The following is a 51,616-nucleotide window of genomic DNA, read 5'->3' on the forward strand; positions in this document are numbered from 1 at the left end:
CAACGTTACACACAATCCGCCGGCGCGGTGAATGCGCTGGTGTATTTGCGTAGCACCGATCAACCGCTGGCGCAAAAGTACTTGGATGCAACCGCGCAATACATTGCGATGTACAACAAACTGATCGGCCCCTATCCGTATAGCAAATTCGCGCTGGTCGAGAATTTCTGGGAAAGCGGTTACGGCATGCCGTCGTTTACGCTGCTCGGCCCCAGAGTGATTCGCTTTCCGTTCATATTACATTCCTCGTATCCACATGAAATCCTGCACAACTACTGGGGCAACGGCGTGTTCGTCGATTATGCCAGAGGCAATTGGGCGGAAGGATTGACCGCATATCTGGCCGATCACCTGGTCAACGAGCAGCGTGGCAAAGGCGACGAATACCGCCGTGACGTACTGCAGAAATACGCGGATTTCGTCAGCAAGGAGAAAGATTTTCCGATCATCCGCTTCGTGTCGCGCCATAGCGCCAGCTCTGAAGCCGTGGGTTATGGAAAAACCATGATGTTTTTCCACATGCTGCGCCAGGAATTGGGTGACGAGGCTTTTACCCGTGCACTGCGGCAGTTTTATAAGCAGTTCAAGTTCAAACAAGCAACGTTTGCGGACTTGCTCGCAACATTCAATTCAATAACCGGCCAGGATCTTTCACCACAGTTTGAGCAATGGGTACATCGTGCCGGAGCACCCGATCTGGTGCTGCGTAATGCCGAGACTGAGCAAACGGAACAAGGGTTTAAGCTCACCCTCACGGTCGAACAATCCCAACCGGGTGATCTTTATCATTTGAGAGTGCCCATTTCCGTTACGCTGGAAGGCGAAGATATGGCGTTGGAGTCACATATCATGGTCGATCAACGCACACAAACTATCGAGATGAATTTCTTCAACCGCCCGATACGCATCGACCTTGACCCACATTTCGATGTATTCCGGCGCCTGGATAGCCGCGAGATTCCATCCGCATTGTCGCAAGGCTTTGGCGCGGAAAAACCGTTGCTGATTTTGCCTGCACGAGAAAGTCCATCGGTTTTGGCAGCGTATCGAGCCTTGGCCATGAACTGGCAAAAAACTCAATCGAGTCCGTTGGAAGTTATCACCGACGATCAACTGCAGACTTTACCCGCAGACCGTACCATCTGGATCATGGGGTGGCAGAATAAATTTGCCGATGCGGTTACCAAAACCTTGGCGGATCGCGGTGTTACCCATCAGCACGAACAATTGCAACTGTTTCAAAAAACCTACCCACAGACTGATCATGCCGTCATGCTGACCGCCCGACAACCATCCAACCCGGACAAAACGCTGTTATGGGTCGCGGCTGACAATTCCAAAGCGATTGCAGAACTTGCCAACAAATTGCCGCACTACCGCAAATACAGCTATCTGGTGTTTAAAGGCGACGAATTGACCAATATCGACAAGGGGCAATGGCCGATCACGCAATCACCGCTGACGCAATGGATTAAGCAGAAAGACAATCACCCTGTCTCGATGCTGCATACCGGCATCCCAAAACCGCGCCGCGCGTTGGCGGAACTGCCACCGGTTTTCTCTGAAAGCCGCATGATGGAGGATATCGTGCATTTGGCCAGCGATTTGTTCAAAGGACGCGAACTAGGCACACCGGAACTGGACATAGCCGCCGCATATATCGCCAAACAATTTCAGCAAATCGACCTAGAACCTGGCGGCGACGGTAACAGTTATTTCCAAACCTGGCGCCAGGATGTCGGCGCACCCAAAGGCGACATATCCTTGCGTAATGTAATCGGCATTCTGCCCGGCACCAATTCGCAACTCGCTGGGCAAAGCCTGGTCATCGGCGCGCATTACGACCATCTCGGCATGGGCTGGCCGGATGTGCGTGCCGCGCATCGGGGGAAAATTCACTATGGCGCGGACGACAACGCCAGCGGCGTGGCCGTGATGCTCGAACTGGCGCGCCAAGTCGTTGGCAAATGGCAACCAGAACGCACCATCATTTTTGTAGCGTTTACCGGTGAAGAAGCGAATCTATTGGGTTCCAAGCATTACATTGGCAACAGCAAAGATTACCCCACCGAAAAAATCATCGCGATGTTGAATCTGGATACCGTCGGACGGCTTGAGAATAATCCGGTCACGGTATTTGGCACCGGCACCGCGCGTGAATTGGTGCATATCTTCCGGGGTGCAGGCTTCGTCACCGGCATTCCAGTCAACGCGGTGCAAGACGATTTCGGCTCCAGCGACCAGGCCGCATTTATCCAGGCCGGCATCCCGGCAGTGCAATTCTTTGCCAGCGCGCACGAGGACTTCCACGCCCCTGGCGACACCGTCGATAAAATCGACTCCGCCGGATTGGTCAAAGTAGCTGCTATCCTCAAGGAAGCCACCGAATACCTGGCCAACCGCATCGAACCGCTCACCGTCACGCTGCCAACGCAGACAGCACAAGCCGAACCCACCAGTCCACGAGAAAAACGCACAGCCAGTCTCGGCACCGTACCGGATTTTTCATACCAGGGCGAAGGCGTGCGCGTGGACAACGTCAACCCCGGCTCCCCGGCACAACAAGCCCAACTGCAACCCGGCGACATTCTGATTCAACTGGCCGGACAAAAGATCAGCGATTTGGCCTCGTATGCGAATATTTTGCGCACGCTTAAGGCCGGGGAGAACGTTGAATTGCAGTTTAGGCGGGATGGTGAGGTTAAGATAGTTGAGGTGGTGTTGGTAGAGCGTTAATTGCGCTATAGTTCGCTATTCTTTTTTTGCCTATTAAATTTCAATTTTGTGTTCGCAAATAATATAAAAGCACTTGATGACTCCCGCTAATTTTCAACAACTCGCCAACTTCATCTGGTCCGTCGCCGACCTGTTGCGCGGCCCCTACCGCCCGCCGCAGTACGAGCGCGTGATGCTGCCGCTCACGGTGCTGCGCCGTTTCGATGCCGTGTTGGCGTCCAGCAAGGAAGCTGTGCTCAAACGTCACGCTGAGCTCAGCGCCAAGGGTCAATCCAGTGTTGACGCCATCCTCAACAACCTGGCCAAGGATGAAGACGGCACGCCGCTGGGCTTCCACAACCACAGCCAGCTCGACTTCTACAAACTCAAGGGTGACCCCGACAACATCGGTCGCCACCTAGCCGACTACATCGCCGGCTTCTCCGAGAACATCCGCAAGATCTTCGAGCGCTTCGAGTTCGACAAGGAGATCGAAAAGCTCGAAGAGTCGAACCGCCTCTATCAGGTGGTTGCCCAGTTCGCCGAGATCGACCTGCACCCCAAGCGCGTCGACAACATCACCATGGGTCTGGTGTTCGAAGACCTGATCCGGCGCTTCAACGAAGCGGCCAACGAAACGGCGGGCGATCACTTCACCCCGCGTGAAGTGATCCAACTCATGGTCAACCTCCTGCTGGAGCCCGACACCAGCGTGCTCACGCAGGCTGGCGTCATCGTCACCATCTGCGACCCCGCCTGCGGCACCGGCGGCATGCTGGCCGAAGCGCAGAACTGGATCCGCGCCCACAACGATCAAGCCACGGTCAAGGTCTTCGGGCAGGACTACAACCCGCGCTCCTATGCCGTGGCTGCCTCTGATCTCTTGATCAAAGGCCACAAGGACGGCCAGGTGGTGCTGGGAAACACCCTCACCGACGACCCGTTTCCGGACCAGCGCTTCGACTACTTGCTGGCTAACCCACCTTTCGGCGTGGACTGGAAAGCCGAGAAGAAAACCATCGACCGCTGGCCCAATTTCCGTGGCTACAGCGGCAAGCTGCCGCGCATCAATGACGGTGCCTTGCTGTTCCTGCTCTATATGATGAGCAAGTTCCAGGACTACAACGCCGGCGACCGCGACAAGCCCGGCTCGCGTACCGCCGTCGTGTTCAATGGCTCGCCGATGTTCACCGGCGGCGCCGGCAGCGGCGAGAGTGACATCCGGCGCTGGATCATCGAGCGCGATCAACTCGAAGCCATCGTCGCCCTACCCGAGCAGATGTTCTACAACACCGGCATCGGCACCTTCATCTGGGTGGTGACCAACCGCAAGGCTGCCACGCGCCGCGGCAAGATCCAGCTCATCGACGCCCGCGAGCGCTACACGCCGATGAAACGCAGCCTGGGCGACAAGCGCCGCTACCTCGACCAGGCCGCGCTCGACACCGTCACCCGCGAACATGGCGCGCTGGAGAACAGCCTGACCAGCCGCATGTTCGATAACACCTACTTCGGCTACCGCCGCATCACCGTGCTTCGCCCGCTGCGCCTGCGCTTTCAGATCATCGATGAAGCGCGTGAGCGCTTCCTCAACACCTGCCCCGAGCTGTTCGATGCCTTGCAGGCCGTGCAGGACGCACTGGGAAGCGAACCGCTACTGGACTGGAATCAGGCCTGGGATGCCGTGCAGCAGGTATTCAATACGCTGCCCGACGATGTCGAAGGTTGGGCCAAGGGCGCCAAGGGCACCGCGCAGAAGAAGATCTTCCGCGACTGCTTCACCACCACGGACCCCGAGGCTGCGCCGGTCATTGCCAAGCGCCACAAGAAGGGCGACGTTTCCGTCAGCGATGAATGGTTCCCGCAGCAGACCTTGCCCGCGCTTGAATCGAGCGAACTGCATGCCCTGCTGGGCTTGTACGCCGATGGCAAAGGCCTCGTGGAATACGAATCCGACCCGGCGTTGAAGGATGCCGAGAACATCCCGCTGAAAGAGGACATCGTCAGCTACGTGCTGCGCGAGGTGCGGCTCTACGTGGCGGATGCCTGGATCGACCGCAACACGCAGGACGAACAGGACGGCGGCATCGGCAAGGTGGGCTACGAGATCAACTTCAACCGCGTGTTCTTCCAGTACCAGCCGCCGCGACCGCTGCACGAGATCGATGCGGAGCTGGCTGGCGTGGAGGCGCGGATTCTGGAGTTGCTGCGGGAGGTGACGGAGTGAACGGCGCCGATCTACTGGCCTCGCTACCCGACGGGTGGCGACGTGTGCCGTTGAAGACCACATGCGATTTCGCCGTCAGCAACGTTGACAAGCATTCGTTCGACGACGAGTTGCCGGTTCGGCTGTGCAACTACACAGATGTGTACAAGAACGACCGAGTCTCGCCCGACATGGACCTGATGGCAGCAACTGCCACTCCGCAGGAGATTGAGCGCTTTCGCCTTGAGATTGGCGATGTCGTCATCACGAAGGACTCAGAATCTTGGAACGACATCGCCATCCCCGCATACATAGAGGGCACTGCGGACGACTTCATTTGTGGCTATCACCTAGCCTTTATCCGCCCGAGGAAGGATGTGCTCGACGGGCGATTTCTGTTCCGATGCATGCAGTCACGGCCCGTTGCTCTTCAGCTTGAACTTGAAGCTACCGGCGTCACACGCTACGGCTTGCCAAAGGATGCAATCGGTCTTGCGGTTCTGCCGCTGCCACCATTGCCAACGCAACTTCGCATCGCCAACTACCTCGACCGCGAAGCCGCACGAATCGACGGGCTGATCACCGAGAAGGAACGCATGCTGGTGTTGCTGGAGGAAAAGCGTACCGCCCTCATCAGCCGCCTCGTAACTAGGGGCCTTGACCCCAACGCCCCGCTCAAACCTTCCGGTCAGGAATGGCTGGGCGAGATTCCGGCGCATTGGGCGATTCAGCCCATCAAGTACCTGGCGGTTGTCGGCAACGGCTCAACCCCTTCGGTCGAGAACGCCGACTATTGGGACGACGAGGGCTACCCCTGGCTGAATAGCTCAGTTGTCAACGTGTCACCGGTCACTGACGCAAGTCGCTTCGTGACAGAGACAGCCCTGCGCGAATGCCACCTGCCAAAGATTCAACCGCCCGCTGTGCTCGTCGGGATCACTGGCCAGGGCAAGACACGTGGAATGGCGGCGGTTTTGGGAATCGAAGCCACCATCAACCAGCATATCGCATTCATCAAGCCACGCTCCCAAGAGCTCGACACTGAATACTTATGTTTTTTGCTTGGACATGCGTATGCATTTCTTCGTAGCGATAGTGACGGAGCGGGTAGCACCAAGGGGGCCATTACCTGCGAGCAACTGGCCAACATGAAAATTCCTGTGCCGCCAAGTGGTGAGCAAATCGATATTTGCACCCGCATAAGGCAATCGCTAGATGTCTCGAAGCCTCTTCGCGCGCAGATCCAGTGCTCCCTTGATCTGCTGACAGAAAGACGCTCGGCGCTGATCACCGCCGCCGTCACCGGCCAGATCCCGCTGGAGGAGATGACAGGATGAAGCTGGAATCGGTTTCCCTCGCGAACTGTGGCGGCTTCGAGCAGCTCGACATCGCCTTCGAGCACGATGTGACGCTGATCGCCGGGGTCAACGGCGTGGGCAAGTCCACGGTGCTGCACGCGCTAACGGTGTTGCTTTCACGGGCAATGCCGGAGTTCACGCCCTCGCGCTCGGCGCCACTCTACTTCACCGATGACGACATCCACGGTGACAAGGGCTCATTGGAAGTGTTCGCACGCCTCCGGATCGATGGGCAGACCATCAATGCTGGGGTGCAGCGGTTGCGAGCAGACGACGACAAGGGCGACCGCTTCATGCTGCTGCGGCAGGCCGAAGTCGCCACCGGCGCCACCGTTTTCGCCCAGGCGCTGAGCGCCCGCACGCTGACCGGTGAACTGGAAGCGGGCATGAAGGAAACCCGCGCCGCGCTGGCGACCCTGAAGAGCGCGGCCCATCCGCCGCTGGCGGTGTATTTCTCGCCTAAACGCCAGTTGCCCGGCCAGCCGCGCAGCCTGCCGGAGGCCAAACCCTTCGACCCGTCCATCGCCTATGGCCGCGCCCTGCATGACCGTGAGGTGGAGCTGCGCGAGTTCATGCACTGGTTCCGCACCCAGGAGAAGTTGGGTACGGCCAGCGAGCCACGCCGCCTCAGGGTGCTGGACGCGCTGCGGGCTGTGGTGAGCGAGCTGGTGCCTGAGTTCAGCAACCTGCGCATCCAAGAGCAACCACGCCTCGGCTTTGTGGTTGACAAGCGCGGCCAGCCCTTCTATCTGCATCAGCTTTCCGACGGCGAGCGGGGACTGCTGGCTCTGGTGTTCGACCTCACCCGGCGCCTGGCCATCGCCAACCCGGACAGCGACAACCCGATCGCCGAGGGCGTGGCGCTGGTGCTGATCGACGAGATAGAGCTGCACCTGCATCCAAAGTGGCAACGCGATGTCTTGCAGCGGCTGCGCGACATCTTCAAGGGATGCCAGTTCGTGGTGACTACCCACTCGCCACTGGTGCTGGGCGAGGTGCCGGCGCGCTGCGTACGCTTCCTCGAGTTCGTGAATGGCAGGGTGGGCGTGACCGTGCCGACCGAGGCCTATGGCATGGATGCCAACCGCATCCTGCAGGAGTTCATGGGTGCCCCGGTGCGAAACCGGCAGGTGGACGGTGAGCTGAAGACCCTCTTCGAACTGATCGACCAGGAGCGGTTCGACGCGGCCCGGGACGCCATCGTGGCCCTCGAACGCAAGCTGGGCGAGGACGAGCCCGAGTTGACCCGGGCCAGTTCGCTGATCCGCTTTCTGGAGGGTGCCGAGTAGATGCGAACCATCCAGAAGGGGCCAGAGCCCGACACATTGCGCCAGCATCGCCGACAACCACACGCCAACTACGACAACTACACCGACAAGACCGCCTTGCGGCAGGCGCTGGTGGCGGAGCAGCGTGGCCTGTGCTGCTACTGCCAGTCGCGCATTCGGGCCACCCCCGACGGTATGAAGATCGAGCACTGGCAATGCCAGGCCGACCACCCGGCGCGGCAGATCGACTTCAGCAACCTGCATGGCGCCTGCTTGGGCGGGCACGGCCGTCCCGAACGCGAGCAGCATTGCGATACCCGCAAGGGCAACAACGGTCTGTGCTTCAGCGTGTGCGACCCCGCCCACCCCATCGAGCGGCGAATCCGTTTCCTGGGTGACGGCAAGATCAGCGCGGATGATGCTGCCATCGACCAGGATCTCAATGCGGTTCTCAACCTCAATCTGCCGCGCCTGGTAAGCAATCGCAAGGCGGTGCTCGCAGCGTTTCAGCAGCGCCTGCAGGACGGACGCCGTGTCGACCCGGCACGCGAACTGCCGAAATGGGACGGGCGTGAGCCCGGCGAACTGCCGGAGTTCGCGCAGGTCATGGTCTATTGGCTAACGAAGAAACAAGCGAGGGCCTCCGCATGAAACGCACTAGCGAAGCCGCGTTTGAAACCGCGATCGAGGCGGTCTTGCTGGCCGACGGATATACGCACGTCAACGCCAAGGGCTTCGACCGCGAGCGGGCGATCTTCCCTGATGAGGCGTTGGAGTTCATCCGTGCCACCCAAGGCAAGGTGTGGGAGAAGCTCGAGGCCTTGCACGGCGAACAGACCGGCGCGCGGGTGTTGGAGTCATTGTGCAAGTGGCTGGACGTTCATGGCACGCTGGCCACTCTGCGACACGGGTTCAAGTGCTTCGGCAAGACCTTGCGGGTCGCCTTCTTCCGCCCGGCTCATGGTCTGAACCCGGAGCTGGAGGCGCGCTACCGCGCCAATCGACTCGGTCTCACGCGGCAGTTGCACTTTAGCCCGACGTCGGAGAAGTCTTTGGACGTGGTGCTGTCAGTCAACGGCATACCGGTGGTGACGCTGGAGCTCAAGAACCCCTTGAGCGGCCAGACGGCCGCGAACGCCATCCACCAGTACCGCCACGACCGCGACCCGCGTGAACCGATTTTCGTGTTCACTAAGCGCGCGCTCGTGCATTTCGCCGTGGACACCGAAGAGGCGCACATGGCCACGCGCCTGGCCGGGTCATCGACCCATTTTCTGCCCTTCAACCAAGGCATTGATGGCGGCGCGGGCAACCCTCCCGACTGCGAAGGGCGGAACTACAAAACGGCGTATGTGTGGGAAGAGGTGTTGCAACGCGACAGCCTGCTCGACCTGCTCGCGCGCTTTCTTCATCTGGATGTAGAAGAGAAGACCACCGACGATGGCAAGAAGATACGCAAGGAAAGCCTGATCTTTCCGCGTTATCACCAGCTGCAGGCAGTACGCCATATGGTGGCAGCCGCCGCGAGCGAAGGTGCGGGGCACAACTATTTGGTGGAGCACTCGGCCGGCAGCGGCAAGAGCAACACCATTGCCTGGCTGGCGCATCGCCTGTCCAGCCTGCACAACGAACGCGACGAGCGGCTGTTCGATAGCGTGGTCGTCATCACCGACCGGGTGGTGCTGGACCGCCAGTTGCAGAACACCATCTACCAGTTCGACCACCGCCAGGGTGTGGTGCAGAAGATCGACGAGGACTCGCGCCAACTCGCCCAAGCCCTTGAAGACGGCGTGCCCATCATCATCACCACGCTGCAGAAGTTCCCCTTCGTATCCGGGCAGCTTGCGAAGTTGAGTGAAGAGCGCGGCGAAGGGGGCAAGAGTCATCTGCCCGCGCGCAAATACGCGGTGATCATCGACGAAGCGCACAGCTCGCAGTCGGGCGAGACGGCGACCGAACTCAAGGGTGTGTTGGGTGGCGCTGAGCTTCGCCGCAAGGCCCAGGAGATGGCCGAGGAGGAAGGCGAAGTCGAGCTTGAACGACTGTTCCGCTCCATGGCCAAGAGGGGCCATCAACCGAACATGAGCTTCTTCGCCTTCACCGCCACACCCAAGCACAAGACACTGGCGATCTTCGGCCGGAACGGCGAACCCTTCCACCGTTACACCATGCGTCAGGCCATCGAGGAGGGCTTCATCGAGGACGTGCTCAAGAGCTACGTCACCTACAAGACCTACTACAAGCTCATCAAGAAGGCTGAGGACGACCCCAACGTCGAGCGCAAGAAGGCAGCCAAGGCGCTGGCGCGCTTCATGCGCCTGCATCCGCACAACATCGGTCAGAAGACCGAGGTGATGGTGGAGCATTTCCAGCACTTCACACGGCACAAGATCGGCGGGCATGCCAAGGCGATGGTCGTCACAGGCTCGCGGCTGGAGGCGGTGCGCTACAAGCAAGAGTTCGACCGCTACATCCAGGAGAAGGGCTACCCGATCAAGAGCCTAGTGGCGTTCTCGGGCACCGTGGAAGACGACAAAATCCCGGAGGCGTCGTATACGGAGGTCGGCATGAATGACGGCCTCAAGGAGAAGGAGCTTCCCGACACCTTCGCCAAGCCTGACTTCCGCGTCCTGCTGGTTGCCGAGAAGTACCAGACCGGCTTCGATCAGCCGCTGCTGCACACGATGTACGTCGACAAGCGGTTGGCTGGTATCCAAGCCGTGCAGACGCTGTCACGCTTGAACCGGACGCACCCACTGAAGGACGACACTTTCGTTCTCGACTTCGTCAACGACCCCACAGAGATCCAGGAGGCCTTCCGCCAGTATTACGAAGGCTCGGTCATGGGGGAGGAGGTCGACCCAGACAAGTTGTACGAGGTCAAGGCGGAGCTCGACGCATCCGGCATCTATCTCCAGGCCGAAGTTGAGCAGTTCTCTCAGGTCTTCTTCGCGCCAAAGCGGAGGCAGAGCCCCGGCGACCACAAGATCATGAACGCGGTGCTCGACCAGGCCGTCGCCCGGTTCAAGCAGCTGCAGGATGTCGAGGAAGAGGATGTCGAGGAAGAGGAGGCCGAGTTGTGGCGCGGCAAGCTGCAAGCCTTTCGAAATCTCTATGGCTTCCTGAGTCAGGTGATTCCTTATCAGGACAGCGACCTGGAAAAGCTCTTCACCTACCTGCGGCATCTCGCCCTCAAGTTACCCAAGCGCAAGAGCGGGCCGGGCTACCAGTTCGATGAAGAAGTCGACCTTGAGTACTACCGGCTTCAGAAGATCAGCGAAGGCTCAATCAGTCTGAACGAAGGCTATGGCAAGCCGCTGGATGGCCCGACAGAAGTGGGAACCGGTGAAGCTCGAGCGGAATACGTGGTGCTTTCCCGCCTGATTGGCATCATCAATGAGCGTTTTGGCAGCGAATTGAATGAGGCGGATCAACTTTTTTTCGAACAGATCGCTGAAGCGGCTGTTCAGAACGAGCCACTGCGCAGAGCTGCAGAAGTTAACTCACTTGATAAATTTCAACTCGTTTTCCGCCAAATTCTGGAATCACTGTTTATCGAGCGAATGGAGCTGAATGAAGAGCTATTTACCGATTACATGAGCAAACCTGAAATGCAGGAGCTGGTTTCCAAGTGGCTGGGAAATCAGGTATATGAACGTTTGAGCAAATCTGAAAATAAAAATCACACCAAAAACAAATCTCTCCGATAAGGGACAAATTATTCTAGATCCGTTGCAGCAAGCCGATGACGATCGGCGAAGTTGCCCCAGAGTCATCAGAACATCACAGCCGCTCGCGCATAAACTGGGTTAAGCGCTGGAGAAACCCAGTTTATGCGCTCTAACAAAGCGTTACAGCACCGCGTACACTACAGCGGCAGCCAATCCGCCGATAATGCCGCCCACTACCGGTACATAGGCATAACCCCAGTCGCTATCGCGCTTATTGGCCATTGGGAGGATCGCATGCATGATGCGCGGCCCGAGATCACGTGCTGGATTGACCGCAAAACCGGTAGGGCCGCCCAGTGACAAACCGATACCAAACAGCAGCAGCGCAACCGGCAAGGCATCCAGCGCACCCAGGCTGGCCTGTGGGGAGACAATCATCATGACGCCAAACACCAGCATGAATGTACCGACCGCTTCAGTGATTATGTTATTAACCGGGCTTCTGATCGCTGGCCCGGTGCAAAACGCCGCCAATTGCATATCGGGATCAGTTGTTGCGTCAAAATGCTGACGATAAGTGATCCATACGATCAATGCACCCAGCATGGCGCCCAGCATTTGTCCCAAGGCATAAACAGGCACGTCGCCCCAAGCAAACTTGCCTGCCGCCGCGAGCCCGATACTGACTGCGGGGTTCAAATGCGCACCGCTGGAGGCGGCCACCGCATAAACCGCCACGAAAAGCGCAATTCCCCAACCGGCCGCGATGGTTAACCATCCGGCATTATTGCCTTTGGATTTATTCAGCACGACGTTGGCAACCACGCCGTTACCCAATAACACTAAAATAAAAGTACCAATCAATTCACCAAGAAACGGAGTCATAGTTATCACCTTACTATTGAGTTGAATTTCGGAGAGCCTTCCCGAGGATGAGAAAGATTAATTGACTAATTTTTTTATAAAAACTTTCTATCACTTTGGAATGGCCAATTGATTATCACACAAAATGTGCAAGTGAGATATTTAGGCTGGATTTACTTTTTCGATTTGGATTAATAATCCAGTGTTGCAGCAGCAGAGTTTTCTGGAATAACAGTAGACTTACAATGTACGATAATTCAGGTCAAGTATGTTGTGATTTAGCAGGATAACAAGCCGATGATGAGTGATGAGGATACGTCGGAATCATCTGAGAATTCCGACAAAAATATTTTGAGAAGTGCGCCACATGCTGAGCGCACTTCAAATTGCTGATTTATATTACAACGTCCGAACTATGGTCGGCCTTGCAACCAACTAGCTGCCGCCTGTACCCAGAGGAGTAAAAACACCTTCTTCGTTGATCCAGGATTCATCGGTCACTGTATTGTAGATCGTATCCGCATCAGTGGCGAAGCAATCAGGCACAATCACATTAGTGGACGTTGTATTAAGGCTCATCGTAACCGGAGGGGTAATAGTGATTCCTGGTACGCCTGCGAATCCGCTACTCTGCGCTGTAATATCAAAACACACATTAGAATTAATGATCAAATTAGCTGTATCGGCTGGAACATGCATAGTGCAATGCTTGCTGTTGGCAAACCCGTCCGCAAAAGACTGCAATGGATTGGGTCCAAGCGAACCAGCGGAAATTCCACCAAATGACGGTGAATTGCCCGTCGAAGTCGTCAATACAGAGATCCCTGTTTCAGCCGGTTGCTGAGGTGTTACACAAAAATTGTTAGCTGTGGGTAAAGCCACGCAGGACGCCCCCGTGCTGATATTGACTACGTTGCCGCTTTGCGTGTACGACAGCCCGGGTGGCGCACCTGAGGTATTACATCCCGGGATACTGCTGTTTCCGCCACTTTCAATAATTTGTGCAATTAATTCCGGCAGCCCCGCAACCCGGACTGGATTAGATCCATAAGGCCCGCCTAATACGTAAGCACCATTATCTCCCACATTCACCCCTGCATAAATTCCGGTCTCCGGATAAAACCGGTATAACCATGGGTTAAGGCTTTGTGTCCCCTGGTGACTTGGGAAAAGATCTGGATAAGTATTTTCGGCCCAGTTCAAAAGTGTTTCGGTGTCGCTGTTGATGTCAGCCGAGGCCAAATGCGCACCACCCATCAGGGTAACTGTGCAGGCAGACAAAATAAATTGTTTGATCGATTTTTTCATAAAGAACCCTTCTGATTTGTTATTGCAAATAGGTGTTTTTTAGAAGCATATCACAACTCAGATTGCGTCTGAAAATAGCTTACACGTATTCAAGGGTTAACACAGTCAGCCTCATATCTAGTGTAAGCATCGTATTGATTAAGGAGTAGCGCGCAACAAATGGTCCTGATAAATAAAAACCCCGTCAAATGACGGGGTTTGATGATGAATGGATTATTCAGCTAAACACTTTGCTTTCTATAGCGTGTCACAAAACTGAGCAGTCCCAATCCGGCCAGCAACATCGCATACGTTCCTGGCTCCGGAACTGCGGCGGCAATCGTATTGAAAGCTGCACCACCAAAGATTGCGACATCGCCCTTGGTTGAGTGTGGGTTATGCAGGCCGAGTTGTAACACTTTTAAAGAATGTGCAATCGAATCCAGACCTGTCACAACTAGTATTCTATTTCCGGTGTGATACATGTCGTAAGTTCCCACATCGATACCATCGACGAAAAACTGTGCGAAACCATCGTTATGATCTCCGGCCATGGTAAAACCAATGCTATTACTAGCGACTGAAAAAGTTGTCGTGGCTTGACTCGTTCCTGGAATACCTGCTGCTGAGTTATCAAACAACCATAATTCGCGTAAGCCTAAGCCTCCTCTGGGTCCATCGCCTGTCGTTTCCCAATCAATTCCACCACGTCCAGCATTTTTATACTCAAGAACTGCATTGCCACTGATACTCAATGGATTACCACTTCTTTCTGGTGTTTCTAACGGTATCCATTCAATCGCAAAGGCTGAGGCGTGTGAGCTGACCAGCAACAATGTAATTACCAATATTCGTATCATTCTCCAACTCCCATTACAGTTAAAGTACTCAATGCAGGGCATGGAATAACAGGATTGGGCATTTTACTGCAACCTCATCCTTCAAAAATACCATGCCGGCGTGATACCTTTAATAAACCCAGCTTGTTCATGCTCAACGAGCAATTGAAATCAGTCAAAATTAAGCAATTAGATTTCTCACATTATCAGTGCGCGCAAGTACACTCAATTCGTAGAATAAAGAGGCAATTCTTCCTCAAATATCGAAATTACCTGCAAGGAGATTGAGATAGCGCATGGAAAAATAATACCCCTCAGCGAGATTTATTATAAAGTCAGAAAAAGTCGCAATAATTTGATTGGAACAATCGATTGGTTACCGCCAATTATTCTTATTTGCAAGATCAAAAACAATGTATCAGTATATAAACAAGCTATTGAAATATAGCAATTTTAGAAGAGGACAGAAATGATGAGAATGCTATTGAAGATATCAGCAATCTGGATTTTGTTCCTATCAATTTCTGTGTGCGCTGACCCCATATCGGATCTGATAACTGGAGAAAAGAAACCTGAAAGCGCTCCTAAGACCGAGAAAGTTATTGAAGTTAACAGTTCTGCGCATGACGATAAAAAGATTCAAAAACGTCTTGAGAAAATTTTCTCCGAACTGGAAAATTTACAGAATATAAAGATTTTGGTTAGCAATGGTATTGTTACGTTGCAGGGCGATGTTAGCGCCTCATCCACGAAAACTAAAGCCTTACAACTCGCCCAGCAAGTTGCCGGGGTCGTCGAGGTAGAAAATGAGATCGTAGTCACTCATAATTTAAAAGCACGCCTGGAGAATACTTGGAAAAAATTCTCAGGAACCGCAAATGAGTTAATTACGAGCTTACCCCTTTTGTTACTGGCAATACTTGCGTTTGTAATGTCATGGATGCTCGGTGGATGGATATCTGAGCGTCGCAATCTTTTTCGACGCATTGCACCGAATTATTTTATTGCGAATCTGTTCGGACAGATTACGCACTTGTTATTTATTTTGCTCGGTCTTGTCATTGCCCTGTCCTTACTGGACCTCACTGCCATACTGGGTACCTTACTAGGAGCAGCAGGTATCGTGGGACTTGCCATCGGTTTTGCAGTTCGTGATACCGTCGAAAACTATATTGCCAGTATTTTATTAAGCTTACGCAATCCGTTTGAGGTCAATGATCTGGTTAACATTGATGGAAATGAAGGCAATGTGGTACGTTTGACCACGCGAGCAACTATTTTGATTTCACCCGATGGCAATCATATTCGCATACCTAATTCGACTGTATTTAAAGCTGTTATTGTCAACTTTACCCGCAATGCAGAGCGGCGTTTTCAATTCGACGTGGGAATTGATACCCAGCAAGATTTACTTGAAGCACAAGCGTTGGCTTTACAAGCCTTGAGCTCAATCGAAGGCGTGTTGTCTGAACCCAAACCAATCGTTGCGATAGAAGCGCTGGGCGACTCCAATATCCTGCTGCGAATTTATGGATGGGTGAATCAAACAAACCATAGTTTCTTAAAAGTGCGCAGCGAAGCGATTCGACATATAAAACAGACATTTGATCAAGCAAATATCATCATGCCAGACCCTACTTATCAGATCAGGGTATTGAATGGAACAAGTAAAGATTTAGCGCAAAACGTCAACGTTGAACAAGGCACCACATACCCTACTGACAAACAGGCCAAATCGTCTACTCATGCGGTTGCAGATATTAGCTCGGACAATACCATTGAAAAGAAAGTGGCGGAAGAACAAGTCCAAAACGATACTGAGAATCTACTTGATAAACAAACCTCGCTAGAATGACCGAAAATATTTTTTATATGCTTCTGTTATACAAATAAATATTAACAACAGCAGCATCATATCGTCACGTTTTTTGCGGAATGATGCCGCTGGGTTTTGCTCTACGTTGCAGCACAATCCCAAGAGGCCATTGCTGCGTAAAAGTATTCGTTCCTCTGATCAATTCACAGATGTAACACATATCACGCGGGGATCATCAGCAAATTCAAGCAACAAGCGCTGCACACGTTCCTGCCACGCGTCGGCAAATGCAGTCTGTTGCGCTGCATCAGCACAATCCTGCAAGATCGCCATCAGACGCTCGCCTTGAGCGGGATCGGCCGGTATCAGCGAGACATCGAGCGTCACCGCCACGCTCGCGTTGCTATCGAGGCGGGTAAAAATAATGGCTTCTCCTTCGCGTTGTGGTGCAAAACTGAGCAATCCCTTGCGTCGGTAACGCCCGCATATTCCCTGGAAACCGTTACCTGAAGCAGCACCCGTCAGTAACGTCAGCACCTGCGCCATGACCCCGGTGACGCCCTCATCCTCCGGTGCGGGCATATGCACGGCAATATTGCCGCGCTCTGCAAGCTCGCCCGGATAAAGCGTAGCCCAGTGCCGCGCGTCCAATCAAAAACGCTCCGGCTACGGTAGGACATGAATGTCCGGCCAGACGCACTGCATCCAGATAATGATAATCAAACCGCCCACCTTGAGCAGCACCCAACACGGCGGCAAACGGGTCATGGGTATGTATAACCGGGGCTTGTTCATAAAAATCAGGAAAATTCATATTTATATCCTTTTTTAATGGATTCATAGGATTCTTAAATTAAATCTGCAGTACGAGGATGCGATTGCAATTGCGGAAAAAGCACGCGCTCTTCATAGCGCACATGCGCAGCCAGCAACTCGCCAACACGGCGTAGCCGTGCTGCTGAATCGAGTTCGCAAGGCCCGCAAGCCAGCATGCGTAACTCTTCATGTTCAGTAAGGATACGCGCAACGATTTCAGCATTCAACGTATCTTCGGTAAGCCGCAATAGCGCTTCTTCTTGGACAAAGTGCGACGCCAGCACATCATGCCAGTGCGCTTCAATGCGTTCCACCATCGCCAAGGTAGTCGCTGTATCATTACTCTCTGCCGCTTTCCGGGCGGCACGGGCCAGCACTAGCGATGTATGGTGTTCACGGGATAAAGAGAGTAAAACGCCAGTACGGGGCATATTTTTAAAAAGTAGTTACATTCATTGATCTGCTCCGCATGTTCTACGGTAACACCACAGTCAATTGCACGTTAAAGTTGATTAGTTGATTTACCATGACTCCAATACAACATAAACCCGGTAAATAGCATGCCGCCAAATAAATTACCCGCGATCACCGGCAGTCCATTCCATAACCACCAGTCCGCTATGGTGATATCTGCACCCAGCAATATGCCGGCAGGAATCACGAACATGTTGACGATAGCGTGTTCGTAACCAAGACCGAAAAAGGTCATGATCGGCAGCCACATGGCGGCGATTTTTCCGCCAGTGGTGCTGGAGGTAAAAGCCATCACTGCACCTAAAGTGACCATCCAGTTACACAGCATCGCGCTGGTAAAGGCAGTAATCGTACCGTTGAAACCCAATTTGGCGTATTCGAGTGTTTTAGTCTCGGCAATGGTGATGGTTCGTTGCAGTGCGGGAATGGTTTCCGGATCGATTACTCCCATTTTGGTTGCCACAACACAATATAAATACGCATATGTGACACTGCCGATCAAATTGCCGATTAACACCCAGCTCCAGTTGACGAGCAAACGACTAAATGGAGTTCTTTTGTCTTTGACAGCAATCGGAATCAATGCGAAATTGCCGGTGGCGAGTTCCAATCCGAGCAATACGATCATGACAAAACCTACCGGAAACACCAAGGCACCAGCAATACCCCAGCCTGTTTGTGCCGCAGCCAGAATCGCCAGCGTGGTCGCGTAACCGAGGAAAGCGCCCGCCAAGAAACCTCGAATCAACAATTGCTTGACCGGAAGACTCGCCTTTTTGGCGCCTGCTTGCAACATGTTCTCAACGACGTCTTCCGGTTTTACATACGCCATAGTCCTACTCTCCCACGCACAAATTCAAGGCTGCAATTTTAACGCATTATTCGATGGAGCTTTTTCGGGTAAAAAGATTTGCAGCAGATCGTTGAGAAAGCGTCTCCCCAGCACAGTAGGTTTAATGCGCAGATGATCATGCACCAGCAGACCGCGCTGTTCGGCTTCATCCAGTTGTTGCTGCACTACGACAAGCGGCAAACCGGTGCGTTCCTGAAACAACGACGCATCAAATCCGCCGCTGAGTCGCAGCGCGTTCATCATGAACTCAAAGCTGCGATCCGCAACAGTTAATTCCTGTTGCGTCTGGATTAATGAATCACCCGTTTGGGCTTTGGCTAGATATTCTTTGGGGTGTTTATAACGCATCTGGCGCACGATTTTATCGGAAAAGCTGATTTTGCTATGCGCACCCGCGCCGATGCCCAAATAATCACCAAACAACCAGTAATTCATATTATGACGCGACTCCTTCCCTGCTTGCGCAAATGCCGAGGTTTCGTAATTACGGTACTGATAGCTTGTTGCGGTTTGCTCGATCATTTCCTGCATCGCCGCTGCTTGTTCATCATCGGGAAGTTTGGGCGGGAAGCGGTAAAACAGCGTATTCGGTTCCAGCGTTAAATGATAGGCTGAAATATGCGTGACTCCGTGAGAGCACGCTGTTTCAATATCCGCCTGCGCTTGTTCCAAGTTTTGTCCGGGTAATGCGTACATCAGATCGAGATTAATATTATCGAAATACTTCAGCGCAATATCCACGGCTCGATGCGCTTCCTGATCATCATGCACGCGACCTAATGCCTGCAGATGCAGCGGATTAAAACTTTGTATGCCGATCGACAGGCGATTGATTCCTGCTTGACGAAAATCAGCGAATTTTTGTGCTTCAAACGTGCCAGGGTTAGCTTCCAGAGTAACTTCGGCGAAATGTTCCAGCGGCAGCAGTGTGCGCACTGCCGTCAATACTTGATCCATTGCTTGAGCGCTAAATAAACTTGGTGTGCCCCCCCCTAAAAATATGCTGCTGAGCCGCCGCCCCCAAACATCCTGAAGCGCGGACTCAAGATCCCGTATTAACGCGGCAACATATTCCTCCTCAGGTACTCGGTTTTCCTCTGCGCGAATTTCGTGTGAATTAAAATCGCAATAAGGACATTTTTTCAGGCACCATGGAAAATGAACATATAAGCTTAGAGGTGGCAGCGATTTAAGTTTCTGAATTGGCCAATCGGGCATCGATTCAACCAATTTTTCGTAATGTCAATAACGGTGGGCTGGATAGTGCGGAGCGTGTTCCCAGCAAACCTGCGACCAAAACACCGATAACACCCGCTAGTGTGCCAACCACCCAGATCCAGGGATTAAAAGTATAGTCGAAATGTAGAACATGTTTGCTGATGACATAAGCAAGCGCGCTGGCGCCAGCAGACGCAAATAATCCAGCCAATCCACCCAGAATCGCGAACTCGGCCGCCCAGGCGCGCGACAATTGCTCTCGTCTGGCACCCAATGCTCTGAAAATAGCTGCTTCGTAAATGCGTTCATCTTGTGTCGCGGCTATTGCCGCATACAGTACAGCAAATCCTGCCAATAAGGTAAATAAGAACACAAACTCAACCGCTTGAGAAACTTGTTGAATCATTTTCTGCACCTGATTGATAACCACGGCAACATCAACGACCAGAATGCTCGGAAATGTTCTGACAAGCTCATGAACCATGGAAATTTCTGCAGGCGGAACATAAAAGCTGGTGACAAAGCTTGCGGGATAGTTATCCAGCTGACCTGGAGGAACCACAACGAAAAAATTAGCCCGGAAAGTATCCCAATCCACTTTTCTCACGCTGGTGATCTTGGCTGTAAAGTGGCTACCAGCAATATCATAAGTCAGTTCATCGCCCAGTTTAACGCGAATGGTCTTGGCTATGCCTTCTTCAATCGACAGTTCGGCTTCTTGAGTGTCGTCATTCCACCAGGACCCCTGAACGATCTGATTATCCGACGAAAGTTCACTTGCCCAGGTTAAATTGAATTCACGCCGAATATGCCTCTCAGCATGCAGATCATCTCGATAATTTTTCGGCGATATATTTTTACCATTAATCTTGACCAATCGCCCCTTGACCATCGGATACATCGGCGGCGGCTCTATCTCATATTGCTGAAAAAATTCTTGCAGCGATTGCACTTCATCCGCTTGTATGTTCACCAGGAAATGGTTGGGTGCATCGGGAGGTAAGCTGGCATGCCAATCGTCAATCAGATCATTCTGAATCAAAGTCAGCACGAGCAATGACATCAACCCCAACCCCAAAGCCACGGCCTGCAATATGCTGGAAATCGCACGACGGTGAATACTGGCTAAACCATAACGCCAAGCGCCACCGGCTTGATGACGCAAACCTGAAAGCGCTTTGATCAGCAACCAGCCCAAGCAACCAAAAATGACAATCGCTGAAACAAATCCCGTCACAATATAAAGACCCAGCTTGAGATCTTGCGCCTTCCAAATAAACAACAGCGATAAAGTTACTAATCCCAATAAATAACCTGCCAAACTGTGCGCATTGGACAAACCGATGTCTCTACGCAACACGCGCAACGCCGGAACACTGCGCAAGTTCAGCACCGGCGGCAATGCAAAACCCACTAATAACACTAAGCCAACTAGTAATCCTTGCAACGCGGGTAACCAGCTTGGCCAAGGCAAGGCTGTATCCACGATACCAATTAGCCAGGACGCCAGAATTTGCTGTGCGGCGAAACCTATCAAACAGGCAATTGAGCTGGCAATAACACCCAAGGTAATAAAATAATGCCAATAGAGATAAAACAGTTGCCGCTGACTCGCTCCCAAGCTACGCATCACCGCGCATCCATCCAAATGGCGCTGAGTAAACCGGCGCACCGCCAATGCAATCGCCGCTGCTGCCAGAACCACACTGGCCAATGCAGCCAGACTTAAGAATTTTTCCGCGCGCTCCAACGCGGCTTTAATCTCAGGACGTGCATCGCGAATGCCTTCCACTCTTTGTGCTTTTGTCAGTTGAGGTTTTATCCAATCGCGGAATTGTTGCACCATTTTCACTTCACCGGCTACCAGCAACTGATATGAAACACGGCTGCCTTCCTGAATCAAGCCCGTCTCTGATAAATCAGATGCATTGATCATGGCACGTGCGCCCATGTTGATAAACCCTACCGAGTGATCCGGTTCGCGCACAACCAGCTCGGTTACAGTTAACTGAGCAGCTCCGACATCGACCATGTCGTTTGCTTTAAGATCGAGTCGCGCCATGACTTTTTCATCTACCCAGATAGTACCCGGCTGAGGAATTGTGTTTGCTATCGTAATTTCTGGTTCCTTAGTATGCGACACTGACGACCGACTGGCCAGATGTATACGCCCACGTAATGGATATCCCTCAGCTACTGCTTTTATTTCCGTGAGTAAATTATTCTCACCATCAGAGATCATACTGGGAAACTTAGTTAATGATGATATGGCTAACCCCAATCGGCTAGCCTCTTCAGCATAGATCTCCGGCAAAGGCTGGCTCGAAATAACCAGTAAATCGGCGCCCAATAATTGATTACTTTCGCGCGTGAGGGCTAATTCTACCCGCTCGGCAAAAAAACCTACCGTGGTCATGCCGCTAACTGCAATGATCAATGCCAACACCAGAACATTAAGTTCGCCTGCACGCCAGTCTCGGCATAACATACGGAAAGACAATTTAAAATGGCTCATAGAAAAAATTATCGACGTACTGAAAAGATAGAATAAATAGTAATAATGCCAAGCTTTTGCAACTACTGCACCAATTTACCATCCGCCAAACGAATCTGGCGCGAACAACGCTGCGACAACGCTTCATCATGAGTAACCAGGACCAATGTCGTACCATGCTCACGATTGAGTTCAAACATGAGATCAATGATCTGTATACCGGTAGTCGAGTCAAGATTTCCAGTGGGCTCATCCGCCAGCAATAACTTAGGATCCGTGGCAAATGCGCGTGCGATGGCAACTCTCTGCTGCTCTCCTCCAGACAATTGTTTCGGATAATGATCCAGGCGTTTGGACAGTCCCACGCGCTCCAACAGTCTCCGTGCTATCGTTTCGGCATCTTTATTCTGCTGAGAGAGCTCCAAAGGCAACATCACGTTCTCAATCGCCGTTAACGCTGGTAATAATTGAAAGGATTGAAATACAAAACCTAGAACTTTTCCGCGTAAAGCGGCACGACTATCTTCATCCAACGTAAAAATATCGACCGCGTCCAGATGAACTTTCCCTGCAGTTGGCAAATCCAATCCTGCCAGTAAGCCTAATAAAGTAGATTTTCCCGAACCAGATGCGCCTATAATTGCAACAGCTTCACCGGCGTTTACTTGCAAATCGATATCTTGCAATATTGTAAGTTGTGTATCACCGGTATTGACCTGTTTGGTCAATGCATGAGTCCAAAGAATGGGTTGATCAACACGATTATCTAACATGAAAAAATATTTCCTGATTATTCTGATTTTTGTTTTTACTATCAGTGCTCCGGCAGTCGCATTGACCAAAACCATAATGGTCTTTGGCGATAGCCTGTCCGCCAGTTATGGCATGTCGACCGAAGCGGGCTGGGTTACGTTGCTGGAGCAACGATTACAGTCAAAGTATGCTGACTATCACATCATCAATGCAAGTATCAGTGGCGAAACGGCACTGGGAGGACGCAATCGAATTCGACAAGCACTTGAAACACATCGTCCCGAGATTGTTATTCTGGAACTTGGCGGAAATGACGGTTTGCGCGGTGCGTCAATTAAATCCATTCATGAGAATCTGGCTGCCATTATAGAAGAATGTCAACAAAACAATGCACTGGTTTTACTTGCCGGCATGCAGTTGCCACCCAATTATGGCAGAACGTACACACAAAAGTTCCAAACCATTTTTCCGCAACTGGCTGAAAATTATCAAATCAAATTGATACCATTTCTACTGGCTGGCTTTGGTGATAAACACGAATTCTTCCAAGCTGATGGAATACATCCGACCGAAGTCGCACAGAAAAAAATTGCAGAAAATGTCTGGGAAGTTTTGCAAACCATGTTTAAAACCGAACAGGTTGCCACCAATCCTGATATTTAATCGCACATTGTATCATCGCAACTTCATAAGGACATAAACTAAGCAGTTAAAACTTATCCAGGTCGTCAATAAATTTCTGTAAATCACTGGACAAAGGCGAACGTAGATGGATACGTTGTCCTGAGACGGGGTGTGTAATTTGTAGCGAATGAGCATGCAAAAACATACGCGCCAGCTTGCTTCCCCCACCAACTTCAGCTTTAGCGAGCCGCTTGTTGATCTCAAAATTACCATATTTATCATCCCCAAGAATCGGAAAACCTAAATATGCGAGATGAACACGAATTTGATGTGTGCGTCCCGTTTTTATTTGTGCATCTAATAAGCTGAAATCGCCCCAAGATTTATCTAACTTAAATATCGAGTGAGCAGACATCGGTTTGCTGCCAGGGCGAGTGTTGCCGGCTACCGCTACGCGCCGCTCACCACTTGCTGTTACATATTTGTCAAGTGCCAGCTTTACATGCTGCTTCGCGTTTTGCCATTTGCCTTTGACCAAAACCAGATAATGCTTCTCCACCAAGCCTTCACGAATTTGTCGATGTAATTCTACCAATGCGCTGCGTTTCTTTGCCAGTAACAATACACCCGAAGTTTCGCGATCCAAACGATGCACCAACTCTAGAAATTTCCATGATGAATTTTGCGCACGTAATTGCTCAATCACGCCAAAGCTGATATTACTTCCGCCATGAACAGCCATCCCGCTTGGCTTGTCAATAACCAGCACTGCATCATCCTCATATAAAGTAGTAAAAGAGAAAAAATTTGCACGAGTAATTGTAGTGCGATTGCAAGCATCCTTTGTTTCTATCTTAACTGGCGGAATTCGCACCATATCGCCTAATTGCAAGCGATAGCTAGCATTTATTCGCTTTCCGTTAACACGTACTTGACCGCTTCTTACCAATTGATACAAATGATTTTTGGGCACCGTCCTAAATCGTTTGAATAAAAAATTATCGATCCGTTGATCATTGCTATCTTCTTGAACGCACTCTTTGGTTATTAATGTGATAGATTGCATTTTATTAATATGTATTTGATTTAATGAAACTCCGGATATAATATGTAAGTGATGGGGAAATTATAAGGTGGCTATTTATTCCTTGAATCCTCCCTTGTTTAAATTCTTTCTGTAAGAATTTAAACATTCGTGACAAAATACGAACATGAACTCAGTAAATATTTGGTCAGACTCTGTTGCTTTTAGATTAACTAAATTTTACTTTAAACAAAGCAATATTTGGAACTTTATGTAAAATCTGATACCTTAAACAACTTGCGAAGTACTCATAATTGTTGTTGCGCTTAAAATTACAACTATAAAATAGTTTCACAAAGCAAATCAGCATATTACATATTAAATAAATTAATAAAAAAGAAATACCTAATTGATAAATATTTTCTGTTATACAAGTAATAAACCCAAGCCTCGTCATTACAACTACGTATACCGAAAAAATCTATCCACTCGACAAATTGTGGATAGTGTATGGATAAATAAAACACGTAAGGTTTGTAAATGAAACGAATGTTATTTAATGCAACGCAACCTGAAGAGTTGCGCGTTGCAATAGTAAGCGGTCAAACGTTGGTTGACCTCGATATAGAATCTGTAAGTAAAGAACAACGCAAAAGTAATATCTATAAAGCTGTTATAACGCGTATAGAGCCAAGCCTGGAAGCCGCGTTTGTTGATTATGGCTGTGAGCGACACGGTTTCCTGCCATTTAAAGAAATTGCCCCCTCGTGTTTTGCTGAAAGCAGTACGCCCAATGCACGAATCCAAGATCTTCTACAAGAAGGACAAGAACTGATCGTTCAAGTTGACAAAGATGAACGTGGAAATAAGGGGGCCGCATTAACCACTTATATTTCTCTGGCTGGCCGGTATTTGGTTTTGATACCCAATAATTCCAGTAGTGGTGGCGTGTCGCGGCGCATCACAGGAGAAGAGCGCAATGATTTGCGCGAAGTCATAGCAAAACTTGAAATTCCTACAGGCATGAGCATTATCGCCAGAACTGCCGGAATCGGCCGTAGTGGGGAAGAACTACAATGGGACTTGAATTACCTGACACAACTTTGGTATGCCATTGAAGAAGCCGCCAACAATCAAGATGGCGTTTTCCTGATTTATCAGGAAAGCAGCTTAGTCATCCGCGCGATTCGTGATTATTTTAGCCAAGAGATTGGTGAGATTCTAATTGACAGCCGCGATATTTACGAACAAGCCAGCCAATTTATGGCACACGTTATGCCAGCTAACGTGGATCGGCTTAAATTTTATCACGATGATGTACCATTATTTTCACGCTTCCAAATTGAACATCAGATAGAAACAGCTTATTCCAGGCAGGTTTCTCTTCCTTCAGGAGGTGCGATTGTTATCGACCACACTGAAGCATTGGTTTCCGTTGATGTTAATTCAGCGCGCGCAATCCGCGGTTTAGATATCGAGCATACCGCGCTCAATACCAATCTCGAAGCAGCTGATGAAATTGCTCGCCAATTGCGATTACGGGATTTAGGCGGATTAATTGTTATCGATTTTATCGATATGGATGTACAGCGCAATCAGCGTGAAGTTGAAGCACGATTGCACGAAGCATTGCGGCAAGACCGCGCACGTATTCAGGTTGGAAAAATCTCCCGTTTTGGATTGCTGGAATTATCCCGTCAACGCTTACGCCCTTCGTTAGGCGAAAGTAATTACATTCCATGTACGCGGTGCCAAGGCACTGGATTCATTCGTGGGACTGATTCCTCCGCGCTGCATATACTCAGAATCATCCAAGAAGAGGCGATGAAAGAAAACACCAATGCGTTGCATGTTCAACTGCCGGTTGATGTAGCCACTTTCTTACTGAACGAAAAACGCGCAGAAATCTATGACATTGAAATGCGTCAAAGGATCAATATTGTTCTGATCCCCAATATTCATATCGAAACGCCTAACTATAGTATTAATCGTTTACGCCAAGAGGACCTAAGATCAAATGAAGCGGTCGCCAGTTATAAATTGGTGGAGAAAAATACTGAAGATAACAGCCTAGTAATTTCCGAACAGAAAAACAAACCTACCCGTCCGCAAGCTGCTGTTCAAGGTATAACATCCTCACTGCCCGCGCCCGTGCGCGAAGATAAATCAAGCGACACTTCGCTGCTGGACAAATTCTTCGGTTGGTTTAAACAGGTCAAAAACGAAGAAACCAAAACTGATCTTGAAAAAAAACAACAAACTGACACTGATAAAAACAATTCGTCTCAAGAACGCACTCGCCCGAGAGGACGACGCGGAAGAAACCGCAATGAGCGCAATAAAGATGCCTCTATGCACAAGCAAGCTAAACTAGGGGAATTGACAGATTCCGGTATCACCGCTGCAATACCAGCAGAATACGCCATCTCGGCGGAACTTGGTGATTCGCCAGAGCTATCTACAGAACGAAAAAATATCAGAAACAAGCCTTCTCCGCAATCCAACACGGATCTTGAAGAAAAATTACTGTCAAACAATGTACTGATCAGTGAAACAGAAAATCATGACGGCATAGATGCAAAACCCGTGGATCGTAAACGTACGCGCCGGTATCGCGGAAATAAAAATCGCGATCAATCTGCACGCGCTAAGACCTTGATTGAAGACCAAGCTTCTCCGGATAATACATCAACTCATGAGGCCTGCTCAACAGATCCTGCGCCAAATATTGAGGCATCAGACCCGATCAGCGAGCCTCCGGCAATTGAACCCGCTAAGAAGCAATCTATGAGAAAATCAGTTGAAAAAAACCCTACTGACGATTCTGAAATGACCAGCAATAATAATCGCGTAGATGAACCGCCTATTACACATCAACAGCCTGAGCTCAGTGTGACTAGAGAACTTCCAGATTTTACGAAAAGTGGTCTCGTCATGATAGAAACACCACCCGAGAAAGTTGAAATGGCGACCGAAGAAACCATTACTCCTAAACAACCCAGAAGAAAAACCATGAAAATCAACGATGCGCCCGCTGAACCGTTAACGCAAATTGAAACACGTGATTAAATACCTGCAGGTTCTGCAAGTACATATATAATTTTAATGCGCCTGTTCCCAATTGTCTCCGGCTCCAATATCAATCACTAATGGAACATCAAGCTGCAAAACATTGCCCATATATTCCGCCAAGCTTGATTTCATTACTGCAACTTCATCAGTTGGAACCTCCAGAACCAGCTCATCGTGTACTTGCATAATCAATTTGCTACGTAATTTATTCTTATGCAGCCAATTGCTTACCGCGATCATTGCCAGCTTGATAATATCGGCGGCGGTTCCCTGCATGGGTGCATTAATGGCAGCCCGCTCCGCCCCTTGCCGCCGATTGCCATTGGCATTGTTAATCTCGGGCAACCATAGTCGGCGTCCCAGTACAGTTTCAACATAGCCCAACCGCCTAGCTTTCTCGCGGGTTTGCTGCATATAGCTTTCCACTCTCGGATACCGAGCAAAATAACGCTCCATATAAGCACGAGCAGCACTGCGCTCAATACCCAATTGCGTCGCCAAACCAAATTCAGACATACCATAAATCAAACCAAAATTAATCACCTTAGCGTAACGGCGCTGCTCTTGATCGACCTGACTCAGTGGTATTCCCAGAATTTCTGCGGCTGTTGCGCTATGGATATCTTCTCCGGCCGCAAATGCTTTTAACAAGCCATCATCTTGAGAAAGATGCGCCATGATACGCAATTCTATTTGCGAGTAATCAGCGGAAATAATCTGGTGTCCTATCGGAGCAATGAACGCTTCACGAATTCTGCGGCCCTCGCTGGTACGCACCGGAATATTCTGCAGATTAGGATCCGAACTGGCAAGGCGACCGGTCACAGCGACGGCTTGGGAATAATTGGTATGCACACGCCCGGTATTTCGATCTATCATCAACGGCAATTTGTCTGTATACGTCGATTTCAATTTAGCCAGACTACGATAATTAAGTAATAACTTCGGCAATGGATAATCCAATGCAAGCTGCTGCAGAACATCTTCATCGGTGGAAGGGACGCCAGTAGGTGTTTTTTTGACAATAGGCAATTTAAGCTGGTTAAACAAAATTTCCTGTATTTGCTTAGGTGAATTCAAATTGAACGGCTGCCCGGAAATAGCATATGCTTGTTGTTCGAGCGCATGTAATTTCTCACCCAGTTCGTGACTCTGCTTTTGCAACAGTTTATAGTCCAATAAAACACCATTCCGCTCAATTTCAAATAACACATTTAGGATCGGCATTTCGATTTCACGATAGATGTGATTCAATTGCTCGTTACTTTGAATGCTGGGATATAGCTTCTGATGCAGACGCAACGTAACATCCGCATCTTCGGCAGCATACTGCGTGGCGGTTTCAATCTCCACCTCATCAAATCCGATGCGCTTGACGCCTTTTCCGGTGACATCGTCATAACTAATGGTTTTAACGCCGAGATGACGCAGCGCCAAACTATCCATATTATGTGGGCGATGAGATTCCAGCACATAAGATTGCAACAACGTATCGTGAGCAATACCATTCAACTGAATGCCATGGTTTGCAAAAACATGTTTGTCGTATTTTAGATTCTGCCCCAATTTGGGTTTTGTCACATTTTCCAGCCACGGCTTAAGTTTATTTAGTGCTCCGTCAAACAAAAGTTGCTGCGACACCCCCGGATAAATATGCATCAACGGAAGATAAGCTGCGTGATGACTTTCAATGCAAAACGAAATACCCACCAGTTTTGCCTGCATTGGATTCAGACTGGTTGTTTCAGTATCTACTGATACCAGCTGCGCTGCATCCAACCGGATTAACCAATCTTCCAACTCCGCATCCGTATAGATCGTGTGATAAGTTCCTGACTGACAAAAAACGGCTTTATCGTTTCCATCATCACCCGCTGCTGCTTGGCTTTCGCTCATATGGGCTAATTCCGATTGATTTGGATTTGTAGTAACCGCCTTCTGACGTAATTCACGTAACGATACCTTCATATCCAGCTGCTCGTAGAGCCGGGCTAATTGTTCGACGTCCTGAGGTTGCAGCGCTAGATCCGTAATTTTTACCGGCAGATCCACATCACATTTGATGGTGATTAATTTGCGTGCGATATCGAACCAATCCAATGCGTTACGTAAATTATCACCTATTGCACCCTTTATTTCATCGGCATGCATAATAATATTATCTAATGATCCATATTGCGTTAACCATTTGACAGCCGTTTTGGGTCCTACTTTGCGCACACCCGGAACATTGTCAGACGTATCGCCTACCAACATCAAGTAATCTAACATGCGTTCCGGTGGCACGCCAAACTTGGCTAGCACTTTCGCTTGATCCAATACTTCGTTAGTCATCGTATTGATCAACGAAACATGAGAATTCACCAGCTGCGCAATATCTTTATCTCCGGTCGAGATGATGCAACGCATATCAGCTTCAATCGCCTGCTTCGCCAAGGTACCGATAACATCATCCGCCTCCACTCCGTCGATAATCAACATCGGCCAGCCCATGGCACGAATACAGGTATGCAAAGGTTCAATCTGGACCGCCAAATCCAGAGGCATAGGCGGCCTATTCGCTTTATACTCGGGATAGATCTTGTCCCGGAAAGTTTTACCTTTTGCATCAAACACACACGCGCTATAATCCGCCTGGTAATCCATGTGCAAACGCCGCAGCATATTGAGCACGCCATGAATGGCGCCCGTTGGTTCATTTTCACGATTGCGTAAGTCAGGCAATGCATGATAAGCCCGGTATAAATAAGATGAACCATCAACCAGCAACACTGTTTTCATTTACAAGTTTCCTATGAGCTTACAAGATAAACCTACTAAACCGATCGCGCCCTTGTCCGTGGATAAACTCTGGTCAGCCAAAGAGTCATGGCGCCTATTTGGAATTATGGCAGAATTTGTGGAAGGAACAGAACGACTTGACACAATTCAACCTGCCGTCAGTATCTTTGGCAGTGCGCGCACCCATCCCAACAGTCCACACTATAAATTAGCCGAGCAAATTGCTAAACAACTTTCTGATGCCGGCTTTGCTGTAATTTCCGGGGGTGGCCCAGGTATCATGGAAGCCGCAAATAAAGGAGCTTATTACGGAAAATCACCCAGTATCGGCTTAAACATCCAATTGCCACACGAACAACATCGCAACGCTTTTCAGGATATCAGCCAGACTTTCCGGCATTTTTTTGCCCGTAAATATATGTTTGTTAAATTTGCCACCGCCTACGTTGTGCTCCCCGGCGGCTTCGGAACACTCGATGAACTAATGGAAGCGTTAACTTTGGTGCAAACGGAGAAAACCCGGAAAATGCCTATTATCCTTGTTTATTCAGAATTCTGGCTCGGCTTACTCGATTGGTTCCGGCACGCGCTGATTGCAGAGGGTTTTATTTCAACTGACGATATGAATTTAATTCAAGTTATTGATGAACCTGAACAAGTTGTCAATGCAATTTTCCAGTATTATGAAACCAGCGGATTTGAGCCATCCGCTGCTGAACGAGAAATTCAACTCAATTTATAACCCTCATCAGCGATTTTAGGTAGAATACAAAAACCTGACCCGCCGGGAATCACCCATGTACCTGTACCGACTTATTTTGATTGTATCACTCTGCTCAATACTGCCTGTCATGGCGGAATCCGGGCATCCTCAGCAATCGCAGAAACCTAATAAGCACCCCGACAACCTTATACCCTTACCTGAGGTTCCTGAACTGCCCCCTGACATCGATTCTCCACCACTGCTCCCTGAAATTCCAGTGGATCCAGAACTGGAAACCGAAGTTACCATTATTAAACGCGGCGAAGATACGATTGAAGAGCACCGTGTCAACGGTGAACTTCTGATGATCAAAGTAATTCCGCGTATTGGCCCACCTTACTATCTGAAGAAAAATCCTATCAGAAGTCATCACGACCATTCAGGTGAAGGCGGCATTGATGTTAATCCGCCCATGTGGCAAATATTAAGATTCTGATGATAATTAGCGCATAATCATCTATAACTATATGAATAATATATATCTCTACATTATCGCTTTTATTTTCTGCTAATTCATGTCTGTTTTCACACCTGTTACCGATAACCAGCTCACGATTTGGTTACAAGATTATGCACTTGGAAAACTCATCCACTTACAAGGCATCTCATCAGGTATCGAGAATACCAATTACTGGGTCACCACCACGCAAGGCAAGTTTGTTTTAACCCTGTTTGAAAAACTTACCAGTGATGAACTACCGTATTATCTGAATCTGATGGCACATTTGTCGCAACATAAAATACCATGCCCGGCACCAATCCCGCGACTGGATCGAAAGTTACTAGGTGAACTGAACGGCAAGCCAGCAACAATTGTCACATGTTTACCCGGGCAGTCAGTGACTCATCCAACCACCGTGCAGTGCACGGAAGTCGGCAATGTTCTAGCCAGAATGCATTTGGCAGGAGGTTCCTACCACGGAAAAATGAATAATCCGCGCGGACTAACATGGTGGCAAGCCAGAGCACCCGAAATCGCGCCTTTTTTATCTGATGCAGAAAACCATTTACTCAAGGCTGAACTGGATTTCCAATTAACGCAACAAAAGATCCCATTACCCAATGGAATGATCCATGCCGATTTATTTCGCGATAATATTTTGTTTACCGATCAGGCAATAGGCGGCATCATCGATTTTTATTTTGCCTGCAATGATGCTTTTTTATACGACCTGGCCATTACTGTAAATGACTGGTGCATGACTGAAAAAAAAGCGCTGGATGAAACTTGCACACTTTCTCTGCTGAAAGCCTATCATGATATTCGTCCACTCACCGCGACCGAACACGATGCCTGGCCTGTCATGCTGCGCGCAGGTGCATTGCGTTTCTGGGTTTCCCGATTGTACGACTATCATTTGCCGCGTCCAGGAGAATTAACGCATGCCAAAGACCCGGCGCATTTCCGGGAGATATTGGAAAATCATGCCTCAGATCCAATAAAACTGCGGCAGCTCTGGCTGTAAATTATCATTTAATCTATTCATCGAATTCAACTGGAGAAACATCAATGGAAATTCATCAAGTTAACGCAAAACAGGGATTGCAATGGATCTTAAGTGGCTTCTACCTGTTTCGCAAAGCGCCGCTGGCCTGGGTATTTGTGTGCTTTACCTTGATGTTGATCGCTATCAGCATGTCGTTGGTGCCATTACTGGGGAAATTCATTTTTACCTTGATCTCACCCATCTTTCTGGCCGGCATCATGATGGGCTGCAAAGACATGGAACAACAGGGCAGACCACTGGATATATCGCATTTATTTATGGCTTTCAAAACCAATCCGGTACCACTAATCACTATCGGCGGTATCTATCTAATCGGGCAAATTTTGATTATCGGCTTGGTCATCCTGGTTGGGGGCTCTCAAATGACGGATATGCTGCTATATGGAAAACGAGTCGATGAAAGCGAACTGATGGGCGTCATGAGCAATATGCTAACAGCATCACTGCTTACGCTGGTGCTTTCCATTCCGCTCATGATGGCGTCCTGGTTTTCTCCGCTATTGGTGATCTTTCATAATATCCCGCCCATTGTTGCCATGCAAAAAAGCTTCTTTGCTTGCCTAAGAAACTTTATTCCTTTCCAATTATATGGCATCACACTCATCCTTCTAACCATCCTCAGCATAATGCCTTACGGTGTGGGACTTGTGATTTTGATCCCTACCATTTTCACTTCCATTTATGTTAGTTATAAAGACATTTTTCTGGGTGAACCACTTCGATTCAAAAATAACGAATCCGGACACGATTATCAACAAGCCAACTGGACTGATATCACTGAAGAACCAAAAAAAGACGAAGCCGAAACAAAACAACAATCCCCCACATCGGAAAACAAAATTATAGCTTCCGATTCCGGTGAACTTGTTCCGTGCGCACACTGCAACTTGCTTGTGTCACGAAAAGAGGCCATCGAAGAGAAAGAGCAATTCTTTTGTAGTGAAGAACACCGTAAGCTGTACCAATCTGTGGATAAATCTTCATCATGAATCAGTAGTTCACAGGGAGTGTGCGTGTTTTAGACTTGTTCCATAACCCTTCAGTCCACTCGTGTGGCCACAAGTAACAGTTAGATTGATGATTTTCTTGTTCCCGTCTTTAGTGATATAGTCCGCTTTGACAAAGAGTTTGTAACGCAATGTTTTGAGCATATGCTGAACGTTAGGTTTATCAGAGACCAAATCACTTCCCAACACATCTGACGAAAGAGGCTCATCAAGTTAAAAGCCAGCATAACGGTTAGCAAGGCTGCTTCAGTGGCCCAGAAGTTCTGGAGATTAATTCTGCCCGCCAAAGTTATATTTCATGCATTCGTTTCATTAATCCCATACCGCCCCACACTGTGATTTTTTTATTAGCAAATCGAAGTTTAAACTCTACAAAAATATCCCAGAAGAAAATTCACCACAAATCAAGCAACCACAGATTAACTAAAAATCTTTATTTATAACAACCTATTCTAATGACTCCCATTAGAAATTTCTCCTAACGGGGAATCTGGGTTTATCCAGCTTACAAGCATCTAGGCAGCAATGAAATTGCTTGATTCAGCTTCGCCGTATCGGTTACCGGGATATCGATACAGGCAAGCAGTACTTCTTTCTGACCAACAATTTCAAACTTGCTGCCAGAACCATTGCCAATATCTGCAATGCGCGCTGGCAAGTAGAGTTGCTCTTCAAATAGATCAAGCAGAACCTGAAAATCAAATCTTCCATTGGAACCAGCAAGGATGCAGTCATAACCCAAATTGGGGTTGCCTTGCGCGTCTATTTGCTCATTACATTTAGTTCTGATAATTATTCGCTGCCAAAAAGAATTACTGCAATGTCCTCACTGACACCAACAAATTCAACAGTTTTATTTGTAGTTATCGATGAAAGATTAAGTTTTTTTCCGAGTGCATCGCATTCCTTGGGAACACTCATTCTACATTCCCAGAAACTGTCAAAGCCAGCAGCCAGAACAATCGGTCGCGTAAACGGCCCGTCATTAAATAGTTTCGCTTCTTTATATTTTTCATCTACCTTGCCGAAGATAGCCAATGCATTGTAATTAGAAGGATGCTGGGGCAGCACAGTCACAATTTTTTGTAAAATAAATTCTGTTTCAGTCTTATGCGCATTTAAATACGAATGCGCATTGATCGAAAAATTACTCCCCATCCATAGCAGCAAAAATACACTCAGCCAATAGGTTCTATGGCGTAACTGACTTGATACGAGCAGCAAAATAATTATCGCCGATGATAGGGCCACCAAGCTTCGAGTAGCAATAGCCGCTGCCAGCGGTATAGAAAAAACAAAAAAAGAAATGCTCACAGCTAAAAGAATGATGACTTTAGGAAGGCCAGAGCGCCAGAATTGGAAACGAAAAGCAAGGAACAGCATCAATCCAAGAAGATAAACGGGATTGTTGTTAGTGCCATTCATGAAAAGCAGAAGAACTTCAGCTTTGAGGCTCTGAATAACAAAGAACACATTTCGGATGAGGCCCTGAAAATCCTGAACAGGCATAGCTTGTCTCCATTCCGCTGGAGTAATTCCGACCTGGCCTGTAATAATGAATATTGCAACAAATGCTAGAACAAAGCCTACAATTGAGCCCAAAATCCAATAAAAGAAATGGCTGAATAAATATGCTCCAATTTTCCCGACGTCTTGGCTCTCTGAATCGAACCTCCCCAAAAAAAGCAAAGGAAGTATAAAGTAATAATTCTGCATCATGCCAAATAACAAAAAACCACCCAGCAAATAGATTACCCGATGGGAAACTCCCTTTTCAGCCAGCCAAGTCAAAATTAGCAATGTAATGACTGTAGGGAAATGGGTTGCTGGCCAAAGGCTTTGGTGTACAAAAGAAGGGGCCATCAGCAAAACGGATGCGATTATTACCGCGTATCGAGAGTCTTGAGAGAAATTGCTCGCTATACGAAATAGTACCACCCACGAACAAAAAAGGAACAGCAGGGAGTATGTCACTAGTGGCATCTGCCGTAACCAATGGTGCAGCATGAAATTTATCCACCTGCCTTCTTCCATTAGCTTAAATTTGAAACTGGGATAATAATGAACTTCATCAAGTCCAAATACTTTAAGGCCTGGCAGCAAGTAATAAGCGCTAAATAATAGAATTAGCGACAATATCGCCGCAAGATTACGAATGGTAAGTGGATTAATAAATAACAGCATGCGATCTAGACATTGCAAAGTGGCTGATCGTGCTTGATCAAATAAAATGTTTTTCATCATCGGGAGTCTTATTTACGTACAAACCAGTGGATACAGCTTTCTGTTAGCTCCAAACTAAGTATTTATTTATCAGATAAAAAATCAAAGTATAGGTAGCCATTGCAAATATCTGAGCAATCTCGGGAATAACTTTGAATACACTCATCATATAAAATAGCATCGCCTGATTCAGCGCAAAAGCAAAAACGAAACCAATCGCGAATCGGATACCAGCTCCAAGAGATAGCTGCGCATTCTTGAAGACAAATAAGCAATTTAGCGTGAAAGCAACGCACAGTCCAACACCGTACCCAATAGCATTGGATAGTTCTGGGCCAAGGCCAATCCAACGCAGCGCCAACAGAAAGACGCCATAACCAACCAGTGTATTAATGACTCCTGCAGTCGCGTAACGCAGAATCTCATCAGAAGCAGGTTTCATCGAGGTCAACGATGTTGAATCACTGGGCAACGACTTTTCTTAAGAGTATCTTTTTCAAAGCCTTGATATTCTGAAATAATATAAAGTGGACGTTGCTTTATTTCGGTATATATCCGGCCAACGTATTCACCCAAAATACCTACAGTAATGAGTTGTACACCACCGATAAAAAGAATCGCAATCATCAATGCAGCCCAGCCCTCTACCCAGGAATGGGTAAAAACACGAACGGTAAAAGCATATAGGATACCTAAAAATGCAAGGCCCGCTGAGAATAACCCCAGTCCAATTGATATTTGCAAAGGCTTCGTTGAGAATGACAAAATTCCATCAGAAGCAAAACGAAGCATTTTCCTTAACGAGTATTTAGTTTCCCCAGCAAATCGCTTGGCGCGTTTGTAAGGTAGCGCAGTCTGTTTAAAACCAACCCAGCTTACCATGCCACGCAAAAACCTACCCTGTTCCGGCATGGCTCGGAGTGTGTCGACAACAGCTCGACTCATCAATCTAAAATCACCTGTATCAAGAGGTATTGGCGTATCGGAGAGCCAATTCAGCAGACGATAAAAACCATGCGCGGTCACCAACTTAAAGATGGATTCATCGGGGCGTTCGATACGTGTACCATAGACTACATCATAGCCTTCATGCCACTTGGAAATCATTTCGTGAATCACTTCGGGGGGGTCTTGAAGGTCGGCATCGATCAGTACAACTGCGTCACCACTGGCTACATCAATACCGGCAGTCACTGCGATTTGATGGCCAAAATTACGCGCAAAACCAATAAACTTAATACGAGAATCATTTGCAGTATAGCTTTTAAGAAGCTCGCGTGTGTGATCGCGACTGCCATCATCGACAAAAATTAATTCGACATCGAGATTAACGAGTTCAGCGCAAAAAGCTTTTAATTGCTTTACTGTCTCATCGATAACTTCTTCCTCATTGTAGCAAGGGATGACTATAGACAATAATGATGTTTTAACCATTTTGATTTTTATTGAGAAGTTTATAAAAAACAATTAATTCCAATATGTTACAAGATATTTAGTCTCCCTATAAAACCAAAAAACCACCTGATTAATTACATTACTCAAAGATATCTATAGAATATGAAGAATGTACAACAGATACAAAGAAAAAGACAATGACAATGACAATGAATAAAATTCCGCTCCAAGTCGGCCTGTACCTGCATGAATTTTTTGCGTTAATATGGCACAGAGGAACAATGTAGACCAGTGTTGTTTGCTTCTAGGCGGTCGCCAAGGATGGAAATATTCGCGTTGCGATGTAACCGGTACCCATAACGGTCGTAGGCTATGGGAATGCCTGAGCTGTGACTATCAATCTTCCCCAATTGCGGGCACTATAATACTTGATGACACAAAGCAAGAATGCGGCAAGTGCTCTGGAACTTAAGCGGCAGTGGTTCTGTCGCAAATCTTCTGAGTTGCATATAAATCGATTACGATAATCAATCAAAATTTTCTCACCTAAAAAGCTAACGCCACTTAATTCAGTCAGTCATAGTCCAGATTGGTTGGACGACATGCTTATCGCACGAATGTTTCGGTTTTGCTTACCACATCTTTGTGTTACCGAAAATTTGCAACCACTATTGCAACTCAAATACAACACCATTTGAAGTGCTCCTGATGCTTTTGGGATGTGATTGTGCTTGACGTAATTATAATTATTATGTTTGAATACCGCACATATTTCATAAGAGGATTAGCTATGTCAAATCGTGGCGGAAAAAGGGAAAACGCAGGCAGACCACGCGGTCAGGGTAAATATGGCGAATCGACGATTGCGATACGTGTGCCGGAAAGTCAGGGAGCTATCATCAAAGAATTTCTGGGTGCGTATCAGCAAAAAAGAGCCGGCTCGGATCATGAAGCAGCAAACGTGGATGAGTTTTTCACTCCGGCTATCAGCGATCTGCCAACCAGGCTGCCACTTTTCTCTACCAAAGTCGCTGCAGGTTTCCCAAGCCCGGCGGATGATTACGTCGAGAAGCGCCTTGATATCAGTGAATTTTTAATTGATCATGCTGCATCAACCTTCTTCGTTACGATCAAGGGGGATTCGATGATTGATGTGGGTTTGTTACCAGGTGACAAAGTTGTGGTGGATAGATCAAAGACGCCAGGTGTCGGTGATATTGTACTTGCAGTAGTGGATCGTGAATTCACCATCAAAATCTTTGATTACGGAGCGAACAAAATGCCAAGGCTTATGCCAGCCAATTCGTCAGGTGCTTACAGACCCATTTACATCCGTCCAGATATGCAGTTTGAGATTTTTGGTGTCGTAACAGGATCATTTCGCCGTTTCAAGTGATTAAATTACTGCAGTTAGAAATCTAAAGCCATCGTATTCCATGTCTGACCGTTCTATCGCGCTGATTGATGTGAATAATTTCTATGTCAGTTGCGAGCGGGTGTTCAATCCCAAACTGGAAGACAAGCCTGTTGTGGTGCTCTCCAACAATGACGGCTGTGCAGTCGCCAGAAGTAACGAAGCCAAAGCACTGGGTGTTAAAATGGGGCAACCTTGGTTCCAACTGAAAGATTTGGCAAAAAAACATGGAATCATTGCTTACTCATCCAACTATGCTTTGTATGCAGACATGAGTAACCGTGCCATGAGTATATTAGCAACGTTCAGCCCGGATCATGAGGTGTATTCCATCGATGAATGCTTTCTTGATCTCACCGGATTTAAGGCACAACACTTCATTTGCTACGGTCAGCATATTCGTCAACAAATTAAGCAATGGACGGGATTGCCGGTTTGTGTCGGCATTGGATCCACCAAGACATTGGCAAAATTGGCTAACCATATCGCCAAAAAGCACTCTGAATTTAATGGCGTGTTTAATCTGAACGCCATATCACCCTGGCAACAAGACGACTGGTTCAGCAAAATTGCGGTCGGTGAAGTCTGGGGAATCGGTCGACGGCTTGCACCCAAACTGCATGAAATAGGAATTTACACCGTCCTTGATCTCAAGCAAGCTTCACCTTCACGAATGCGTTCCAATTTCTCGATTGTCATGGAAAAGATTATCCGTGAAATCAATGGTACGTTCTGTATCGAGCTAGAAGAAATCAATCCGTCCAGAAAACAGATCATCAGTTCACGCTCCTTCGGAATTCCTGTCTCCTGTTTGGCCAGTTTGAAAGAATCGGTTTCTCTTTATATCAGCCGTGCAGCAGAAAAATTACGGCGGCAACAATCATATGCCGGGTCAGTCTACATCACTATCCGCACCAGTCCGTTCAATGAGAAAGAGGCATATTATGCGAATAGCCTGACGATACCGCTTTCGACGCAAACTGACGATACCGTGCTGCTAACCAAAGTTGCTCTGTGGGGGCTGCGAAAAATTTATCGCCGTGGCTATAAATATCAGAAAGTGGGTGTGATGTTATCTGATCTGGCATCTGCGCATAACCGCCAATTCGACCTCTTTAACCTGGTATCAGTAGATACGAAATCGGACAACTTGATGCATGTCATAGATCAAATCAATGCCCGCATGGGAAGAAGCGCAGTCAAATTAGGATCCGAGGGATTCAGGCAACCGTGGAAGATGAAACAAGGAAATCGGAGCCCAAGCTACACCACAAACTGGAATGACTTGATTAGTGCTCAATAGCATGTCAATTCAATTAAAACAGTTAAATCTGGCATCCAGTACTAGGGATACCGCAAAGATTCCTTAAAGTGTAGAATATTTCGGTACTCGACTAAGTAACGACTCAATAAAATTAGAAGGCAATAATCATGACAGAACCAAGGCAGGTACCCAACGTAACTTTTAAAACCCGCGTACGTGATGAATCGGTAGGTGGTGATAATCCATTTCGCTGGCAAGATGTTACAACGGATGATATTTTCAAGAATAAACGAATTGTATTATTTGCGTTGCCCGGCGCGTTCACGCCGACGTGTACAACCGCTCATCTGCCGGGTTATGAGAAACACTATGATGATTTCAAAGCATTGGGTATTGATGAGGTGGTTTGCTTGTCCGTGAATGACGCATTTGTTATGTATCAATGGCGCAAACATCTTCGAACCGAGAAAATATTTATGCTTCCCGATGGTAATGCGGAGTTCACTCGAAAGATGGGGATGCTTGTAGACAAATCGAACTTAGGTTTTGGTATGCGTTCATGGCGGTATTCTATGATTGTTCAAAACAAGGAGATAGAAAAAATGTTCGTTGAATCCGGTTACACAGACAATTGTCCCACTGATCCTTTTGAAATTTCTGGCGCCGATTCTATGTTGGAATACCTGAAGTCTAAATGACTGAACGATTATGATTTGGAACATTTGACTTGAAGATCCAAATTCTCTCTTATGAGATAGATGAACCCAACAAAACGTTTGACGATAGGAAAAGCTACGATACGTTAAGTCTCCGGAATTTAAATCCACCTTTCTCGATACGCCTGTGCTGCATCCAAACGTAGCCTCCACTACATTTGCTGCTGCAGTAGCCGAACTGGAGTATACATACTTCCAGGTTGCTAAAAGTGATATCGATCTTGGATTCATTGTGGAAGGACTATGTGATGGCCGAGATAAACTGAATTTTGCTGACATTCGGGGTAGACAAATTTTTCCTACAATTTATGACAAGACCATTTTTCTTGGTACGCGTCTCGCCTTTAATGACATACAAGATTCATCCATTCTTGCGGGCTTTGTCACTGATGTTGTGGATGGACCAGCAACCTTGCGTGTTGAAGCTGAACGCAGACTCGGCGAGCGCATGAAAATCGAGCTTATTGGCCAAGCATGCTTTGAATATACTCCTAAAAATCCCGTGTCTTTTTTCGTGCAGAACAGTTTTGTTACCTTAAGGATTTCTAAATTCTTTTAACCCAAACAGGCCTAGCAAAGCCCTACAAGTTTATCCCCAAACCCAATATCCAAAGCCTTGCCTTGACAACAAAGTCCATGTAGTCTGCTGAAGTTATTAATCGCATTAAAACAGACAGCTGCAACTAAAGGAAATTATGAATATTTTGCATCAATGGCGTTTTTTCCGCTCCGGCGGCTTCGATCAAGTTCACTTAAACTCAAGCGCTGACTTAGTATCACTCGGCGAGCTCGACCCTAAGCTTTGGGCAGCACTGAGTTGCCCTACCGACAATCTGGAATTTGATGCTAAAACACTCGAATTCATTGATACCGACAATGATGGTCATATACGCGTCCCAGAGATCGTTGCAGCCGTGAATTGGACCACCTCACTGCTAAAGAATCCGGAAGATATGATCCGTGGATCAAATTCCCTGCCTTTGACCGCTATCAATGATGACACGGCAGAAGGTGCACTGTTACTGGCATCGGCAAAGGAAATATTGCTCAATATCGGCAAAGGCGAAGAACCCGCAATCACCGTTGAAGATACGGCAAATTTGAACATGATTTTTGCCAGCACAAAATACAACGGGGATGGCATTATTCCTTCAAATACCGCGTTAGAATCCAGCACTCAAACTGTCATTGAGGAAATTATTTGTTGTGTCGGATCGGATGAAGATCGATCGGGTTTGCCAGGTATCTCTGAAGAAAAAGTCAAACAATTCTATATTGAAGCAAACGCTTTCTCTGAATGGTGGCGAGAAGCGGAGAAAGACTCAATCAACATTCTACTACTGGGCGACGAAACGAACGCTGCCGAAGCAGCGTTCGATCGGGTTAAGGTTAAAATTGATGATTATTTTACACGCTGCAGATTGGCAGAATTTGATCAGCGTGCCAGTGATCCGTTGAATCCTGCGCTAACGGAATATGAAGCGCTGACCAGCAAAAATTTGTCGGCAGATTCTGAAGAAGTTGCTGCTTTTCCTTTGGCAAAAATTGAAGCGAAAAAACCGCTTCCGCTTGAAAATGGGATTAATCCTGCCTGGACTGGAGCTCTGACTGAGTTTAAAAAGAAGGTTGTCGTTCCACTGTTAGGAAATAAAGACAACCTAAGCAATGGAGATTGGCAGGAATTATGCAACAAATTCTCTGCTTATCAAGCTTGGTTGAGAGCCAAGCGTGGGGCTGCCGTGGAATCTCTAGGGATCAAGCGTGTTCGCGCCATTCTGACGGGCGGGTATCATGAAAAAATCATGCAACTGATTCAAAACGACAAGTCACACTCCGGCACCGCAGATGCCATCAATGCGGTGGAAAAGTTAATTCGCTTTCATTGTCATCTTTTTCAGCTATTGGATAATTTTGTATCTTTTCATGATTTCTACACGGCCCAGAACAAGGCAATTTTTCAAGCCGGATCACTTTATTTGGATGGCCGTAGTTGTGATTTTTGTTTGCATGTCACAGATATCAACAAACACAGCAGCATGGCAAATTTAAGCGGCACCTATCTTGCTTATTGCGAGTGCCGGCGAGAAGGCGATGATAGTAAAAAAATAAATATTGCTGCGGCTTTCACGAATGGCGATGCAGACAATTTAATGGTGGGCCGGAATGGCATTTTTTATGACCGAAAAGGTCAAGACTGGGATGCGACGATCGTGAAAATTATCGAACACCCCATCAGTGTCCGCCAAGCGTTCTGGTATCCATACAAGCGAATCGGCAAAATGATCGGTGAACAAGTCGAAAAACTAGTCAGCGCCCGCGAAAAAGCGGTGCAAGATCAAGCCGCTTCCGGCATAACAAATACCGCACATGCAGCGGATGCAGGCAAAGCACCTCCCGCGCCATTTGATGTGGGAAAGTTTGCTGGTATTTTTGCGGCTATTGGGCTGGCCATTGGAGCCATCGGAACTGCGATTGCATCCGTCGTTACAGGATTCATCAGCTTGTCCTGGTGGCAAATGCCACTCACAATCATTGTACTAATTCTCTTCATCTCAGGCCCATCGGTTATCCTTGCATTTCTCAAGCTGCGCAAACGTAATCTGGCACCACTACTGGATGGCAATGGTTGGGCAGTAAATACACGCGCCATTATTAATATCCCATTCGGCGCTTCATTAACGAAAACAGCCGCGTTACCGCCCGGCGCTCAGCGGTCACTGATCGATCCTTATGCTGAAAAGGAACGCCCATGGAAACTATATTTGTTCCTCTTATTACTGCTGGGTAGCATCCTATATTTTTGGAATAGTGATTACTTCAACAAAAGCATTGGGGAAGAAACACAAAAACAACTCTCGGGTGAGAAAAATGAAATATCCTCTGGAGACGAAGCCAAATTCGATAACGCCAATTTGGAAAATAAAATTCCGAATACATCTCAATCCGTAAGCAATTTAAATCCTGACGCCAAAGCTGCTACAGATAAACAATCCGAGGCATCGTCGGCAACAATTGTTCCAGCGCCCAAGCCAACCAGTCATTGAGAAATTAATTTACGCTGCTTCTAAACCATCTGCCAAAATTGGAGCAATTCAACATAGAAGACTGAACAAATATTATATTTTATTAATTCTAATCAATAGCCTTTAAGAATTTCTTCATGTAACATGAGATACGAAATCGTCATGTTACAAGCGCGTACGAAGGCACTTTTATCAATGCTTTTCATAGAAGGAGCTGTTATGAATAAGTCGCAAAAAAAAGAAATATGCAATTTATTGATCCTATGCACTCTAATATTCGGCAGCTCAAGCGCCTTAGCAGGGAAAATTCATTCTCCTTGCAGCTACCATCCGATCGACATTGATAAATACGGAAAGCAGCCTTTCCAGAACCCGCCCGAGCTGCATCCACAAAACGGCAGGCTAGAAACTGAACTGACAGTACAGTATACCGATCCCAAAACCACCAGCATTGCGGGTTGTGGCGTAAAACTGCGCACTTATAATGGTAAGCTGGTGGGTCCAACCTTGCGTGTCAGGCAGGGAGATGTCATCAATTTACTGTTGAAAAACCGATTACCGAAAGAATCGCCCAACGAAATTCAAGCGCAATTCGATCAGGAGAACCAAAACGCCTATCTGGATACCATTCCGGCTTCTTTCAATACCACTAATGTACACTTCCACGGCTTACACGTATCACCTACCGGCAACAGCGACAATGTGCTGCTAGCCATTGCGCCGCAAACCGATTTTCCTTACGAAGTCACATTACCGCAAGACCATCCGATCGGTTCTTATTGGTATCATGCTCATGCGCACGGCTCGACGTCAATTCAGGTCGGCAGCGGTATGGCAGGTGCCATTGTCATTGAAGACAATCCAATCACCACGCCAAAAGCGCTATTGGCCGCCAATGCCAACGAAAAAATCTTCGTGCTGCAAACCACCCTATATAATCAAAAGGGAGAACTGAACAACATCACCAGTCTGTTCCCCGGCCCATCCCAACCCAAAGATTGTAATACTGCCGCCAACAAGGATACTTGGCCATGTTCGCAACGACGTATCACCATCAATGGTCAGATTGTTCCAATCATCACCATGAAACGTGGCGAAGTACAACGCTGGCGTTTGATTGATACTGCTTTTCGCGAATCCATTGCATTTGCGGTCGAAAAACACGATTTACATGAAATTGCGCTGGATGGCAACTATCTCGGGCGTATCGACACTTGGAAAGCCGGAACACCAATCGACTTGCAGCCCGGCTACCGCAGCGATGTCTTAGTCAAGGCCAGCATGACTCCGGGAGAATACCGCATCATCGATCAATCGGTCTCCAGTCTTAAATCACTGCGGCAAGTCGACGAACCGGAAAATTTGCTGGCCATCCTAAGAATCACCAACGAGGTCGACGATATGGCTTTGCCAACCAGCGAGGAAATGGCCGCATTGGCACCTTTTGGCAATCTCGACTTAAGTAAAAAAGCTGTGGGTGTACAAGAAGTCGCTTTTAAGCTCGGTCAGGATATGCCTGGCAAAAAGAACTATTTTCAAGTCAATTACCGCGCGTTTAATCCCGACCATGTCCGTCAATTGGAATTAGGCACCGTCGATATGTGGTCTCTCACCACAGTCGGGGACCCTGCTGCAGTTCCGAACGGCATTCCGCCAACCCCGCATGTGTTTCACATCCATGTCAACCCGTTCCAATGGCAGCGCACAGGCCCGGACGGCAAACCGCAAATGGTCTGGAAAGATACGCTACTGGTACAAGGCCCGACAGTGACCAATATATATACGCAGTACCACACCTACATTGGTAAGTTTGTCATACATTGCCACATTCTCGATCACGAGGATCTGGGCATGATGGAAGTCCAAGAAGTAATCAATATACCGGTTGCACATAGCCATTAAGCGTCAGGAGAACTCGCGATGCCGATTCGAAAAGCCAGAATCACGCGGTACGACCGCATCCGAAAAATCCTGAATGAAGCTGCCGCAGGCAGCTCCGTCGATTATGGCGGTATTGGGCAGTTTTGGAATCATGGCGTTAAACAGCTCAAAGAAGCGGTCATTCATGGCATTCGCCTTGTTGCACCGAAAGCGGAGAAAATCAAAAGTTGTTGCGGGCATGAGGTTGATCAAAGCGCCCAGGCTCACGGCACCGCATCAATGCTGGTACGCGGTTTGAAAGGAGAAACACCGTTCGACGGTTCGCAATTTCCGCGTTTGCCGTGGGGCGGCAAAGCAGTATCTCCGGAAGATATTGAATTCATCAGCAGTTGGATCGACGATGGGTGTCCGGAGGATGACCACATACAGGCTATCACTGCCGAAATACAGCAATGCGAAACATTGCCAACCCGGCTATCGGTGCACGAAATCGCCGAGCTGGATCTGGCCGCAAAAGGCACGCGCGCACCCAGCCGCCCCGGTGAATTGCGCCAGCGCAGCAATCTCGATTGCCTAAGCGAGGACGAGATCAAACGACTGAGCAATGCTTTCCACTACCTGTATAGCCTCAACGATTGGCCGGAAGATATTCGCAGCTATAACAACCAGGCACTGATCCACCAGAATCACTGCCAGCATGGTTGGGAACGTTTTCTCGCCTGGCATCGAGCGTATATTTATGAGTTTGAGCAAGATCTGCGGGATTTCGATGCGGATATCATGCTGCCATACTGGGACTGGGTAATGCCGCAATACCGGCCGGAATGCGCGCAGAACGGCTGGATTATTCCTAAATCGTTCCAAGCCTTTTTGACCCTCGAGCAAGCGGAAAAACTGGTCACCGAATTAAAACCCAGACCTTCCGCTGCACAAAAACGCGCATTCCTGCAACTGGCTAATAAGAAACAGCATTTCACATCGCAAAGCGTGTTTTTCCGCTATGTCTACAACACCATTGGCTACCAGCACGTAACACCGCAACCGCAGGACGCCAACCGGCAACGCATGATCGACGCGCTACTGGCATCCAATCCGTTCTGGTATCCATTGCGCTTTCCAGCGGAATATGGTGGCAAAACCATCAACGAGGCGATTCATTACCATTATCCATCCGCCAATGACATCCAGCAGATATTGAGCCTGAACAATTTTCGTGATTTCGGCGGCGGCAGCATTTACGACGCCTCATTCGGGTTTCTCGATCAGAATCCGCATAACACCATGCACATTTGGACAGGGGGCATGAATCCCTATTACGGAAATGGCAAGTCGTACGAAGAAAACAGCATACCGGTGTCTCAGTCGCCACAGAACGATATCGCCAAACAACGCAGCACCATGGTGCAGGCGGGTGGGCGTCGTTTTCACTCACGCTCCGATATGTACAGTCAGCCGCAATATGGCGATATGTTCAGTAACCTGACCGCTTCCTATGATCCGATTTTCTGGTCGATTCATGTCAATGTGGATCGATTATGGTGGGAATGGCAACGGCTCAATCCCAGCGCCACGCCGGTGGAGTTGGACGCTATATTGTCGCCATGGAATTATACCGTGCGCGATACGCTGGACGCAGCGCGCTTTGGTTATGAGTATGTTCGCAGTTCTCATTTTATCCCGGTAGGACTGAACGCGCCGATTGGACGCATCATTTCCAAGCCGATTCCGGTTAATGACCTCACACAAGGATTCCACAAAGCAGAAATCCGCTTGCATTGGGTGCCGCAATTATCGCGTTCCTGCTTTATCCGCGCCTTTCTGAATCAACCGGGAGCGAATGCGAGAACACCATTGCAAAGCAATCCGCATTTTGCCGGCTATCTCTCAATCTTCGGGCACGGCGCATGCTACGGCGGCCCCGGCCATTGCGACACACCGCCACCCAGAACGCGCGATTATGATCACCGCACGCGCAATCACAATACGCCGCGCAATCACAGAATCGATGTCACCGAATGCGCCAGAAAACTGTTGGTCACTGGCGTTAGTGAATTACAAATCACCTTGATCGTGATTGGCGCCGACTATGAGGAAGATATCGATCTACTTAAACTGGAAGGCGTTTCATTGAATTTTCTCGATTGATTACAGGAGATTTTCGTGGCAACCTATAAAATCCACCCCGGCATTGGTATCGCCCGCCTGGGTAACAGTGACACTGAATTTTATCTCGCGCCCGAGATACCCGCTGGGCTACCTCACGCTTGCGACGCCAAAGGCAACCCCATTTTGTCCGACGATCTCAGCGGCCCGGTATTGGTAAAAAACTTCAAAGACAAAAATGGCCGGATCAAGCGTCAAGCAGCCCGATTCCAAGTGTTCGTATACGACGACGAGACACCAGATGGACGTCCGCTGAAGTTGGGCGATGCCGTCGAAGGCGGCGGCAACCACGGTAAACTGATCGATATCCAATGGCGCGTCTATTTAGCAAATAAAAAAGCATCCTGGTACGAATTCAATACCCGCTCCGGAGAACACGGCTACACGGACAATCATCCGCGCCGCAACGCGTCGATTGAGAATCGTGATCGCTTAATTATCGATCCTGGCCCGCGCACCATCAACAGCACCAATTTGCGCCATGCAAGCTTTGACCGCTCCGGTAACAACGTATATGCAGCCACTTTTCCACCGCAGGGTTTAAAACCCCGCGACATTGATACGCTCGGTGAGATTCTGACTGACGACACCGCCCGCTTGCTCGTACTGGGTGGATTCGGTCGTTCCGGCAGTGAAAAATCCGGGCCGGGTGAGCCGCATATTTCACACTACGCTAATAACGACGGCTGGTATGACGATGTCTCCGACGGGCCGGTAATGGCGCGATTGGCGATGTATTCCGATCAAGTAGGTGCGGTACGCTATATCGATGTGGAATACCCGGCGTGGGTAGTGGTAGGCTATCCACGCTTCGTGCCGCAGATCCATGACATGATTACCATGGACGAAGTACTATATGATTTATTTCTGCGCGAATTCGCATACGACACCAGCTTATACGGCCGTCTGGGAAGTTTCGACTGCCCGGAAACCGTGCCAATCCAGAATCAGACAGCATTGAGCCAATGGCAAGCAAGCCGACTGACCTGGAACAAAGACTTCAAACCCTGGTTTTATCGCGATATCTGGCCAATTTTGTTCAGACCGAATGAATTTCTGTACTTGAGCAACATTCTGGCGCAATCCAATTTCCCACATGATCAGGAACAGCGCGGCACTTTTGATCCGTTCAAGCTCGGGCAAACACCGGACCATGCGCAAAAGCGCACTGGTAAAAAATCAGCTGATATCTCCTCGACTACCCGCGATGCTAGTCAGGGTGAAGCATTTATCGCTACCCAGCAACCCCTTGAGGATCAGCACAACGATCCCTATCGGCCAATGCGGCAATTTTTGTTCGACTTACTGCGCCGCAATGGCGAAGATAACGAATTCAAATTGGAAGACAAAGTCGGCAGCCGAGTGCATAACCTCCCATTGATGCCATTGCTATGCGGCGATAATCCGCTGACCAACGAAGTCGTCACCAAATTCCTGCGGTTAACCGATTATCAATTGTTCATCCTTAAACAATGGGCTGAAGGTCAGTTCATCAACGAAATGGAACAGGGCTGGATCAACCCGGCGAAGTATCCGGTATTTTTTCCCTACCCAACAACTCAGCCCGGGAATGGGCGCAAACTGGATCGCAGCGTGCTGAGTAACGTATTGGGTGGCGCGTTCTGTCCCGGCGGCGAATTGAATTGGATCATGCGCAATCCTTCGATTTACTGGACACCGTACCGCATCAAGGCGGATCGTCACCTGGCGGATTTTCTGCAATCCGCTGCACAGGCAAATGCGAATCGGCAACCGACAAGCATGATTGAAGAATTGAGTTTCAGTATAAACAACACACTCAGCCACAATAATAATTTCGGAGCAGGCCTGCAACCCGGGGATCTGACTAAATATATGGCGCTGCCGTGGCAAGCGGACTTCAATGAATGCACCACGAATACCATCAACATCACGTACGCCGACTGGAACACCATCAATGCCGATAACGACAATGACCAACGGCTCAAGCTCGAAGAAAAAATGTGGGATACGTTGTGGTGGCCCGCGCACAGGCCATTGCAATCGAACGAATTAACTGGTTTCGAGAACGGTCAACCCGTCACCACATGGACTACCTGGAGCCGGGGTATCCAGCAAACCTACGCCGGTGATTTGAAAATGGTGGAAGACTGGTGGAAGCTCGGATTCATCATTCGCAATCCGTATCTGCCTGATATCGATAGCACACCATCAACAGGCCCTGATAGCCGCTATTACAGCATCGAGCGCTATGGCAGCGAACAACTGGCCGCACCGGATCTGCAACTCAGCACCATTATCAATCCCGCTAAGAATACTTGATCAAGGAGACCTTCATGAATGACAATCCGTTTACCGGCAACTGGACCTACCGTAGCTTATTGAACAACCCGGAGGTAAACCAAGCTTTCAACAACCTGGAATTTGGCCGGGGAACTATCACCATCAATGAAGATGCAATGCAATTACTGAGCGGCGTCATCGGCGGTCCGGAATGGTCGCTGACGTTAAAAGGTTCACGCGAATACGGCACGCCGATGCGAATCCGCTTTCAGGGAACGGGCATCGTCAATGGCGAACAATGGATTTACGACTACGAAGGTTATTTAATCAATCATTGGCCAAATGGCATCCAACAACGGCCTGCAATTGTCGGCTCAGTGATTCGCACCATCCCGCATTCCGGCAGCGAGCCGGGCACGGTGTCTCCCGCAGGTGTGGTCGCATCATTTTATGCCGTCAAAACCGACTAACGCAAATTTCGACGTCTTTATCATCGGCGCCGGTCCCGCAGGCGCAGCAGCGGCAATCTCGCTTCGCGAAATTATGCCTGATGCCCGTGTTTGTATCGCAGATATAGAGAAATCCACTCATTTCCGCGTCGGCGAATCGGTACCGCCACCCATAAAACCATTTCTCGATCATCTAGGAGTAACAACCGCTTTTGAGAATGCAGCGCATAACCCGACTTTCCGAACACTAAGTGCTTGGGGAAGCAGTGGATTAGAAAGTAATGAGTTTTTTCTGCACACTTACAATACCGGGTGGCGATTGGATCGCGCAAATTTTGACGCAATGCTCAAGACAGAAGCAATTCGCCGAGGAACCACCAACATATCCGCGCGGGCATTTTCACTTGCCGAAAGCCCTCATGGCTGGCTCATTGATTGCGGTAATGCAGGAAAATTTTCAACCCGCTATATCATCGATGCCAGTGGCCATGCGGCGATCGTATCTCGTTGGTTAAAATACGCGCCGCGCAAGCTGGATCGATTAATTGGATGCACGGTATTTTTTGAGCACCAGACGCAACAGCCGGAATTATTCGATACGGAAGCTGCCGTGATCGAAGCATGCCATCAGGGCTGGTGGTACACCGCCGCCATTCCAGGTCATCGAAAGATCGCTATTTTGATGACCGATGTTGACATTGCGCGCCAATCAGGCATTGCCAACATGTCGACTTGGCTGCATTATTTTTCGTTGACAAAGCATATCAAGCAGCGCATTAACACACGCTTTCCCTTGACGCAACCGATGATTCTCCCTGCATCATCGCGCTGCTTCACAGATACCTACCCTCCCGGAATTATAGCTGTAGGTGATGCTATCTCAAGCTTTGACCCCTTATCGTCGCAAGGCATCGTCAAAGCACTACGGTCGGCGTTATACGCTTCCTATGCCATCGCAGATTGCTATTTGAGAAACGACACAATGGGTTTTTCCAAATATTTCACGCTGATGCGCAATGAATTTGATAATTACTCTCTAACCTGGCAAAACTATTATCAACGTGAACAACGTTGGCCGGAAGCACCATTCTGGCAACGACGACACCGAATGAAGCGGACGTAAGCATCGTATTATGAGAAAAATACTACCTTCGTGAATCATAGGTCAAATCTTAGAATTGACATCATTACTATTCCGTTAGCTTTCACAATAAGACCATCTGAAAATTGTTGACCTGTTTATCACTGGGCAGATTGCTCCACATTAAAGTCATAGGCTCACAATTAATACAAATAGAGACCTTTGCAAAATCCAACGAATTATAAAATTCGTTACAATTTCTGATTGTTATGTGAATATCAGGGTATTTTTTAGTAATTTCTTTGCTGAAATCACGCGAACAATCACTTTCATT

39 protein-coding genes and 1 pseudogene are annotated in these 51,616 nt (G+C 48.5%); 24 read left to right on the plus strand and 16 right to left on the minus strand.

The features are described 5' to 3' along the window. From Q0C11_RS03275 to Q0C11_RS03300, 6 genes are all read left to right on the plus strand, one after another. The coding region (locus Q0C11_RS03275; RefSeq protein WP_293005703.1) for a M20/M25/M40 family metallo-hydrolase at positions 1 to 2,736 on the plus strand (2,736 nt) is incomplete at its 5' end. A 76-nt stretch (positions 2,737 to 2,812) separates the two neighbouring features. Beyond that, positions 2,813 to 4,942 carry a class I SAM-dependent DNA methyltransferase gene (locus tag Q0C11_RS03280; RefSeq protein ID WP_293005704.1) on the plus strand — a complete coding sequence of 710 codons (2,130 nt, stop codon included), beginning with the start codon at positions 2,813 to 2,815 and terminating at the stop codon, positions 4,940 to 4,942. After that, positions 4,939 to 6,258 (plus strand): restriction endonuclease subunit S, encoded by a 1,320-nt coding sequence (locus Q0C11_RS03285; protein ID WP_293005706.1) that lies wholly within the window; start codon positions 4,939 to 4,941, stop codon positions 6,256 to 6,258. Before Q0C11_RS03280 ends, Q0C11_RS03285 begins: the two co-directional genes overlap by 4 nt. Then, positions 6,255 to 7,568, plus strand: a complete 1,314-nt coding sequence (locus Q0C11_RS03290; protein WP_293005708.1) for an AAA family ATPase — start codon at positions 6,255 to 6,257, stop codon at positions 7,566 to 7,568. Before Q0C11_RS03285 ends, Q0C11_RS03290 begins: the two co-directional genes overlap by 4 nt. Continuing rightward, complete coding sequence (locus tag Q0C11_RS03295; RefSeq protein ID WP_293005710.1) at positions 7,569 to 8,198, plus strand: retron system putative HNH endonuclease; 630 nt, start codon at positions 7,569 to 7,571, stop codon at positions 8,196 to 8,198. After that, complete coding sequence (locus Q0C11_RS03300) at positions 8,195 to 11,257, plus strand: type I restriction endonuclease (protein WP_293005712.1); 3,063 nt, start codon at positions 8,195 to 8,197, stop codon at positions 11,255 to 11,257. Before Q0C11_RS03295 ends, Q0C11_RS03300 begins: the two co-directional genes overlap by 4 nt. 141 nt (positions 11,258 to 11,398) lie before the next feature. On the opposite strand, the gene Q0C11_RS03305 is transcribed toward Q0C11_RS03300, so the two are convergent. The 3 genes from Q0C11_RS03305 to Q0C11_RS03315 all read right to left on the minus strand — a co-directional run bounded on the left by Q0C11_RS03305 (position 11,399) and on the right by Q0C11_RS03315 (position 14,229). Further along, on the minus strand, positions 11,399 to 12,103 hold the full coding sequence (locus Q0C11_RS03305; protein WP_293005714.1) for an MIP/aquaporin family protein: 705 nt from the start codon (positions 12,101 to 12,103) through the stop codon (positions 11,399 to 11,401). A gap of 414 nt (positions 12,104 to 12,517) precedes the next feature. Then, positions 12,518 to 13,390: a hypothetical protein gene (locus Q0C11_RS03310; RefSeq protein ID WP_293005716.1), complete on the minus strand. Its 873-nt coding sequence runs from the start codon at positions 13,388 to 13,390 to the stop codon at positions 12,518 to 12,520. Positions 13,391 to 13,611: 221 nt separating this feature from the next. Next, complete coding sequence (locus tag Q0C11_RS03315; RefSeq protein ID WP_293005718.1) at positions 13,612 to 14,229, minus strand: PEP-CTERM sorting domain-containing protein; 618 nt, start codon at positions 14,227 to 14,229, stop codon at positions 13,612 to 13,614. 448 nt (positions 14,230 to 14,677) lie between these two features. On the opposite strand from Q0C11_RS03315, the gene Q0C11_RS03320 reads away from it, so the two are divergent. After that, on the plus strand, positions 14,678 to 16,063 hold the full coding sequence (locus Q0C11_RS03320; RefSeq protein WP_293005720.1) for a mechanosensitive ion channel family protein: 1,386 nt from the start codon (positions 14,678 to 14,680) through the stop codon (positions 16,061 to 16,063). Positions 16,064 to 16,222: 159 nt separating this feature from the next. Here Q0C11_RS03320 and Q0C11_RS03325 read toward each other — a convergent pair whose 3' ends face one another. The 7 genes from Q0C11_RS03325 to Q0C11_RS03355 form a co-directional block, all read right to left on the minus strand. Beyond that, positions 16,223 to 16,561, minus strand: a complete 339-nt coding sequence (locus tag Q0C11_RS03325; RefSeq protein WP_293005722.1) for a hypothetical protein — start codon at positions 16,559 to 16,561, stop codon at positions 16,223 to 16,225. A gap of 25 nt (positions 16,562 to 16,586) precedes the next feature. Then, positions 16,587 to 16,838, minus strand: a complete 252-nt coding sequence (locus Q0C11_RS03330; RefSeq protein ID WP_293005724.1) for a hypothetical protein — start codon at positions 16,836 to 16,838, stop codon at positions 16,587 to 16,589. A gap of 34 nt (positions 16,839 to 16,872) precedes the next feature. Beyond that, on the minus strand, positions 16,873 to 17,271 hold the full coding sequence (locus Q0C11_RS03335; RefSeq protein WP_293005726.1) for a hemerythrin domain-containing protein: 399 nt from the start codon (positions 17,269 to 17,271) through the stop codon (positions 16,873 to 16,875). Positions 17,272 to 17,342: 71 nt separating this feature from the next. Further along, on the minus strand, positions 17,343 to 18,146 hold the full coding sequence (locus tag Q0C11_RS03340) for a formate/nitrite transporter family protein (RefSeq protein WP_293005727.1): 804 nt from the start codon (positions 18,144 to 18,146) through the stop codon (positions 17,343 to 17,345). 24 nt (positions 18,147 to 18,170) lie between these two features. Beyond that, a complete protein-coding gene (gene hemW / locus Q0C11_RS03345; protein WP_293005729.1) occupies positions 18,171 to 19,385 on the minus strand; it encodes a radical SAM family heme chaperone HemW in 1,215 nt (404 codons plus the stop codon). A gap of 4 nt (positions 19,386 to 19,389) precedes the next feature. Continuing rightward, the gene (locus Q0C11_RS03350; RefSeq protein WP_293005731.1) at positions 19,390 to 21,900 is read right to left on the minus strand and encodes an FtsX-like permease family protein; all 2,511 of its coding nucleotides are present in this window, start codon (positions 21,898 to 21,900) and stop codon (positions 19,390 to 19,392) included. 62 nt (positions 21,901 to 21,962) lie between these two features. Then, a complete protein-coding gene (locus Q0C11_RS03355; RefSeq protein ID WP_293005733.1) occupies positions 21,963 to 22,652 on the minus strand; it encodes an ABC transporter ATP-binding protein in 690 nt (229 codons plus the stop codon). Between Q0C11_RS03355 and Q0C11_RS03360 the strand changes: the two genes are divergently transcribed. Then, positions 22,651 to 23,295: an arylesterase gene (locus Q0C11_RS03360; RefSeq protein ID WP_293005735.1), complete on the plus strand. Its 645-nt coding sequence runs from the start codon at positions 22,651 to 22,653 to the stop codon at positions 23,293 to 23,295. The genes Q0C11_RS03355 and Q0C11_RS03360 overlap by 2 nt on opposite strands. Before the next feature lie 46 nt (positions 23,296 to 23,341). Here the strand turns inward: Q0C11_RS03360 and Q0C11_RS03365 are convergent, their stop codons facing one another. Beyond that, on the minus strand, positions 23,342 to 24,322 hold the full coding sequence (locus Q0C11_RS03365) for an RluA family pseudouridine synthase (protein WP_293005737.1): 981 nt from the start codon (positions 24,320 to 24,322) through the stop codon (positions 23,342 to 23,344). A 498-nt stretch (positions 24,323 to 24,820) separates the two neighbouring features. Between Q0C11_RS03365 and Q0C11_RS03370 the strand changes: the two genes are divergently transcribed. Then, positions 24,821 to 27,349, plus strand: a complete 2,529-nt coding sequence (locus tag Q0C11_RS03370; protein WP_293005739.1) for an Rne/Rng family ribonuclease — start codon at positions 24,821 to 24,823, stop codon at positions 27,347 to 27,349. A gap of 33 nt (positions 27,350 to 27,382) precedes the next feature. On the opposite strand, the gene polA is transcribed toward Q0C11_RS03370, so the two are convergent. Then, the gene (polA, locus tag Q0C11_RS03375; RefSeq protein WP_293005741.1) at positions 27,383 to 30,133 is read right to left on the minus strand and encodes a DNA polymerase I; all 2,751 of its coding nucleotides are present in this window, start codon (positions 30,131 to 30,133) and stop codon (positions 27,383 to 27,385) included. Positions 30,134 to 30,146: 13 nt separating this feature from the next. Here polA and Q0C11_RS03380 point away from each other — a divergent pair, with 13 nt between their 5' ends. The 5 genes and pseudogenes from Q0C11_RS03380 to Q0C11_RS03400 all read left to right on the plus strand — a co-directional run. After that, positions 30,147 to 30,875 carry a TIGR00730 family Rossman fold protein gene (locus Q0C11_RS03380; protein ID WP_293005743.1) on the plus strand — a complete coding sequence of 243 codons (729 nt, stop codon included), beginning with the start codon at positions 30,147 to 30,149 and terminating at the stop codon, positions 30,873 to 30,875. Between the two features lie 55 nt (positions 30,876 to 30,930). Next, a complete protein-coding gene (locus Q0C11_RS03385; RefSeq protein ID WP_293005744.1) occupies positions 30,931 to 31,332 on the plus strand; it encodes a DUF2782 domain-containing protein in 402 nt (133 codons plus the stop codon). Positions 31,333 to 31,411: 79 nt separating this feature from the next. Next, complete coding sequence (locus Q0C11_RS03390) at positions 31,412 to 32,362, plus strand: homoserine kinase (protein ID WP_293005746.1); 951 nt, start codon at positions 31,412 to 31,414, stop codon at positions 32,360 to 32,362. A 44-nt stretch (positions 32,363 to 32,406) separates the two neighbouring features. Next, entirely contained in the window at positions 32,407 to 33,393 is a 987-nt protein-coding gene (locus tag Q0C11_RS03395; RefSeq protein WP_293005748.1) for a BPSS1780 family membrane protein, read from the plus strand. Positions 33,394 to 33,952: 559 nt separating this feature from the next. After that, positions 33,953 to 34,195: pseudogene (locus Q0C11_RS03400) on the plus strand (transposase); the annotation flags it as partial. Positions 34,196 to 34,203: 8 nt separating this feature from the next. On the opposite strand, the gene Q0C11_RS03405 reads toward Q0C11_RS03400, so the two are convergent. The 3 genes from Q0C11_RS03405 to Q0C11_RS03415 form a co-directional block, all read right to left on the minus strand. Next, a complete protein-coding gene (locus Q0C11_RS03405; RefSeq protein ID WP_293005773.1) occupies positions 34,204 to 35,595 on the minus strand; it encodes a hypothetical protein in 1,392 nt (463 codons plus the stop codon). 103 nt (positions 35,596 to 35,698) lie between these two features. Continuing rightward, positions 35,699 to 36,076: a GtrA family protein gene (locus Q0C11_RS03410; protein ID WP_293005750.1), complete on the minus strand. Its 378-nt coding sequence runs from the start codon at positions 36,074 to 36,076 to the stop codon at positions 35,699 to 35,701. A gap of 5 nt (positions 36,077 to 36,081) precedes the next feature. Continuing rightward, positions 36,082 to 37,068 (minus strand): glycosyltransferase family 2 protein, encoded by a 987-nt coding sequence (locus Q0C11_RS03415; RefSeq protein WP_293005752.1) that lies wholly within the window; start codon positions 37,066 to 37,068, stop codon positions 36,082 to 36,084. Between the two features lie 751 nt (positions 37,069 to 37,819). Between Q0C11_RS03415 and Q0C11_RS03420 the strand changes: the two genes are divergently transcribed. The 10 genes from Q0C11_RS03420 to Q0C11_RS03465 all read left to right on the plus strand — a co-directional run bounded on the left by Q0C11_RS03420 (position 37,820) and on the right by Q0C11_RS03465 (position 51,324). Further along, positions 37,820 to 38,425, plus strand: coding sequence for a LexA family transcriptional regulator (locus Q0C11_RS03420; protein ID WP_293005753.1), 606 nt, complete (start codon positions 37,820 to 37,822; stop codon positions 38,423 to 38,425). A 40-nt stretch (positions 38,426 to 38,465) separates the two neighbouring features. Further along, positions 38,466 to 39,746, plus strand: a complete 1,281-nt coding sequence (locus tag Q0C11_RS03425) for a Y-family DNA polymerase (RefSeq protein WP_293005755.1) — start codon at positions 38,466 to 38,468, stop codon at positions 39,744 to 39,746. A gap of 128 nt (positions 39,747 to 39,874) precedes the next feature. Continuing rightward, entirely contained in the window at positions 39,875 to 40,405 is a 531-nt protein-coding gene (locus Q0C11_RS03430) for a peroxiredoxin (RefSeq protein WP_293005757.1), read from the plus strand. A gap of 145 nt (positions 40,406 to 40,550) precedes the next feature. Further along, positions 40,551 to 40,982, plus strand: coding sequence for a hypothetical protein (locus Q0C11_RS03435; RefSeq protein WP_293005759.1), 432 nt, complete (start codon positions 40,551 to 40,553; stop codon positions 40,980 to 40,982). Between the two features lie 136 nt (positions 40,983 to 41,118). Beyond that, positions 41,119 to 43,467, plus strand: coding sequence for a hypothetical protein (locus Q0C11_RS03440; RefSeq protein ID WP_293005760.1), 2,349 nt, complete (start codon positions 41,119 to 41,121; stop codon positions 43,465 to 43,467). Positions 43,468 to 43,665: 198 nt separating this feature from the next. Beyond that, positions 43,666 to 45,348, plus strand: coding sequence for a multicopper oxidase family protein (locus Q0C11_RS03445; protein WP_293005762.1), 1,683 nt, complete (start codon positions 43,666 to 43,668; stop codon positions 45,346 to 45,348). Between the two features lie 18 nt (positions 45,349 to 45,366). Continuing rightward, positions 45,367 to 47,472: a tyrosinase family protein gene (locus Q0C11_RS03450; protein ID WP_293005764.1), complete on the plus strand. Its 2,106-nt coding sequence runs from the start codon at positions 45,367 to 45,369 to the stop codon at positions 47,470 to 47,472. A 15-nt stretch (positions 47,473 to 47,487) separates the two neighbouring features. Next, positions 47,488 to 49,791: a LodA/GoxA family CTQ-dependent oxidase gene (locus tag Q0C11_RS03455; protein WP_293005766.1), complete on the plus strand. Its 2,304-nt coding sequence runs from the start codon at positions 47,488 to 47,490 to the stop codon at positions 49,789 to 49,791. Between the two features lie 14 nt (positions 49,792 to 49,805). Next, positions 49,806 to 50,222 carry a hypothetical protein gene (locus Q0C11_RS03460; protein ID WP_293005767.1) on the plus strand — a complete coding sequence of 139 codons (417 nt, stop codon included), beginning with the start codon at positions 49,806 to 49,808 and terminating at the stop codon, positions 50,220 to 50,222. Next, positions 50,203 to 51,324: a tryptophan 7-halogenase gene (locus Q0C11_RS03465; RefSeq protein WP_293005769.1), complete on the plus strand. Its 1,122-nt coding sequence runs from the start codon at positions 50,203 to 50,205 to the stop codon at positions 51,322 to 51,324. The genes Q0C11_RS03460 and Q0C11_RS03465 overlap by 20 nt, the downstream gene beginning before the upstream one ends. Positions 51,325 to 51,406: 82 nt before the next feature. On the opposite strand, the gene Q0C11_RS03470 is transcribed toward Q0C11_RS03465, so the two are convergent. After that, on the minus strand, positions 51,407 to 51,616 hold a 210-nt coding region (locus Q0C11_RS03470; protein WP_293005771.1), incomplete at its 5' end, for a hypothetical protein.

It is taken from the genome of Nitrosomonas sp., assembly GCF_022842015.1.
GTDB lineage: Bacteria > Pseudomonadota > Gammaproteobacteria > Burkholderiales > Nitrosomonadaceae > Nitrosomonas.

Coding starts and splice junctions, on each gene's coding strand:
- Q0C11_RS03280 (WP_293005704.1), top strand. CDS start 2,813: ATGACTCCCGCTAATTTTCAACAACTCGCCAACTTCATCTGGTCCGTC.
- Q0C11_RS03290 (WP_293005708.1), top strand. CDS start 6,255: ATGAAGCTGGAATCGGTTTCCCTCGCGAACTGTGGCGGCTTCGAGCAG.
- Q0C11_RS03295 (WP_293005710.1), top strand. CDS start 7,569: ATGCGAACCATCCAGAAGGGGCCAGAGCCCGACACATTGCGCCAGCAT.
- Q0C11_RS03300 (WP_293005712.1), top strand. CDS start 8,195: ATGAAACGCACTAGCGAAGCCGCGTTTGAAACCGCGATCGAGGCGGTC.
- Q0C11_RS03305 (WP_293005714.1), bottom strand. CDS start 12,103: ATGACTCCGTTTCTTGGTGAATTGATTGGTACTTTTATTTTAGTGTTA.
- Q0C11_RS03310 (WP_293005716.1), bottom strand. CDS start 13,390: ATGAAAAAATCGATCAAACAATTTATTTTGTCTGCCTGCACAGTTACC.
- Q0C11_RS03315 (WP_293005718.1), bottom strand. CDS start 14,229: ATGATACGAATATTGGTAATTACATTGTTGCTGGTCAGCTCACACGCC.
- Q0C11_RS03320 (WP_293005720.1), top strand. CDS start 14,678: ATGATGAGAATGCTATTGAAGATATCAGCAATCTGGATTTTGTTCCTA.
- Q0C11_RS03330 (WP_293005724.1), bottom strand. CDS start 16,838: ATGAATTTTCCTGATTTTTATGAACAAGCCCCGGTTATACATACCCAT.
- Q0C11_RS03335 (WP_293005726.1), bottom strand. CDS start 17,271: ATGCCCCGTACTGGCGTTTTACTCTCTTTATCCCGTGAACACCATACA.
- Q0C11_RS03340 (WP_293005727.1), bottom strand. CDS start 18,146: ATGGCGTATGTAAAACCGGAAGACGTCGTTGAGAACATGTTGCAAGCA.
- hemW (WP_293005729.1), bottom strand. CDS start 19,385: ATGCCCGATTGGCCAATTCAGAAACTTAAATCGCTGCCACCTCTAAGC.
- Q0C11_RS03350 (WP_293005731.1), bottom strand. CDS start 21,900: ATGAGCCATTTTAAATTGTCTTTCCGTATGTTATGCCGAGACTGGCGT.
- Q0C11_RS03360 (WP_293005735.1), top strand. CDS start 22,651: ATGAAAAAATATTTCCTGATTATTCTGATTTTTGTTTTTACTATCAGT.
- Q0C11_RS03355 (WP_293005733.1), bottom strand. CDS start 22,652: ATGTTAGATAATCGTGTTGATCAACCCATTCTTTGGACTCATGCATTG.
- Q0C11_RS03365 (WP_293005737.1), bottom strand. CDS start 24,322: ATGCAATCTATCACATTAATAACCAAAGAGTGCGTTCAAGAAGATAGC.
- Q0C11_RS03370 (WP_293005739.1), top strand. CDS start 24,821: ATGAAACGAATGTTATTTAATGCAACGCAACCTGAAGAGTTGCGCGTT.
- polA (WP_293005741.1), bottom strand. CDS start 30,133: ATGAAAACAGTGTTGCTGGTTGATGGTTCATCTTATTTATACCGGGCT.
- Q0C11_RS03380 (WP_293005743.1), top strand. CDS start 30,147: ATGAGCTTACAAGATAAACCTACTAAACCGATCGCGCCCTTGTCCGTG.
- Q0C11_RS03385 (WP_293005744.1), top strand. CDS start 30,931: ATGTACCTGTACCGACTTATTTTGATTGTATCACTCTGCTCAATACTG.
- Q0C11_RS03390 (WP_293005746.1), top strand. CDS start 31,412: ATGTCTGTTTTCACACCTGTTACCGATAACCAGCTCACGATTTGGTTA.
- Q0C11_RS03395 (WP_293005748.1), top strand. CDS start 32,407: ATGGAAATTCATCAAGTTAACGCAAAACAGGGATTGCAATGGATCTTA.
- Q0C11_RS03405 (WP_293005773.1), bottom strand. CDS start 35,595: ATGCTGTTATTTATTAATCCACTTACCATTCGTAATCTTGCGGCGATA.
- Q0C11_RS03410 (WP_293005750.1), bottom strand. CDS start 36,076: ATGAAACCTGCTTCTGATGAGATTCTGCGTTACGCGACTGCAGGAGTC.
- Q0C11_RS03415 (WP_293005752.1), bottom strand. CDS start 37,068: ATGGTTAAAACATCATTATTGTCTATAGTCATCCCTTGCTACAATGAG.
- Q0C11_RS03420 (WP_293005753.1), top strand. CDS start 37,820: ATGTCAAATCGTGGCGGAAAAAGGGAAAACGCAGGCAGACCACGCGGT.
- Q0C11_RS03425 (WP_293005755.1), top strand. CDS start 38,466: ATGTCTGACCGTTCTATCGCGCTGATTGATGTGAATAATTTCTATGTC.
- Q0C11_RS03430 (WP_293005757.1), top strand. CDS start 39,875: ATGACAGAACCAAGGCAGGTACCCAACGTAACTTTTAAAACCCGCGTA.
- Q0C11_RS03440 (WP_293005760.1), top strand. CDS start 41,119: ATGAATATTTTGCATCAATGGCGTTTTTTCCGCTCCGGCGGCTTCGAT.
- Q0C11_RS03445 (WP_293005762.1), top strand. CDS start 43,666: ATGAATAAGTCGCAAAAAAAAGAAATATGCAATTTATTGATCCTATGC.
- Q0C11_RS03450 (WP_293005764.1), top strand. CDS start 45,367: ATGCCGATTCGAAAAGCCAGAATCACGCGGTACGACCGCATCCGAAAA.
- Q0C11_RS03460 (WP_293005767.1), top strand. CDS start 49,806: ATGAATGACAATCCGTTTACCGGCAACTGGACCTACCGTAGCTTATTG.
- Q0C11_RS03465 (WP_293005769.1), top strand. CDS start 50,203: ATGCCGTCAAAACCGACTAACGCAAATTTCGACGTCTTTATCATCGGC.